The sequence below is a fragment of the Bifidobacterium sp. ESL0825 genome (genome assembly GCF_052606465.1).
Genome location: NZ_CP199589.1, coordinates 632319 through 689989, shown reverse-complemented (window position 1 = coordinate 689989; position 57671 = coordinate 632319). Strand labels below are relative to the sequence as shown.

Genomic DNA, 57671 nt, shown 5'->3' with positions numbered 1-57671 from the left:
TGGCTCCTCGAGCCTGCGCCGGCTGCGGCCGCCCTGACCTTCTGCTCTGCCCCAGTTGCAGATCCCTGCTCTTCCGGCCCCTGTCGGTGCCTGCGCCCGCCTATGCCGTAGGTCTGGCCCTGGCCTGCGCGCCCTATCGAGGACCTGTCAGACGGGTCATTCTGGCCTGGAAGGACCATGACAACCGGCCCTTGGACAGGCCGCTGGGCCAGGTCATGGCCGATCTGGCTCCAGCCCTGTCCAGGCTGATCGATCCTCTGCTCCGGCCCAAGCCTGCCAGGGCCATTCTGGTGGTTCCCGCCCCCTCCTCGTCCTCATCCCTGCGAAGGCGGGGGAGGGTTCATCTGCAGCCGATCCTCCTGTCTCTGGTCCAGGCCCTGCAGCGGCAGGGCCTGACCGCCCGTGTGGAATCTGCTCTGATCATGAACTCCGTCAGGACCAAGTCTGTCCAAGCGGGCGGCCGTCGGAACCGTTCGCGTCGGCTGGCAGGCCGGATCGCGGTTGCGGATCCCTCACGGCTGTCCGGTCATCCTGTCTTGGTGGTGGACGACATCATCACCACGGGATCCACCATCCGCCAGTGCGCCCGTGCCCTGGAGACTGCGGGTGCCCTGCCTCTGGCTGCCCTGGCTCTGGCGGCTGTTCCTCCAGGCTATGAGGGCCTCTAACGGGCCTGTGCTACGGCCATCTCGTCCCAGCGGGTGGTGGCCCTGGGGGAGAGCATGCCCCGGTTCATGGCCCAATCGGCCCCCGTATCCTCGTCGCCCCGGCCCTGGCCGCGGATGCCTCCGTAGCCTACGCCCACGCGGAAGGGGCCGAAACGACGGGTGGCGTCCTCCAGGACGTCCCCCAGTCCATGGGTGTCCCGGGCTGCATCCAGTCCTTCCAAGGTGTGGAAGTGGTCGGCATCGGTCAGGTCCAGCAGAACCACCCCGGCCCGGATCCAGCGGGCGTGAGGATCCACTCGGCCCTTGAGCGCCCGGCTGGCTGCGCCGGCGATGACCAGCGGGTCGTCGCTGGGATCCTCCAGGACGACGGTCCGGCCAGCTGAGCAGAACTGCTGGGGCGCATAGGGGCTGGTGGAGCAGAAGACCCGCACCCTGCCGCACAGGCCGTGCTGTCGACGCAGGCGGCGGCAGGCCTTCTGGGCGTAGATGCTCAGCGCCTGGGCCAGGGTGGCGTAGCCCTCTATGGGGTGGGAGAACATGCGCGAGCACAGAATCTGATCGGTGCGCACGCCCCTGGCGGCATCCGCCTCGGGCTCGATGCAGGGTCGCCCCCTCAACTCCAGGACGGTGCGCTGCAGCATGACGGAGAACCGATGCCGGATCAGGGAGGGATCGGCATCGCGCAGGTCCAGGGCGGTGGTGATGCCCATGCCCATGAGCCTGCCGGTCAGCCGCCGGCCCACTCCCCAGACCTGGTCGATGGGCACTGATGCCAGAGCCTGGTCGCCATACTGGGACTCCACCTGGCTCCAGAGGGTGATCCCCTCGGTCGAGGGATGGTCCTTGGCCCAGTGGTTGGCCACCTTGGCCAGGGTCTTGGTAGGCGCCACACCCACGCTGACGGGAATGCCGGTGCATCGCAGGACCGCGGCGCGCAGCTCCCGGCAGATCTCGACGGTGCGCTTGTCGTTCCAGATGCTGTCCATGAAGCACTCGTCGATGGAGTAGATCTCCTGGTTGGGCAGGAAATGGGCCATGATGGCCATCATGCGCCTTGAGAGGCTGGCATAGAGCTCATAGTTGGAGCTGCGGGCCACCACCCCGTCCTGCAGGGCCCGGTCGCGAATGGTGAACCAGGGTGTGCCGTTGGTGATGCCCAGGGCCTTGGCCGGGCGGTTGCGGGCCACCACGCAGCCGTCGTTGTTGGACAGCACAACCACCGGGCGATCCGCCAGGGAGGGGTCGAAGACGGCCTCACATGAGGCAAAGAAAGAGTTGGCATCAGCCAGGACCACCCGGCCTGTCAGAGCGGTCCCGGATGCCGGCTGGGCCGGTCTCTGCGCGCTCATGCCGACCCCCAGCCCGTGGAAGGATAGGCGGGTTTCCGGCCCTGGCTTCCCGTGCGCCTGCGTCCGTGCGGGGTATGTCCGGGATAGGTGACCTGGGGCAGGGGAGAGCCGCTCCTGGATTCGCCCTTGGTATCCACCCGCTGCCAGTGGTAGTTGCCGATGACCACCCCCCAGATGACCAGTTCCTCGCCCTCCTGGGGCAGGAAGTCGGGGTAGGCGGGGTTCTCGGCCCGCAGCATGGTCCGTCCCTTGCGCCTGGCCAGCCGTTTGACCAGCAGCTCGTCGTCCAGGATGGCGATGACGATGTCCCCCTCGCGTGGCTCCAGTGACCGGTCGACCACCAACAGGTCCCCATCGAAGATGCCGGCTCCGGTCATGGAATCGCCGGCCACATGGATGATGAAGGTGGAGTCGGGGTGGACGATGACGTTCTGGTCGAAGCTGAAGTCGCCGCTGAAGTAGTCCTGGGCCACTGAGGGGAAGCCGGCGTGGACGGCCTCCAGGGCCTGCGGGACAGGGCTGGGGTGCCCTTGGAAGGGACTCAGGGCATCGACCCGGCACTCCGGCAGGGAAGCAGGGGCCGCCTCCGGCGACCCATGGATGGTAGCGACCATGACACACCTCGAACTCGATGGCATTCGAACAAATGTTCGATTTCATTATGAGCCGAAGTGCGCCTCCCCGTCAATGCGGCGCGTCGGGCCCACCGGAGCCGTCCCCGTCCCCCTCGTCCTCGTCGGGGTCGCGGTGATATCTGGGCAGGGTGATCTCGAAGTCCGCTCCGCGCGGATCGTCCACCACCTGCACCTGGCCTCCATGCAACTGGGCCGCCCAGCGGGCGATGGACAGCCCCAGCCCGGTGCCGCCTGACTCCGTGCCCGGGCCGGCCTTGCCCTTGACGAAGCGCCGGAAGATATCGGTGCGGGCCTCGGGGGGTATCTGCGAGCCGAAGTTGACCACGTTGGTGACTATGGTCTCCTGCTGCCGGTCCTCGTGGGCCTGGATCAGCACCGTGGTGCCGTCGGCCGAGTGCTTCAGGGCGTTGCTGATGACGTTGGTGAAGAGCTGGCGCAGCCGATCCTGGTCGCCCTCCATTCTCAGGCCCTTCTCCAGATCCACCTGGATGTCATGGGCATGCCCGGCGTCGGCTATGGCCAGGGGCTGGAGGGTCTCGTCGATGAAGTCGCCGAAGTCGAAGTCCTCGATCTGCAGGCTGGCGGCTCCGGCCTCCATCCTCGACAGATCCAGCAGGAAGGCGATCAGGTCGGACAGGCGGTGGGTCTGCTCCAGGATCCCCTCCAGGTTGGCTGGCGTGGGCTCGGTCACCCCGTCCGCCATGTTCTCCACCATGGCCTGCAGGGCCGAGACGGGGGTGCGCAGCTCGTGGCTGACATTGGCCACCATGTCCCGGCGCATCTGGTCGGCGTGCTGGAGCTCCTCGGCCATCTCGTTGAAGGACTGGGCCAGGAGCCCCACCTCGTCATGGCTGGTCGTGGTGGCGTGGACCCGGACCGTGTAGTCCCCGTCGGCCATGGCCTCGGCCGCATCCCGCATCTGCCGCAGGGGAGCGGTGAGCCCTCGGGAGAAGAAGTAGGTGATCCCCAGGGCCACCACCAGGGTCAGCGGCATGGCGATCCAGCCGCTCCAGCCCATCTTCAGCAGGAACCAGGCCATGACGAAGGCGATGGCTGTGGAGATGATGATCAGGACGCTCAGCTCCACCTTCAATGAGGCGAAGGATCCAATGGGCCGTTCCCGGTCCACACGCGCACTCAGACCGGGCCCCTTGCGCCGGCTTCTGCCGTCCTTGCTCATAGCGTGCATCCGCGGCTGCTACCGCTGGTCCTGTTCCTGATCCTCGGGTGGCTCGAAGGCGTAGCCCACGCCATGCACGGTGCGGATCATCTGCGAGCCCAGCTTGTGGCGCAGGGCCTTGACGTGGGAGTCCACCGTCCTGGTGCCCGAGGCATCCACCCAGTCCCAGACCTCCTCCAACAGCTTCTCGCGGGTGAGCACGGACTTGGGCCGGCGGGCCAGCGTGGCCAGCAGGTCGAATTCGGTGGGTGTCAGGTGAATCTGCTCCCCGCGCAGGGTCACGATGCGCTGGGCCGGGTCGATGACCAGGGATCCGAAGTCCAGCACCTTCTCGTTCTCGGAGTTCTTGGCGATGACCTTGGCCCGCTCCACCCGGCGCAGGAGGGCCTTGCAGCGGGCGATCAGCTCGCGCATGGAGAAGGGCTTGGTCATGTAGTCGTCGGCTCCGGCGCCCAGACCGGTCACCTTGTCGGCCTCGTCGTCCCTGGCGGTCAGAATCAGCACCGGCACCGGCCGCTCGGCCACGATCCGCTTGGTGGCCTCCAGCCCGTCCATGACGGGCAGCATGATGTCCATGATGACCAGATCGGGCTTGATCTGGGAAGCGGCCTGCACGGCGCTGGCACCGTCCGATGCCACCCGGGCCGTCCACCCTTCGGCGGTGATGCGCTGGGCTATGGCAGTGGCCAGGGTGGGTTCGTCCTCAACCACCAGGATGGTGCTGGGTGTAGTGTAGCGGCTTGTGTTTCTGATCATGCCTACCTCTGTTTTCGATCACTGATCCGCAAAACGATGCTCGTCATGCGGGGTGGAGCCTTGTCGGCATTCGTTCCACCACCGTCGTTTCTTCCAGAATAGTCTTCAGAGCCTCCAGGGGAAGTGTGCTCGCGGAGAATCGCGTCGTCCCAGGGCGCCCGTCAGCAAGTCCATGCGCAATGGCATTATTATATGGTATTTTCTCGACTCGTTCTGGAGGGCATATGGGTTACAAGGTCGGTGACATGGTCGTCTATCCGCGTCATGGGGCCGCCAGGGTGGACGCCATCACCGAACGGACCGTCAAGGGCGTCACCCGCAAGTACCTGCAGCTGTCCGTGCTCTCTTCGGACGGACTGGTCATCAACGTCCCCGTCGAGAACGCGGCCAAGGTGGGCGTCAGGGACATCGTCGACGCCAAGGCGGTGGCCAAGGTCTTCGAGATCCTGCGCACCCCGGTGGTCGAGGAGAAGGAGATGAACTGGTCGCGCCGCTACAAGCTGAATGTGGAGAAGATCGCCACCGGCGAGGTCAACAAGATCGCCGAGGTGGTGCGCGACCTCTCCCAGCGCGACGTGGACGAGCACGGGCTGTCGGCAGGCGAGAAGCGGATGCTGATCAAGGCCCGCAAGATCCTGACCTCCGAGATCGCCCTGTCCGAGAAGCTGGATGAGGACGAGGCCCAGCGCCTGCTGGATGTCAACCTGGGCTATGCGGAGCCCATGCCCGGCGACGACAAGCACCATACCAAGTCCCCCAAGGAGCCGGCTTCCAAGACCCTGGCACGGGTGGCCCAGGAGGCCGCCAAGACCAAGGGCAAGGGCAAGACCAAGGCCAAGCGCTGAGACTGGAGCCGGTCATGGGCCATCCAAGCATTGGACTGGGCTTTGACGCCCATCGCTTCGACCCGACCGGCGGGCGTCCCCTCTGGCTGGCCTGTCTGTCCTGGAATGACGGAACCCCCGGACTGCTGGGCGATTCTGACGGCGATGCAGCCGCCCATGCCCTGATCGATGCCATCCTGTCAGCCGCCGATCTGGGCGATATCGGCACCCTGTTCGGCCTGGGAGCGCAGGCCCCTGGAGCGGGCATGCATGGGTCGGCCATGCTGGAGAAGACCATGGACTGTCTGCATGAGCACGGTCGCAGGCTGCTCAACGCCTCCCTGGTCATCGTCGGCCAGCGCCCCAGAATTTCCTCGCGTCGTCACCTGGCCCAGCAGGCCATGAGCCAGGCTGTCGGGGCACCGGTTCGGCTGACTGCCACCACCACTGACGGCATGGGCTTTGCCGGTCACAACGAGGGCATCGCCGTCATGGCCGCCGCCCTGGTGGACTGACCGGCATCAGGCGCGCAGGGCCGCCCATCCCTTGGCCAGAGCCCAGAAGAGGGTGGACAGGGTCACGATGACGAAGCTGGGAGGGGCCGGCACCATGGCCGAGATCACCAGGCCTCCCCAGATTGAAGCCAGGCAGATCAATCCTGATAGAAGCATGGCCCGCAGGGGAGAGGCCACCAGGATGTTGGCCGTGGCCGCCGGGGTGACGACCAGAGCGAAGATGAGCAGGGTCCCCACTGCCGGCACGGCGATGGTGATGACGCCGGCCATGATGGCCATGAAGGTCAGGTTCATCAGCCCGATGGGCACGCCGCGAGCCTGGGCCACCTGCTCATCCAGGGAGCTGAAGAGCAGGGGCCGGTAGATCAGGGCCAGCAGGATCAGCAGGATCGCATCGAAGATGATGAAGCCGACGACCTGGCCCCGGGTGATGGTCAGGATGGATCCGAAGAGGATGGCCTGCATCTGCTGGGAGGCCGAGCTGGACATCCTGGCGAAGAAGAGCCCCAGGCCGGTGGCGAAGGCCAGGACCGTGCCCGTGGCGATCTCCCTCTGGGAGGCCCGCTTGCCCAGGGCTCCGATGACCAGCGCCCCGCCCAGGGCGAACAGGCCCATGCCGGCAGAGACCGGCAGCCCCAGCAGGACGGCCCCCGTGGCACCGGGCAGGCCGATGTGGGCCAGGGCGTGGGCGGCGAAGGTGGAGTGTCTGGCGATGGTGAAGTAGCCCATGGCTCCGGCGGCCACGGCGATGCACAATCCGGCCACCATGGCATTGCGCATGAAGGGGGCGGCGAGAATCTCCGTCCAATGGGGGTCGAAGACTGGCGTGGTCATGAGTTCCTTTCCCGGTCCGTCCCGTGCAGGCGGGCCACCTGGCTGGGTTGGTAGCGATTGTGGACGGGCCCGATCGGCTCGTCCATGTCGGGGGCCACGAACATGTCCCCCTGGGGAGTGGTGACCACCTCCACCTTGGTGCCGTAGAGGTGGGTGAGCAGGTCCGAGTCCAGCACGTCGTCCATGCGGGCGTAATGAGGGTGCCCGTCCAGCAGGTAGACCGCCCCGGTCAGCACAGGCAGCAGCATGTTCAGGTCGTGGGCCACCACCTGGATGGACATGCCCAGACGGCTGTTGAGCTGCGCCAGCAGGTGGACGGTGGCGCGCTGCCCGGCCAGGTCCAGATTGGCCAGGGGCTCGTCGAGCATGAGCAGATCAGGATCGCAGACCAGGGCCTGGGCGATGGCCACCCGCTGCCGCAGGCCGCCGGAGAGCTGGGAAAGGCGCAGGTGGGCCCTGTCCTCAACGCCGACGAAGCGCATGGCCTCTCTGGCGCGCTCGCGGTCCTGCCGGGTGACGGGGTGAATGCCGAACCGGGTGCCGGTCAGCCCCAGCAGGACGGATTGTTCGGCCGTAAGGTTGGAGTCGATGTCCGAGGTGTAGCTCTGGGGTACGTATCCAATGCGGTCGTTGGCCTGGCCGGCCGGCTGCCCAAGGACCCGCAGGCTGCCGGCGTCCAGGGGGAGCAGGCCCAGCTCGGCCTGCATCATGCTGGTCTTGCCCGTGCCGTTGGTGCCCACGATGGCCGTCACGGTCCCCGAGGGAATGGTGAAGGTCCCCTCCGACCAGATCAGCCGCCCGGAACGGCGGATGGCGGCATGGTCGAAGACGATGCAGGCCTGCGTGGATGTTCTATCCGTGTCCGTATCCATGGCTTCCTTTCCTGCACGGGCTCAAAATGGTGAACCTGCTCTTATTGAGCATGATTCTCATTATCGCTGGGGAGGGGACAGCACGCAACTTCAGCAGTCGAGTCCTCCCAGACCGGCCAATGGACGCTGGTCCCGTCCGGGGAGGAATCTGCGCTAATCTGGCCCAGACGACTTCGACAAGGGTTTGCGCCCGCTTGGATGATGGAGATGTATTGACTGCAGTGAAACTGGACGGCAAGGCGGCGGCTGCGGAACTCAAGGAGGACCTGCGCGCTCGCGTGGCGAGGCTGACGGCCATGGGACGCACTCCTGGCCTGGGGACCATTCTGGTGGGGGATGACCCCGGTTCGGTCAAATACGTAGAGGGCAAGCACCGGGACTGCAGCCAGGTGGGCATCCGGTCGATCAGGATTGATCTGCCCGCCGATGCCGGCAAGGAGCGGATTCTTGCTGCCGTGGATCAGCTCAACCAGGATCCTGAATGCACCGGCTACATCGTCCAGCTGCCCCTGCCCGAGGGCGTGGATCCCACCGAGATCATCGATCGCATCGATCCGGCCAAGGACGCCGACGGCATGCATCCTTACAACCTGGGCCAGCTGGTCCTGCATACCGACGGCCGGGTGCGGACCCCCCTGCCCTGCACCCCGCGGGGTATCCTGCACCTGCTGGACCATTACGGGATCGACCTGGCCGGCAAGGAGGTCTGCGTGCTGGGCCGAGGATTGACCGTGGGCCGCACCATCGGGCTGCTCTTGACCAACCGCGGAGTGGATGCCACCGTGACCCTCTGCCATACCCGCACCAGGGATGTCGATGCCCATATGCGCAGGGCTGACGTGATCATCGCAGCCGTGGGCCGGGCAGGGCTGGTTGGCCCGAACCAGGTTGGCCAGGGTGCCGTCCTGGTGGATGTAGGCGTCTCCCGGATCTGGGATCAGCAGGAGGGGCGCTGGCGGATCAAGGGCGACATCGATCCGGCCGCCAGGCTGTCTGCAGCCGCCTATACGCCCAATCCCGGCGGGGTGGGGCCCATGACCCGGGCCATGCTCCTGGTCAATGTGGTCGAATCCGCTGAGCGGGCCGCCGGAATCCCTGCCTGCGACACGCCCGAGGTCTCCCGGCGACAATGACCGTGGTGTCTCCTATCATGGAGAATGTTCGCGCCTGCCGGCGGGAACACATAACTCAATACGGAAAAAATATCCACCAACTATACAAGAAACAATTTAATTAATGGCAGAGAACAAGAAGGAAGTCCCCCAGGTCGCGGTCAATGACATCGGGTCCGAGGAAGACTTCATCAAGGCAGTCGATTCCACCATCAAGAACTTCGACGATGGGGATCTGGTCGAGGGGACGGTCGTTAAGATCGACCATGACGAGGTTTTGCTGGACATCGGCTACAAGACCGAGGGCGTGATTCCCTCCCGCGAGCTTTCCATCAAGAAGGATGTCGATCCCGACGATGTGGTCCAGGTCGGTGACACCATCGAGGCTCTGGTCGTCACCAAGGAGGACAAGGAAGGCCGCCTGATCCTGTCCAAGAAGCGTGCCCAGTACGAGCGCGCCTGGGGCGACATCGAGAAGATCAAGGAGGCTGACGGCGTCGTTGAGGGCACCGTCATCGAGGCCGTCAAGGGCGGGCTCATCGTCGACATCGGCCTGCGTGGCTTCCTGCCCGCATCCCTGGTCGAGATGCGCCGCGTGCGCGACCTGTCTCCCTACATCGGGCAGAAGATCAAGGCCAAGATCCTGGAGCTGGACAAGAACCGCAACAACGTGGTCCTCTCCCGCCGCCAGTACCTGGAGGAGACCCAGTCCGAGGTGCGCGAGACCTTCATGGCCCAGCTCAAGAAGGGCCAGATCCGCGAGGGCACGGTCAGCTCCATCGTCAACTTCGGCGCCTTCGTCGACCTGGGCGGTGTGGACGGCCTGATCCACGTCTCCGAGCTCTCCTGGAAGCACATCGATCACCCCAGCGAGGTCGTCAAGGTGGGCGACAAGGTCACCGTCGAGGTGCTGGATGTCGATATGGACCGCGAGCGCATCTCGCTGTCCCTCAAGGCCACCCAGGAAGATCCTTGGCAGCGCTTCGCCCGGACCCACGTGCCCGGACAGATCGTCAAGGGCAAGGTCACCAAGATCGTGCAGTTCGGCGTCTTCGTCTCCGTCGAGGACGGCATCGAGGGCCTGGTCCACATCTCCGAGCTGGCCAACCGCCACGTGGAGAACCCCGAGACCGTGGTCAAGCAGGGCGAGGAGATCTTCGTCAAGGTCATCGACGTCGACCTGGATCGCCGCCGCATCTCCCTGTCCCTCAAGCAGGCCGACGACTCCGTCGACCCGACCTCCGAGGACTTCGATCCGGCCATCTACGGCATGCCCGCCGAGTACGACGAGGAGGGCAACTACAAGTACCCCGAGGGCTTCGATCCCGAGAGCAACGAGTGGATCGCCGGCTACGAGAAGCAGCGGGAGGAGTGGGAGTCCCAGTATGCGGCCGCCCACGACCTCTGGGAGCAGCACAAGGCCTTCGTGGCCAAGGAGCTGGAGAACGCCGAGGCTTCGGCCGCCGAGGACAGCCGGTCCTCCCAGGCGCCCGCCTCCGGCTCCCGCTCCCGCCGTCAGAGCTCCGAGGAGACCACCAACTACAGCTCGGAGTCCAGCTCCGAGGGCACCTTGGCCTCCGACGACCAGCTGGCCGCCCTGCGTGAGCAGCTGCTCAAGGAAAAGAAGTGAGCATCAAGCGGTGAATGGAGGGGTCCGGCCTCGGTCGGGCCCCTCCATTTGTATCTGCTGCCATAAGGGTTATGCGGGAGGTCGGGATGATACGTGTAGGGTTGACTGGCGGGATAGCGGCCGGCAAGAGCACGGTGGCGGCTCGGCTGGCTCAGGACGGGGCCAAGGTCATTGACTACGACCGGCTCTCCCATGAGGTCATCGCCCCAGGCGGACCCGGCGTGGGGCCGGTCCTGGAGCGGTTCGGTTCAGACTGCGGGGACGGTCATGGTGGAGTGGACAGGTCAGCCCTGGCGGCACGGGTCTTCGGCGGCCCGGCGGCCGACCGGGACCGCGAGGACCTGGACGAGATCATCCATCCGCTGGTCTATGAGCTGGCCGCCAAGGCCGAGCAGCCCTGGCTGGAGGGTTCCGAGGTGGTGGTCCATGAGGTGCCCCTGCTGACCGAGGTGGGATCAGCCATTCCTTTTCATTTCGACAGGGTCCTGCTGGTGGAGGCCCCAAGCCAGGCGAGGATTGCGCGTATGGTGAATCAGCGGCATATGACGCCAAGCCAGGCTGTTGAGCGCATCGGTTCCCAGGCCAGCAGCAGTTCGCGACGCGCCCAGGCCGATCTGCTGGTGGACGGATCCCAGCCTATCGAACAAATGTTCGAGTCTGTTGATAGGATATATGAAGAGCTGAAATCCTTGGCCCAGGGGTCCTCGCACAGCGACTGAGGGGCCTTGGCGAATGACGCATCCTGGAAGGGAGTTTCATGGGGTTCAACATTGAGCGGACCGACAAGCCCTTCGTGGTCAAGTCTCCCTACAAGCCCTCCGGCGACCAGCCAGAGGCCATCGAGGAGCTGGCCACGCGGATCGAGAACGGCGAGAACGACGTGGTGCTCATGGGCGCCACCGGCACCGGCAAGACCGCGACCACGGCCTGGCTGATCGAGCGCCTGCAGCGGCCCACTCTGATTCTGGAGCCCAACAAGACCCTGGCCGCCCAGCTCTGCGCCGAGTTCCGCGAGCTCATGCCCGACAATGCGGTCTCCTACTTCGTCTCCTACTACGACTACTACCAGCCCGAGGCCTACATCCCTCAAACGGATACCTATATCGAGAAGGACTCGAACATCAACGACGACGTGGAGCGGCTCCGGCACGCCGCCACGGCCAACCTGCTGACCAGGCGCGACTGTGTGGTGGTGGCCACCGTCTCCTGCATCTACGGCTTGGGCACGCCCGAGGAATACGCCGGACGCATGCTCTTCCTGCACGAGGGTGACCGGATCAACCGGGACGACCTGCTGCGCAAGTTCGTGGACATGCAGTACAAACGCAACGATATCGCCTTCACCCGAGGCACCTTCCGCGTGCGCGGCGACACGGTCGAGATCATCCCCGTCTATGAGGAGCTGGCCGTCCGCATCGAATTCTTCGGGGACGAGATCGACCGCATCTCCACACTGCACCCGCTGACCGGGGACGAGATCGCCCATGAGACCTCCGTGCACATCTTCCCCGCCTCCCACTATGTGGCCGGTCCCGAACGGATGGAGCGCGCCCTGAAGACCATCAAGGAGGAGCTGGACTGGCGTGTGGGCCAGCTGCGCAAGCAGGGCAAGGAGCTGGAGGCCCAGAGGCTGACCATGCGCACCACCTACGACCTGGAGATGCTCACCCAGATCGGCACCTGCTCCGGAGTGGAGAACTATTCCCGCCACTTCGACGGGCGCGAACCCGGTTCCCCGCCCCATACCCTGCTGGACTTCTTCCCTGACGACTTCCTGTTGGTCATCGACGAGTCCCATGTGACGGTTCCCCAGATCGGAGCCATGTACGAGGGGGATGCCAGCCGCAAGCGGACCCTGGTCGAGCACGGCTTCCGTTTGCCCTCGGCCATGGACAACCGTCCGCTCAAGTGGCCGGAGTTTCTGGACAAGGTGGGCCAGACCGTCTACCTGTCGGCTACGCCTGGCGACTACGAGATGGGCTTGTCCGACGGTGTGGTGGAGCAGGTCATCCGACCCACAGGCCTTCTGGATCCCGAGGTGGAGGTCAGGCCTGTCAAGGGCCAGGTGGACGACCTCCTGGACGAGATCAAGGCCCGGGTGGAACGTCACGAGCGGGTTCTGGTGACCACGCTGACCAAGAAGATGGCCGAGGATCTGACCGACTACCTGCTGGAGCGCGACATCAAGGTGGAGTACCTGCACTCGGACGTGGACACCCTGCGGCGGGTGGAGCTCCTGCGGGAGCTGCGCGAGGGCAAGATCGACGTCATTGTGGGCATCAACCTCCTGCGTGAGGGGCTGGATCTGCCCGAGGTCTCCCTGGTGGCCATCCTGGATGCGGACAAGGAGGGCTTCCTGCGCTCCTACCGGTCCCTGATCCAGACCATCGGCCGTGCGGCCAGGAACGTGTCCGGCAAGGTCATCATGTACGCGGACGAGGTCACCGACTCCATGGACAAGGCCATCAGCGAGACCAACCGTCGCCGGGCCAAGCAGATCGCCTACAACAAGGAGCACGGCGTGGATCCCAAGCCGCTGATCAAGAAGATCAGCGATGTCAACGACATGCTGGCCAAGGAGGATGTGGACACCCAGACCCTGCTGGCGGGCGGCTACCGCAACGCCAACAAGGCCGGCAATTCCCACCTGGGCGTGCCCCTCTACGACAAGGAGGAGGCCGACAAGCGGCATCAGGAGATACTCCAGGCCGGTCTGCCGGCGCAGGACCTTGCCGACCTGATCCGTCAGCTGAGCGACCAGATGCACACGGCTGCGCAACAGCTGCAGTTCGAGCTTGCGGCTCGTCTGCGCGACGAAATCAAGGATCTGAAGAAGGAGCTGCGGCAGATGACCGAGGCCAAAAAGTAAGTAGGCCAAAAAGCAAGTTCGGCCTGTGATGTGGAGGCAAGAGCATCACAGGCCCGACCTGCAGACCGCTGCCTGTGAGGATGTCCTACGGGCTGACGGGGGAGACGAGCACGTCATATCTTGCCGCTAGAGTCTGGTGATATGTCCGAGACACCTCTGCCGTTCATGGTTGTGAGCCTGGTTGTGCTGGCCGTCTTCTTCGTGGTCGATCTTCTGGTGATCGGGCGCCGGCCGCACGTGCCTTCGACCGGCGAGTGCGTCAGGCACATCGGCTTCTTCGTGGTCATGGCTCTGATTTTTGGTGCTTTGATCTGGAAGGTGGCCGGATCCAAGCCGGCCATCGAGTTCTATTCGGGCTGGCTGACCGAATACTCGCTCAGCATCGATAACCTCTTCGTCTTCGTCATCATCATGAGCAATTTCGCCGTGCCCCTGCGGCTTCAGCGCTATGTGCTCAGTGTCGGCATCACCATCGCCCTGCTGCTGCGCGGCGTCTTCATCCTGGCCGGGACGGCGCTGATCACCCGTTTCACCTGGGTCTTCTTCATCTTCGGCTTCTTCCTGCTCTATACCGCCTGGAACATGGTCTCCAGCCGGGGCGAGCAGGAGGAGTACCACGAGAACGGGCTGATCAGGGCCCTGCGACGGGTCATCCCCATCACCAGCCATTACGACGGTGAGCGTCTGCGGACCACCTTCGAGGGCAAGCGCTACTTCACGCCCATGCTGGTGGTCTTCCTGGCCATCGGCACCACCGATGTCATGTTCGCCTTTGACTCCATTCCGGCCATCTTCGGACTGACCAAGGATCCCTTCATCGTCTTCACCTCCAATGTCTTCGCCCTGCTGGGCCTTCAGCAGCTCTACTTCCTGCTGGGATCCCTGCTGGACAAGCTGGAGTATCTGCCCCTGGGGCTGGCTGTGGTCCTGGCCTTCATCGGCGTCAAGCTGATCCTGGAGGCTCTGCACGGCAACACGTTGCCCTTCATCAACGGCGGACGGCCCCTGACAGCCGTGCCGGATATACCGACTTGGGCATCCTTGCTGGTCATCGTCCTGGCCGTAGGCATCGCCGCTCTGGCTTCGGTGCTCAAGAGCCGTCGGCAGTCCCTTGAAACCGCCTCGCAGGGGAAAAACCAATAAACAACCCTTTGAATCACAAGGGTTGTTAGCGCTAACGGGAAATAGTGGTTCCCATCAGGCCGAGTCTGTACAATAGAACGGTAAACAGGAAAAAGAACAGGCAGGTAGCATATGCGCAAAGCCAAGATCGTCGACACCATCGGGCCGGCTTCGGAGTCGCTGGAAAACATTACCAAGCTGGTCAAGGCCGGCATGGACGTGGCCAGGCTCAACCGGTCGCACGGCACCCCTGAAGATCACCTCAAGGTTTACAACAACGTCCGTCAGGCCAGCAAGGAGACTGGACGAAATGTGGCGGCCCTGGTCGATCTGCAAGGTCCCAAGATTCGCTGTGGCTGGTTCAAGAAGAACGAGCAGGGCGAAGACAAGGTCATCCTCAAGGAGGGCCAGGAGTTCATCATCACCACCGACGATGTCGAGGGTGACGAGCACATGACCTCCACCACCTTCAAGGGTCTGCCCGGGGACTGCCACCCCGGCGATCCCATCCTGATCGACGACGGCAAGGTCCGCCTGGAGGTCACCAAGGTCGAGGGCAGCCAGGTCCACACCAAGGTGGTCGTGGCCGGTCCTGTCTCCTCCCACAAAGGCATCAACCTGCCTGGTGTGGCCGTGAGCCTGCCGGCGCTGACCCCAAAGGACGAGGAGGATCTGCGCTGGGGCATCCGCACCGGCGCCGACATCATCGCCATGTCCTTCGTCCGCTTCGCCACCGACATCGATCGCGCCCACGAGATCATGGACGAGGAGGGTCGCCGCATCCCCATCGTGGCCAAGATCGAGAAGCCCCAGGCTGTTGAGAACCTGGAGGAGATCGTCAAGGCCTTCGACGGCATTATGGTGGCCCGCGGCGATATGGCTGTGGAGATGCCCTTCGAGCAGGTCCCACTGGTGACCAAGCGCTGCATCGAGCTGGCCCGTCAGTACGCCAAGCCGGTCATCGTCGCCACCGAGGTCCTGGGCTCCATGGTGCATTCGCCCATCCCCAGCCGCGCTGAGGCCTCCGACTGCGCCAACGCCGTTCTTGACGGCGCCGATGCCACCATGACCTCCAATGAGACCGCCGTGGGCGAATACCCCGACACCACGGTCTCCACCATGGCCCGGATCTCCGACTACGCCACCACGCACGGCTTCGACCGTATCCCGGCCATGCACAACCTGGATATGTCCAACTCTGGCGCCGTCTCCTCCGCCGCCGTGGATCTGGCCGACAAGATCAACGCCAAGGCCATCGTGGCCTTCACCCAGACGGGCAACACCGTGCACCGGATCTCTCGCGAGCGTCCGGCTGCCCCCATCTATGCACTGACCACCAATGAGCACACCTATCATTGGCTGGCCTTGAGCTGGGGCACCGAGGCGTTCCTCTGCGGGCAGGACTACCACGACTTCAATCGCGCAGACCTGATGAACTTCGTGGACTCCACCTTGAAGAAGCAGGGCAAGGTCTCCGACGGCGATTGCCTGGTGGTGCTCAGCTGCGCCCAGGGCGAGCATGAGCCGGGCAACACCGACTGCATCTACGTCCACACCGTGGGCTCCAACGAGTGATTCTCAGATTTGCCGCCTGACTGTCGATTGAGTCAGTCAGGCGGACCCTGAGATTCCCAAGATGCTGATGAAGCAGTGAACCGGTGGTCTTTCCCCGTTGGTAAATGCAGGGGGAGAGGCCACCGGTTCCTTGTCTGAAGGTGCCGGTCTCAACCAGATATGTCAACCTGTGAAAACATGCAGTTGCTCCAGATCTGTGCGTCAGTGCAGGTCGGAAAGTCCGATTTTGGCCCGCAGGATGGCGATGGTGGTTTTGGCGTCCAGTATGGTCCCTGCAATCACCATGTCGTAGGCCTCATCCACGGTGAAGAGCCGCACGTTCTGGTGCGGGGTCTCTGGTGCCAGGCTGGCCGGCTGGACCGGGGTAAGGCCCTCCGCGTAGAAGAGCGTGGTGTGCTGGGTGGAGAAGCTGGGAGTGTTGATGAACCTCGCGAACTGGTTAAAGGAGGCAGCCTTGTATCCGGCCTCCTCGCGCAACCGCCTGGTGGCCACATCGATGGGTGCTTCCTTGTCGTTGAGCGGATGCCCGGCCGGCAGCTCAAGGGTCCAGCGGTGGGTGGGCAGACGGTACTGCTCGACCAGCGGTATCCTCCCGTCGTCGGTGATGGCCAGGACGGCGATGGTGTCTCCATGCTTCTCGCTGACGATGCTGCGATCGAAGGTCTGATTGTCGCTGGATTCAAAGGTGACCCTGTCGACGCTGAAGTAGTGGCTGTCCATAATCTGCTTGCGGGCCTTCTCCTGGACGGGGGAGGTGCGCCAAGGATCGAACCGTCGATAGATCTGAGTGGTCATCATGCTCTCCTTCGACTGCTGATGTGCCTGTATACATAACTGTCTTCATTCTAAGGCAGATTCAACACGAATAACCTTGCGTCGTCGCCAAAGTATGGTAGATTCTCTGTGGTAACGAAAAGCCCCCGTATCCCAATTGGTAGAGGAAACGGCCTCAAAATCCGTGCAGTGTGAGTTCGAGTCTCACCGGGGGCACGATAAAGCGAACCCCATCCGTCCCTCATCGGTTTTAGGTGAAGATCGGCTGGACTTTCAGGAAATGAGGTTGAAAGTGGCTTCAGAGAGTAAGAACCGCAGCGATTCCCCCGAAGGGCGGACCGTGGTTGTGGCGGAGGACGAGGCTTTGATCAGGCTCGATACCGTCGAAGCTCTCGAGGATGCCGGCTATGACGTGGTCGGCCAGGCGGCCAGCGGCCAAGAGGCCATTGATCTGACTCGCGAGCTGAGGCCCGACGTGGTGGTCATGGATGTGAAGATGCCCGGCACTGACGGCATTACCGCCGCCACTGAGATCGGCAAGGAGAACCTGGCCCCGGTGGTTATGCTGACGGCGTTCTCCCAGCAGAGCCTGGTTGAGAAGGCGGCTGATGCAGGAGCCATGGCCTACGTGGTCAAGCCTTTCGCTCCTGAAAAGCTGCTGCCGGCCCTTGAGGTGGCTATCTCGCGCTTTGACCAGATCAACGCCCTGAAGGACGAGGTCACCGACATGAAGGCCCGTTTCGAGGCCCGCAAGCGGGTGGACAGGGCCAAGGGTCTGCTCATGGAGAGCATGGGCATGACCGAGTCCGAGGCCTTCCGCTGGATCCAGAAGACCTCCATGGACCGCAGGCTGACCATGCAGGAGGTGGCCGACGTGGTCATCAACAACGTGGCTAACCAGAACGACCGTTAGCCCTCCCATGGAAGACCAGACGAAGAAGCAGGACAAGGACGGCCGCACCCTGCTGGTCGTCGACGGACATTCGCTGGCCTTCCGGGCCTTCTATGCCCTTCCCGTCGAGAGTTTCACCACCTCGACCGGGCAGCCCACCAATGCGGTGTGGGGATTTGCCACCATGCTGGCGGATGTCATGGCTAAGGAGAAGCCCACCCATATGGGCGTGGCCTTTGACGTCAAGGGCGGCACCTTCCGCAATGCCATGCTGCCCCAGTACAAGGGCACCCGTGAAGCCGCCCCCAAGGAGCTGCTGACCCAGCTGCCCCTGATCCAGGACCTGCTCAAGGGCCTGGGCATCACCTATATCGAAAAGCCCGGCTACGAGGGCGACGACATCATCGGCACGCTGGCCACCATGGGGGAGCAGGCCGGGTTCAAGACCCTGGTCCTGTCAGGGGACCGGGATGCCTTCCAGCTGGTGGATGACGACGTCACTGTGCTCTACCCCGGCCACCACTTCAAGAACCTCAAGCACATGACCCCCCAGGCCATCATGGACCGCTACAAGGTGACCCCGCAGCAGTATCCGGACCTGGCCGCCATGCGCGGCGAGGGGGCCGACAACATCCCCGGAGTGCCGGGCGTGGGCGACGGCTATGCCGCCAAGTGGATCAACAAGTACGGATCGCTGGATTCCATTCTGGAGCACGCCGACGAGATCGGCGGCAAGAAGGGCCAGGCCCTGGCGGAGAACGCCGACCAGGTGCGGCTCAACCGGAAGGTCAATGCCCTGGTGCGGGATCTGGACCTGGGCGTGAAGGTGGAGGATCTGCGTTTCGGCACCATCCATACGGATCAGGTGCTGCCCATCTTCGAGCAGCTGCAGTTCGGCCCGCAGACCCGCAAGAAGATCCTGCGCGGATTCAACACGGTCGCCGATTACGACTATTCGCCGGCATCCGCCCTGGTCGACGTCAGCAACAAGCAGGAGGAGTTCATCCAGCCCGAGCGCGATAAGGCGGAGTCCGCCGACCAGCTGCGGGACTGGTGCCAGAAGCATCTGCCGGACAAGGCTCTCTGCCGGCGCTCGGCCGACCATGTCAAGGCCATGGCCGATTCCTTGGACAAAATCAAGGACATCGGCGACTCCGACCAGAATGCCATGCGCTGCAGCGAGGCCATGAAGGAGCACTGGGTTCTCCACGCCATCGGCTGGGCCAAGCACGGCGACTATGGCCTGGAGGAGCTGGCCATCCTCTCCATGGACGGACACGGCCTGGTCCTCATGGCAGAAGACATTGACCAAGACATGCGTGGGGCCATCCAGGAGCTGATCGACCAGCGGATCGGCACCTGCGTGGTTCATGGCTACAAGGAGCATCTGCACCTCCTGGAGAGCCAGGGGTTGCACATGCCCCTGCCCTTGTTCGACACCAAGCTGGCAGGCTATCTGGCTGAGCCTGATTTTCATGCCGACAACCTGGAGCAGGCCGTCGCCCATTTCCTGGCCATCCCAGTAGAGGAGGAGCCTCAAGCCACACAGGGGGCCCTGGCACTGGACGGGCGAGAGGAAGAGGACGAACGCAGGCGGGGGACCCGGATTCTGCGTCAGGCCCAGTACGTCATGATGGTCTCCGAGCGGCTGCAGGAGCTGATGGACGAGCGCCACCAGTACGGCCTGCTGCGCACCATAGAGCTGCCCACCTCCGCAGTCCTGGCGCAGATGGAGACCGAGGGCGCCAAGGTGGATGATGCCCGCCTGAAGGAGATGCACGACCGGTTCGCCGCCGAGGCCCGCCAGGCTCAGGAAATCGCCTGGGATAGGGCCGGCAGCCGTGTCAACCTGCAGAGCCCCAAGCAGCTGAGCAAGGTGCTCTTCGACGACATGGGCCTGGTGCCCACCCACAGGACCAAGACCGGTTCCTATTCGACCAACGTCTCGGTCCTGCAGGACCTGTACATCAAGTCAGTCAACAACGAGCGGGCCAACGACTTCCTGGGCGCCCTGCTCAAGCACAGGGAGACCAACAAGCTCAAGCAGATCGTGCAGACCCTGCGCGAGGCGGTCAACCCGCGGGATGGGCGGCTGCACACCACCTACGAGCAGACTGTGGCGGCCACCGGACGGCTGAGCTCGGTCGACCCCAACCTGCAGAACATCCCCAATCGGGATGCCCGCGGCCGTGAGATCCGTTCAGCTTTCGTGCCTGGCAGCGGGTACGAGGCGCTGCTCTCCTCGGACTACTCCCAGGTGGAGCTGCGGATCATGGCCCATCTTTCCGGGGACCAGGCCCTGATCGACGCCTTCAAGTCGGGCGCCGACTTCCACCGCTACGTGGCCAGCCTGGTCTATGACATCCCCATGGAGGAGGTCACCGGGGACCAGCGTTCCCACGTGAAGGCCATGAGCTACGGCCTGGCCTATGGACTGAGCACCTACGGCCTGGCCCAGCAGCTCAAGATCAGCCCGGCTGCGGCCGATGTGCTGCGCGCCAAGTACTTCGCCACCTTCGGCAAGGTCCATGAATACCTGGAGTCCCTGGTGGCCGACGCCCGGGAGAAGGGCTACACCGAGACCATGTTCGGGCGGCGGCGCTACTTCCCTGGGCTGCGATCCAAGCGCCGTCCCACCCGCGAGGCCGCCGAAAGGGCCGCCCTGAACGCGCCCATCCAAGGGTCGGCTGCCGACATTATGAAGATCGCCATGATCAAGGCCAGCCGCGCCTTGTCCGATCAGGGGCTGAAGAGCCGCATCTCCCTGCAGATCCACGATGAACTGCTGGTGGAGATCGCTCCCGGGGAGACCGACAAGGCCACCAAGCTGGTCAAGGATTCCATGGAACATGCCGTTGAATTGGCTGTGCCCCTGGACGTGTCCACCGGCATCGGCCAGGACTGGGAGCTGGCTGCTCACTGACCTGACACGGGGGTGGCCTGGGCCCAGCAGGATCCGAGGAGGGATCGTCATGCCTGATGAACAGGATGAGGCCCAGAGGCCTTCGGTGCCCCTGGGCCAGGTGGTGGATCTGCTGGAGGGGCTCTACCCTCTGGACTACGCGGAGGACTGGGATCATCCAGGTCTGGTGGCGGGGGATCCGTACTGGCCGGTCAGAAGGATCTGGTGCGCTGTGGACCCTCGGCCCGATGTGGTTCAGGAGGCCCTGGATCACAATGCCGACCTGCTGATCACCCACCATCCGCTCTTCTTCAGGTCGGTGCACCAGGTTTCCGGCCTGGGCTTCCGCGGGGATATGATAACCAGGCTGATCGAGGGCCATTGCGGGCTCTGGGTGGGTCATACCAACGCCGATGCCGCCTACCGCGGCGTGGCCCAGGCGGCTGCCGATGCCCTGGGCCTGCAGGAGGCGCGACCGCTGGCCCCTCAGCCGGTCTCAAACCGCGACCTGCACGCCGGTCAGGGGATCCAGGTAGGCCTGGGCCGTTGGGGACGGCTTCCCAAGCCCGCGTCTTTTGAGGATTTGATCCATACCGTGGCGGGCCTCCTGCCCAAGACGGCTCTGGGCGTTCAGGCGGTCGGTCCGTCCGAGGCCATGGTCTCCACAGTCGCCCTGCTGCCCGGATCGGGGGACTCCGAATTCGACCTGGTTCGATCCACGGGGGCCGATGTCTACATCACCAGCGATCTGCGCCATCACCCTGCCACGGATGCCTACCAGCAGGCCCTCTACGAGGCCAGGATGGCCGGTCGGCCCAACCAGCCCCGACCCATGCTGATCAACACCCCGCACTCGGCCATCGAGGGCCTCTGGTTCCGCTACGCCAAGGGAGACATCGCCGGAGCTCTGGAGACGGCCACCGGTGTTCGCCCGCAGGTGGAGGTCTCATCCATCGTCACCGATCCCTGGACCATGGTGTTGCGCTGACGGCTGTGAATTGATGGTCGAGGAGGAGCGATTTCATGAGCGATGAAGCACAGGATCTGCAGGCACGATTGGCCGCCAGGCTGGACGGCCGCGATGGCCAGGGGCCCAAGGGCATCGATATGACCCGCGCTCCCGAGCTGATGGATGACAGGGAGGTCTTCCGCGGCCCGATATTCGTTATCGACCAGCAGCGGGTGGCCATGTTTCGGCGTGATGGTTCCAAGGAAACCATCGACCGGCAGCTCATCCGTCACGACCCCTGCGTGGTCATGCTGGTGCATGACTGCGCTGCCGATGCCTATCTGCTGACCCGCGAATACCGGGTGGGCGCCCAGGCTTACGTCTTCGGCCTGCCAGCCGGTTTCATCGACCCGGGTGAGAGCCCTGTCAAGGCTGTCCTGCGCGAGCTGCGTGAGGAGACCGGTCTGGTGCCCGGGCTTGAGGATGCATCGGCCTCAGAAAACCACCTGGATCCGGAGGACGGTTGGATCGATGCTGCTCCCGATGTCTACTCCTCTCTGGGGATGAGCGACGAGCTCGGCCACATCATGGTCCTTCATCTGCGTCGCTGGCATCATGGGTCCACCGACTTCGACCCGGGCGAGCATGTCCAGTCGGCCTGGGTCTCCTGGCAGGAGCTTTGTGCAGCGGGAGTCGCCGATGCCAAGGCAGTGGTGGCCATTCAGCATGAGGCCATCCGCCGCCTGCAGAAGGATTAAGGTCCCAGGCATCAACGCCTGTGATTGGGCGAGTAGAACATACCGGTGGTATGATAGGTTCTTGTCAGAAAAGATGGTCAGGTCAGAATGATCAGGCATTGTTGCGCTGACAGGAAGAGGAGCACTGCATGGGCACGCCGAAGGATCCCGAAGGACATCGCAATCAGATCCTCGATGTAGCCCAGCGGCTCTTCCTGGAAAAGGGCTACGACGGAACCAGCATCCAGGACATCGTCGACGGCCTGGGCGGCATGACCAAGGGGGCGGTCTACTACCATTTTCCCTCCAAGACGGCTATTTTCCGCGCGGTTACCGAGCGTATGGCCTCGTCCTCCTCCCAGGGAGACTGGCTGGGGGACTGGCCTGGCGAGACCGGGTTGGAGAAGCTGCGCAATGAGCTTATCGCCTCCCTGTCGGCATACTCGCGTCTCGATGTCACCTTTTCCGCCAGAACCCTGCTGAAGAGCCCCCGCATGGTAGGCCAGATGTACTTGAAATCCATGGACAGGATTGTGGATGCGATCACTCCTTATGTCCGTGAAGGTGTGGAAGACGGCTCCATCGCCCCCTGCAATCCTGAGGATCTGGCCCAGGTGCTCTACATCCTGCTCAACATGTGGATAGGGATTCGATTCTCGACCATGACCCGGGACCAGGTGGTCTCCAAGTTCTCCCTGTTGGCGGATATGCTCAAGGGAATAGGGGCGCCTGTCGTCGATGATCGGGTTATTCGTGCGGCCGTGCATTTGCACGCACATCTGAAGAGCAATCCTTTGACTGCCACCGGCGGGGAGTCCACGCAAGAGGAATCTGACAAGAATCAGGATCAAGGGGTCTCTTAGAGCCGATAGATATCTTAAGGCCAAGAGGGCTCTGTCTACTAGCAAGATTCGGGCACTCAACGAGCAATGGTTTTTGTTTCCACCAAACATACCACCGGTATTTTTGAAAGGAGTTTTATGCAGGTGCTGAAGGCGGACGGAATTGTCCAAGCGTTTGAAGGCAGGGAGGTGCTGTCCGGACTGGATTTGACCCTGGGGCAGGGCGAGATTCTGGGCTTGCTAGGTGCCAACGGGGCTGGCAAGTCCACGCTGTTGAAGATCCTGACCGGAATGCAGAGGCCTGTCGGCGGCAGAGTCTGTTTTCTGGGGAGGCCTCTGAGCGAAGACTACCCGGGCAATCTGGCCAGGATGGGAGTGTTCATCAACGAGCCGGTCTTTTATGAGTCCCTCAGCGCTAGGGAGAATCTTGAGATTGACCTGACCTACCTGGCATTGGCAGACCGGGAGCATAGGGATGCCGAGCCTACCGGGATCAGCCAACTTTTGGACAAGGTCGGTTTGGCCGCCGATTCAGCCACGCCTGTCGGCAGGTATTCCATGGGCATGAGGCAGAGGCTGGCCCTGGCCAGGTGCATAGGCCATCATCCTGACCTTTACCTACTGGACGAACCGCTCAACGGACTGGACCCTGTGGCCATCGGACAGCTGCGAGATAGCCTGCGCAGCCTGGCAGCCCAGGGGAGTGCAATCCTCTTTTCCAGCCACATTCTCTCCGAAGTGTTGCGCACGGCCGACCACGTGATGGTCGTGGCGGACGGCAGAGTCAGCCTGCGGGCCAGCGTGCCGGAGCTCCTCAATCAGGGCCAGGAGGTCGCCGAGCGAACCCTGGTCAAGGCCATGGAGGGCTGATATGAAGACGCTGCTGAAATTAGAACTGAAAAAGACCAGGCTATGGCCCTGCATCTTCGGAGGGCTGGCAGTAGTGGCCGCAGCCTTGGCCATCGGAGGCATGTTCCTGGCCATTGGCCACACTAGCGGACAGTCAGATCCTCGGTTGTCAAGCCTGGCCTTCGTGCTGCAGATGGCCATGGTCATCCTTCTGGTGGGCTTTTCCCTGGTGGCTGCTGCCCTCTGCAACCTGGTCTTCATTGAGCCCTATACGGGGAGGAACCTGGCGCTCACCCTCTCATTGCCCATATCGCGAAGCCGAATCCTGCTGGCCAAGTTGATCTTCGTCGGCCTCTTCACTGCGCTCTCCTACTTGGCTGGGACGGCCATCACCCTGACCGTCATGCTACTGATCGACCGTCTTGTGGGTTCGCTTGGAACGGGCTCGCCAGGCAGTCTGCTTGAAGAGGTTCTCCTCATGCTGGTTACCAGCCTTGCCGGACTGGTGGGGTTGGTTGGCATCGCCCTCTCTATAGGCTTCTGGAAGCGTTCGCTGCCCATCATGTTCGCGGTCCTGCTCCTGCTGGACGCTGTAGTGGGCAACTTGCTCTCCCAATCCCCGCTACTGTCTGCTCTGCTGCTTCTGATCATCTTTCTGGTCTCCCTGCCGGCATGGTGGCTGCTTCATCGGACCCTCATGAAGATCGAACTGCCCTGATCGACGGCTGACCATGCAGGAGCTTCTGAAGAACAAGCCTTTTGTGACCATGGTTCTGGCCAGTCTGTTGAATACGGTCGGAGGCGAGCTCTTCAACATCGTTTTCATCGTATATGCCCAGACCATGCCCTTTGCCGGACTGGCTGTTTCCATAGCCTCAATGGCCTTGGTGGCTCCAGCCCTGACGGCCATCCTGACCGGATACCTGGCCGACAGGACCGTGCACAAGACGCGGATGCAAGTGGCAATCAAGCTGGTTCAGGTGTGTATCTATCTGGTTATTGCCATAATGATCGGCAGGTCCAAGAGCCTGTCCGTCTTTCTGCTGCTGGTAGCCATGGACATGACATCTTCCATGTTGGAGGGATATGCAGGAAGTCTGTGGATGCCGGTCCTCAAACACCTGGTCCAGCCAGGCCAGCTCCATCAGGCGACCTCAATCACCTCCGCTGCATCCAATGTCGCGGCTGTCATCAGTGCAGGCGGAGGTGCGGTGTTGATCGCTATCCTGGGCAACAGATTCGCTGTATTCGCGCTGATCAATGCTGCCACCTTTCTGCTGGCGGGAATTTTGGTGGCCATTGGCTATAAGGCATTCGCCAGGGCGGAGGTCACAGGCAATGGTTCACCTGTGGGCAAGCATGTGGGCCTGTCCTCCAGCCTCCGTATGGCCTTGAGGGAGTTCCGCAGCTCTACATTCCTGGTCCTGATGGTGGGCTTCGGCTGTCTGGTCAACCTTCTGGGGACGGCTCTGCAGCCCCTGCTCAATCTGGGGCTGATTTCCATGCCCGAGGTCTGGTGGGGAAGCTACGGCACAACCATAGCCGTAATCAACGGCATCTCCTCGCTGGGACTTATCCTTGGCGCACTCCTTGCCGCAGATCCGCTCAGGCGGCTGCCCATGGCCCATTTGCTGACCGGAGTCATGGCCGCAGCCGCCATGGTAGGGATCAACCTGGTATGGCTGCGCATTCCTGCCCTGCTGTTCCTCCCGCTCCTGGTCATGAACTATCTTTTGGGCAAGATCAACCCTCGGTTCATGACCATGCTCATCAGCACAGTGGGTGAGGACCACCTGGCTGCAACTATGGGAGTGGTACAGACTGTCATGATGATAGGGGCGCCTCTGGGGCAGATGATTTTTCTAACGCTGGGAAATCTGGTCGGCATCGCCATCACCATGTCGATTTATGCGAGTCTGACGGGCCTTCTGGCTCTGACGATTCTCCTTACAGGATTGCTAGGCATGAATGCCAGGGACCCCACCCCCGACATGGGACGAAGGCAAAAGTCGGGCTAGCCGGATTTGAACCGGCGACATCCTGCACCCAAAGCAGGCGCGCTACCAAGCTGCGCTATAGCCCGGCACCCATAGGCATCACCGTATGGGCACAATGTATCAATATAGCACAGGGTCGGGTCCAGGCCGGTCCTGTGGGGGTGAGCAGGGAGCAAGAACAGCTCTGCGCCTGCGGTTACCATGGTGACCATGACAGTGGAAGAGACATGGGCGGCGCCGCAGGCCGATGGCCCCTTGGAAGCAACGGTGACCATACCGGGAAGCAAGTCCCTCTCGAACAGGTATCTGATTCTGGCGGCCCTGGGAAGCCGCCCCGTCAGGCTGACTGGTCTGCTCAGGTCGCGTGATACGGACCTGATGATCGGGGCCCTGGCGGCCCTTGGCGTGGACTGTCGGGTTGACCCGAACAAGGCTACGAATGTGACTGTCATTCCACCGGCAGGCGGGCGATTCCGCGGTGGCGCTCGCGTGGACTGCGGACTGGCCGGAACCGTCATGCGCTTTGTGCCGGGCCTGGCCATGCTGGCTGATGGCCCCACACGATTCGACGGAGACGAGCAGGCCTATCGCCGTCCCATGAGGCCCCTGTTGGACGGCCTGACCCAGCTGGGAGCCAAGATCGAGTACCTGGGCCAGGAGGGCTTCCTGCCCTTTGTGCTCACACCGCCGGATCGCCTGGTGGGTAGGGAGGTGACCATAGACTCCTCGGCTTCTTCGCAGTTCATTTCCGGCCTCCTGCTGCTGGCTGCCAGGGTTGATGGCACTATGACCATCGTTCACTCTGGCCAGCATCTTCCCAGTCTTCCGCACATCGCCATGACCGTTGAGGACCTGCGTCAGGCCGGAGTCCGGGTCCAGGCCAATCCCGACCGCTGCAGGTGGAGCGTTGAGGGCAGAGGGACTGCAGGGACAGGGCTGCCTGATCAGGTCCAGGTGGAGCCCGACCTGTCGAATGCGGCCCCTTTCCTGGGAGCGGCTTTGATAGGAGGTGGGCAGGTCAGCGTGCCCAACTGGCCAGACCATACCACCCAGCCAGGCGGCTTGCTGCCCGGGTATCTGACGACTATGGGCGCGAAGGTAGACATGGTTCCTGATGGGCAGGGCAGTCCCACCTGCAGGGTGACCGGGGGGGAAGCCATTCATGGACTCGGCGACTTCGACCTGTCCCCAGCAGGGGAGATCGTTCCCTCGATTGCGGCCATCCTGATCTTTGCCGATGGGCCCAGCCGCCTGCACGGCATTGGCCACCTGCGCGGTCATGAGACCAACCGTCTGAAGGCACTGGCCACGGAAATCACCAGAATAGGCGGTCAGGCCCGCGAACTGGACGACGGTCTGGCCATCGAGCCCGTGCCTGTTCAGCGTCTGCACGGGGCCGTCATGGAGACCTATGCCGACCATCGCATGGCCACTTTTGCCGCCATGATCGGGCTCAAGATACCTGGCATCCGAGTGCGCAACATCAGCACCACGGCCAAGACCATGCCCGACTTCCCGGGGATGTGGAAATGGGTGCTGGCAGGCGAGGGCCAAGGCTGAACCACAGCGATTCGAGCGAAAGGAGCCGTGTTATGAGCATCAAGGCTGAAAGGCAGACCTGGCAGGAGGATCTGGACCTGGCCATCGCCATGGCCGACCAGGCGGATCAGGTCACCACGGGCTACTTCAAGTCGCCGGATCTTCATGTGAAACGCAAGGCGGACAATACTCCGGTCACCCAGGCCGACAAAGAGGCGGAGGCAGTGATTCGTCGCGTTCTGGCCCAAGCAAGGCCGAACGATACCATCTATGCCGAGGAGCTGGGAAAGCAGGAGTCCAACGGCAGGCGGTGGATCATTGATCCCATTGACGGAACCAAGAACTATGTCCGCGGAGTACCCGTCTGGGCGACCCTGATCGGCTTGGAGGTAGACCATCAGATGGTGGTCGGTGCGGTCTCTGCCCCCATGTTGGGCACCCGCTGGTATGCTGCGCAGGGTCAGGGAGCCTACATGGCGCGCCAGGGCGAGGCCCCCAAGGCCATCCACGTATCAAGAGTGGATCGGATGGAAGACGCTTCCATGTCCTTGTCGTCGCTTACAGGGTGGAAGGCCATAGGCCGCCGGGAGCGGCTTCTCGACCTGACTGACCGGATCTGGCGTCTGCGCGGATTCGGCGACTTCTGGCAGTACATGCTCCTGGCCCAGGGTGCCATCGATCTGGCGGCCGAGCCGGAGCTGGACCTCTACGACATGGGTGCCCTGGTCCCCATCGTGACCGAGGCAGGCGGCAGTTTTACCGACCTCGCAGGCAACCCGGGTCCATGGGGTGGCAATGGTCTAGCCAGCAACGGTCTTCTGCACAAGGAGGCATTGGCGGCTTTGGGGGACTGACCTATAAGACATATAGGAAAAGGTCGGTGGCCACATGCATTGCCGTGGTCGCCGGCCTCTTTCTGCTCTTAGGACCAGGTTCCTAGAACCAAACCTTGAACTCAATCATCCCTCATTCAATCATCAATCAGATTGAGGGGAAAGGTCCGGTCAACGGTCAGGCCTGGAACTTGTTGCCGTAGGCATCGCCCTGGCGGGCGACGACCTCGGCCTGGCGGGCGATGGAGAGCTCCTCGTTGGTGGGGATGACGCAGACGGCGACCGTGCTGTCAGGAGCGGAGATGATCCGGGCCTCCTTGGACCGCTGGTCGTTCTTCTCCTGGTCCAGCTTCACGCCGAAGGGCGCCAGCTGCTCGATGACCCGACGGCGCACGATTTCATCGTTTTCGCCCACGCCGGCCGTGAAGGTGATGGCATCCAGGCCGCCCATCTGGGCCGTGTAGTTGCCGATGTAGCCGACAATGCGGTGAACGTAGATGTCCAGGGCCAGCTTGGCATCCTCGTCGCCCTCGGCGATCAGCTTGTGGACCTCGCGCATGTCGCCGTGGCCGGTCAGGCCGGTCATGCCGGAGCGCTTGTTGAAGAGGGTGTCCAGCTCGTCAACGCTCATGTGGGCGTTGCGGATCAGGTGGAAGACAACGGCAGGGTCGATGTCGCCGGTGCGCCCGCCCATGACCAGGCCCTCCAGAGGGGTCAGGCCCATGGAGGTCTCGACGGGATGCCCGGAGACCTGCGCCGAAGCGGAAGCCCCGTTGCCGATGTGCAGGACGATCTGCCGCAGACCCTCTGCAGGCTTGCCCAGCAGGCCGGGAACCAGCTGGCCCACATACTGGTGGCTGGTGCCATGGGCGCCGTAGCGACGGATGTGGTACTGCTTGGCGATGTCCTTGTTGAGGGCGTAGGTGGATGCCTTCTTGGGCAGTTCGAAGAAGAAGGAGGAATCGAAGACGAAGACCTGGGGGGTCTGCGGCATCAGCCGGCTCATGACCTCGGCGCCTTCAGCCTCGGGTCCGTTGTGCAGGGGGGCCAGCACGGCCAGATCCTTGACCTGGCTCAGGGTCTTCTTGGTCAGGAGTGCAGGCTTGGGGAAGATTGCTCCACCCTGGACGACTCGGTGGCCGACGGCGATGATGCCGGCCTTGTCCAGATCAGGTCCATACTCCTTGAAGAAGCCCAGGACACGCTTGAGCCCGACCTCATGGTCGTGGATGGGCTCCTCAAGCTCGTGCTTTTCGCCGTTGACCTCATGCTTGTAATGGCCGTCGGTGGGCTCGCCGATCTTCTCGACCAGACCCGAGGCCAGGCTCTGACTGGTCTCCAGATCGACCAGCTGGTACTTGATCGAGCTTGAACCCGAATTGATGACTAGGACGGTTTTCGCCATTGGGGCATCCTCCTGATGTGCTTGTATAGAGCCTGCGCTCCTCAATCAGTCTTCAAGATTACTCGTCGGCCCTTACAAGGCGCGGTATATAGCCAGGCCGACATGGTTTTGGGGCTGCTGCCGGAACCTTCTTGAAGATAAGATCCAGCAGCAGCCCCAGTGGTTTGCATAGACGTTATAAGACGGTCGTCAGTCCTGGGCCTCGACGGCGGTCAAGGCCATGGTGTTGATGATGTCGGCCACCAGAGCGCCGCGGGAGAGGTCGTTGACTGGTTTATTGAGGCCTTGCAGCACCGGTCCGATGGCCAGGGCGCCCGAGGTGCGCTGTACGGCCTTGTAGCCGATGTTGCCGGCGCTCAGGCTGGGGAAGACGAAGACGTTGACCGTTCCGGCGACCGGATCGCCCTTGGCCTTGGTGGCCGCCACAGTGGGGGACCAGGCCGCGTCGAACTGGATGGGGCCCACGATGGGCAGGTCCGGCGCCTTCTCCTTGGCCAGGCGGGTGGCCTCTTCCACCAGGTCCACATCCGGGCCCTTGCCCGAGCCCAGGGTGGAGTAGGAGAGCATGCCCACTCGCGGGTCCACGCCGAAGGAGCGGGCCGTCTGGGCCGACTGAATGGCTATGTCAGCCAGCTGTTCGGATGACGGGTTGAGATTGATGGCGCAGTCGGCGAAGACCGCCACATGGTCGGGGAAGCACATGAGGAATGCTCCGGATACCAGCGAGGCGCCCGGCTTGGTCTTGATCACCTGCAGGGCTGGGCGGACCGTGTTGGCGGTTGAGTTGATGGAGCCGGACACCAGGCCGTCGGCCTTGCCCAGCACGACCAGCATGGTGCCGAAGTAGGAGGGATCGGCCAGCTGCTTGCGTGCCTGCTCCGGGGTCATGCCCTTCTTGGCGCGCAGCTGGCAGAGGCGATCGACCATGGGTGCCAGCACCTGCTCGTCGTCCATGGGCTGGAAGGAGGCCTTGTCCAGGTTGTTGAGGCCAAGCTCCTTGCCGCGAGCCAGAATGGAATCCTTGTCGCCCACGATGATCAGGTCGACGATGTTGCGGGCCAGCAGGTAGTCGGCCGCCTTGATGATGCGATCCTCGCCGCCTTCGGGCAGGACTATGGTCTTCCTGTTGGCCTTGGCCTTGGCCAGCAGATCGTTCTGGAATGCTACAGGCGTGGTGGCCTTGGGGCTGGTGGCGTCGACGGCCTTCACCACCTGGTCGACGTCCACCTCCTGCTGGAATGTCTGGCTGGTGGCCTGGCGGGCCTGATCGGCGGACGGATCCGTGTCGAAGTCCATCTTGGAGACGGTCCAGGTCGGCAGATCATATTCTTGGAAGGCCTGAGCAAGAGGCGCCTTCTGCTCAGACTGGCATCCGGTGATGAAGATCCCGGCAAGCACGGCTCCCTGGGCCTCGATGGTCCGGCGGCAGGCAGCCACGGTCTTCATGACCTGGCCGGGTTCCCTGCCGATGGTGCAGACGGCCAGCATGACCGGGGACCTCAGGTCGGCGGCGATCTGTGCATTGAGAGCAAACAGGCCGGGGTCGAAGAGCTTTGAGGCATCGCTGCCCACGATCAGGACGCGCTCTGGATGGGTGGCCTCCATCAGACCGTCATAGGCGTTGAGGACATCGGCCCGGGTCTGCATGGTGTCCTCAGTGGCGTGCCCAGGGCACTTGCCACGGCAGATCTCCGGATCCGTGCCGGGGAATGAACTGGCTGCAACCAGTTCCGGGGTCAATGGGTGCTTCCTGCAGGCGATTGGCCTGAATACGGCCGTTTTGGCTTTGGCGCTCAGGGCCTTGGTCAGGCCGTAGGCCACGACATTGCGGCCGTTGGCGGCTTCTGGGCTGATGATGGTGATGCTTGCAAGACTCACTGTGTCTTCTCCTGTCCGGATGTGGTTGCCTTGATGACTGCTTTGTTCACAACCTTGTCCAGTATACAGAAACCGCCCGCCATGCGGGCTGCGCATGACGGGCGGTTTCAGGGTCGGATCAGCGTATCACTCGTTGTCTCCGGCGGTTGCGGCGGTGGCGGAGATGGTCTCCTGGCCGGCGCGGTTGGCATCGGGCCAGACCCAATCGGTGTAATCGGGGTGGTCGTAGCCCTTGTCCACGGCGAACTGGAAGGCCTCGTCGCGGAACTTGGTCCACTTGTCGATCTGGTCGGCGTACTTGCCGGCATCCACCAGCTTCAGGGCGGAGGCGGCCAGGCACCAACGATCCATGTTGTTGACGCGCACCATGTCGAACGGCGTGGTGGTGGAGCCCTGCTCCTCGTAGCCATGCACGGAGAAGTTGTCGTGGTTGGGACGTCCGTGGATCAGGCGGTAGATGGAGCCGGGGTAGGCGTGGAAGGCGAACAGGACCGGCTTGTCCTTGCTGAAGAGCTCGGTGAACTCCTCGTCGGACAGGGCCTGATCGTTCTCCTCGGTGTCCTGGATCTTCAGCAGGTCGACCACGTTGACGAACTGAACCTTGAGGCCCAGCTTCTGCAGCATGTCGTCGGCGGCCAGGGCCTCCTGGGTGGGGATGTCGCCCGCGGTGGCGATGACGACATCAGCATCCTCAGCATCCTTGGCGTTGGAGGCCCAATCCCAACGGGCGGCCCCCTTCTCCAGCTCGGCGGCGGCCTCGTCCACGCTCTGGTAGGTGGCGGCGGGCTGCTTGCCGGCGAAGATGGCGTTGATGCAGTTGGTCGACTTGTAGCAACGCTCGCCCACGTTCAGCAGCATGTTGGCATCGGCGGGGAAGTAGATGTTGACCACGTGATCGTTGTTGAAGTTCTTGTTCAGCAGGATGTCGACGAAGCCGGGATCCTGGTGGGAGAACCCGTTGTGGTCCTGACGCCAGACGTGCGAGGTGACCAGGAGGTTCAGTCCGGCGATGGGCTTGCGCCACGGGATTTCGCGGACGGTGGCCTCCAGCCACTTGGCGTGCTGGTTGATCATGGAGTCGATGACGTGCACGAAGGACTCGTAGGAGCTCCAGATGCCGTGGCGCCCGGTCAGCAGGTATCCCTCCAGGAAGCCTTCCATCTGGTGCTCGGAGAGCTGCTCGATGACCTGGCCGGTGTGGGCCATATGCTCGTCGGTCAGCTCCGACAGGTAGTCGGCATCCCACTGCTTGTTGGTCACTTCGTAGGCAGCGGCCAGACGGTTGGAAGCCGTCTCATCGGGCCCGAAGATGCGGAAGTCGGTGGGGTTCTTGGCCAGTACGTCGCGGGTGTAGTAGCCCAGGACGCGGGTAGCCTCGGTGGCGCCCCAGCCGTGGCCGTGCTTCTTGATGTCGATCTCGTAGTCGTGGATGTCAGGCAGCTCCAGCGGCTTGAGCAGCCGGCCGCCGTTGGCGTTGGGGTTCTCGCCGATGCGCAGGTCGCCCTTGGGCATGAAGCTGGTGACCTCGGGACGCAGGGTGCCCTTCTCGTCGAAGAGCTCCTCGGGCTTGTAGGAGGCCAGCCAGTTCTTGAGGATCTGGAAGTGGGCCTCGGTGTCGCGGGCGGAGGTCAGCGGCACCTGGTGGGCGCGCCAGGATCCTTCGGTCTTCTTGCCGTCGATGAACTTGGGGCAGGTCCAGCCCTTGGGGGTGCGGAAGATGATCATGGGGTAGAAGGGACGGGTCATGTCGTCGGTTTCGGCCCGGGCCTTGATGTCACAGATCTTGTCGAAGACGGTCTCCAGCATGTCGGCGAAGCGACGGTGGATGGACAGATGGTCCTCGTCGTCGAACCCTGCAACGAACTCGAAGGGCTCATAACCCATGCCATGGAAGTACTCATGCAGCTCCTCGTCGGAGATGCGCGAGAGGATGGTCGGGTTGGCGATCTTGTAGCCGTTCAGATGCAGGATGGGCAGGACGATGCCGTCGGTGCGGGGGTTGACCAGCTTGTTGGACTGCCAGCCGGTGGCCAGAGGGCCGGTCTCGGCCTCGCCGTCGCCCACGATGCAGGGCACGAAGAGGCTGGGGTTGTTCATGATGGCGCCGTAGGCGTGGGAGAGGGCATAGCCCAGCTCGCCGCCCTCGTGGATGGACCCGGGGGTCTCAGGCGCGAAGTGGGAGGGGATGCCGCCCGGGTAGGAGAACTGGCGGAAGAACTTCTGCAGGCCAGCCTCATCGTTGGTGATCTTGGGGTAGTACTCGCTGTAGGTGCCGTCCAGGTAGGACTGCGAGGTGCCGGCGGGGCCGCCGTGGCCGGGGCCCATGATGATTACGGTGTTCTGCTGATGGTCGGCGATCAGACGGTTGATATGGCCCAGCAGGAAGTTCAGGCCGGGGGTGGTGCCCCAGTGGCCGACCAGACGATGCTTGACATCCTCCCGAGTGAAGGGCTCCTTCATCAGGGGGTTGCTGCGAAGATAAATCTGTCCGATGGAAAGATAGTTGGCCGCCCGCCAATACTTGTCGACGGCCTCGAGGGTCTCCTCGGCGATTGGGGTCTCCAGCTTCGCCCAAGGGGTGCCGATAACAGGATTCGTCATGTGTACTCCTGCACTATAGTGCGATTGTTTATTTACTTCGGTTACGGGCTCGTACGGTGTCATTTCAGGCATCCGTCGGGTTCGTACCCAATGCCTACATGGTACGTGAACGAGCAGACTTTTCTGAACGTTTTCTTGCAGTGTGTGTTCGCTCTTGTGAGAAAATGCGAGGGAATTGTCTGCTTGCAGACTTGAATTTCCGCCGGGGGTGCCGACCAGGGCTCAATGACGGTAGCATTGTCGAAAACTGCAACCATACTGGACTTGTTCGAGGGCCTCGAATCGTCGCTCCCGGGCATCCATGGCAGATACAGCATACCTATATATAAGGAGTCTTATGGCACAGGGTCCCGTCCTGGTGGTCGATTTCGGTGCGCAGTACGCCCAGCTGATCGCTCGTCGAGTCAGGGAGGCGGGGGTCTACTCCGAGCTGGTGCCTCATTCGATGAGCCTGGACCAGATGCTGGCCAAGGATCCCAAGGCGGTCATCCTTTCCGGCGGACCGGCCTCCGTCTACGTGGACGGGGCACCTTCCATAGATAAGAGGATTTTCGAGGCAGGGGTGCCCGTGCTGGGCATCTGCTACGGCTTCCAGGTCATGGCCCATGAGCTGGGCGGCGAGGTGGACAAGGCGGCCCTGGGGGAGTACGGCAAGACCGAGGCCTTCATCGACAGCGCCAAGGGAATACTGCAGGATTCGCCCGCGCGGCAGGATGTATGGATGAGCCATGGCGTCGCCGTCAATCGAGCGCCCGAAGGCTTTGAGGTTCTGGCGCATACCGAGGGTGCCCCGGTGGCGGCCATGCAGGATCCTTCCCGGGGGCTGTACGGGGTCCAGTGGCATCCCGAGGTGACCAACACCCCTCTGGGGCAGGACCTGATTGACCGCTTCCTGCACCAGTGCGCCGGACTGCCGTCGGACTGGAACGCCTCGGGCATCATCGAGCAGCAGGTGGAGAAGATCCGTCGCACGGTGGGCGACGACCAGGTCATCTGCGGCCTGTCGGGCGGCGTCGATTCAGCCGTGGCGGCCGCTCTGGTCCACAGGGCCGTCGGCGATCAGCTGACCTGCGTCTTTGTGGATCATGGGCTCTTGCGCAAGGGGGAGGCCGAGCAGGTCAAGCATGATTTCGTAGCCGCCACTGGCATCAAGCTGATTGCCGTGGATGCCTCGCAGGACTTCCTGACCGCCCTCAAGGGCGTTTCCGAACCAGAGCGCAAGCGCAAGATCATCGGCGAGAAGTTCATCCGCACCTTTGAAAAGGCCCAGCGGCAGGTGATTGAGGAGGCCGGCAAGACCGGCAAGGAAGTCAAGTTCCTGGTGCAGGGCACGCTCTACCCCGACGTGGTCGAATCGGGCGGCGGAGACGGAGCGGCCAATATCAAGTCCCACCACAATGTGGGCGGTCTGCCCAAGGACGTCAAGTTCCAGCTGATCGAGCCCCTGCGCACCCTCTTCAAGGACGAGGTCCGGGCCATCGGCACCGAACTGGGCCTGCCTGACCAGATCGTCTGGCGTCAGCCCTTCCCGGGCCCTGGTCTGGGCATCCGCATCATCGGCGAGATCACCCGTGAACGTTTGGAGACCCTGCGTGAGGCTGACGCCATCGCCCGCGAGGAGCTGTCCAAGGCTGGGCTGGATCGGCAGATCTGGCAGTGCCCGGTGGTGCTGCTGGCCAATGTGCATTCAGTAGGTGTGCAGGGCGACGAGCGTACCTATGGTTCGCCGATCGTGCTGCGTCCGGTCTCCTCCGAGGACGCCATGACCGCTGATTGGACACGGCTGCCCTATGATGTGCTGTCTACTATCTCCACGCGGATTACCAACGAGTGCCCGGGCATCAACCGCGTGGTTCTGGACTGCACCTCCAAGCCCCCGGCAACCATCGAGTGGGAGTGAGCATCTGGGCCGACAAGTTATATGTCGATACGTCATATGGTTCATCGGCCCATTCGGTAAGCTTCCGACTTCTTGAACGCCAATAGCCAATAACGGCAGTACCAATAGGAGAGCTCAAGTGTCGCAACTGCTCATCTGATGGGCGCTTTCAGCGAGCGTTCATATTCCTGCAACCATTCCTTGGTCACTGGCTCGATTCGTGTTCCGCCTTTGCCGTCTGGATTGGCCATGAGTATGCGTATCCGTTCGCCCTTCGTTGCTATGCAGAAGGTGAATTCTACGTTGGTGGCGACCCCCCATTCCCCTCTCCTGTTGAGAGCGATCAAAGAGATCTCGCCGGCCTTGCCGTATCGGTTCCTCAGGAGGTCGTCGAATTCGTAGACTGCGGAATCGCAGGCTTCCTGCGGGCTCAAGCCGCTTCCCATCAGGGCGACGATCCGGTAGGAGAGGCATCCTTTCATGATGTCTTCTCCCAATCCGGTGGCGGCCGCCCCTCCGATGGCGCTGTCCACGTAGAAGCCCGAGCCGGGCAGGGGGGAATCGCCTACTCTGCCCGGTTCCTTCATGAAGAGCCCTGATGTTGATGTGCTGGCAGCCATCGAACCCTGCATATCCAAGGAGATGGTCCCGACCGTATCGTGCCCTCGATAGGGGCCGGCAGATTCCGGTCTTGCGGTCTTGGCGGCTTCCAGCTCCCAGCGCTCTCTGGCCCTATCCGTCAGCATATTGCGCATTTCGAACCCGCTGACCTGGGCGTAACGGGTCGCCCCCTGCCCGACCAGAAAGCTGCTGGTATGGCGCCGGCTCAGCTGCCTGGCCACTGATATGGGATGGAGTACATGCTGGATGCCGGCCACAGCGCCCATTGCCATGCTGTTCCCGTCCATGAAGGCGGCGTCCATCTCCATCTCACCTTCCCGGTTGGGCAAGGCGCCATAACCGACGGAGGTGTAATCCGGGTTGGCCTCAACCTCTCGAATCAGCGTCTCGACAGCATCGCCCGCCTGGCCACCCTCCCCAAGACCGGAACTGGACTTGACCATACCTTCATAGGCCATTCGCCAGGTTGCGATGGATGCCCAGGTGGACTGATTCTGATTATGGCTGACTATCTGTGGGGATGAATCACTCATTTCCTTTGTTCTTTCTGTCGGCATGGACGTTGACTGCTCTTGAGCGGAGCGCGGATGCTGTTTTCGGGCAGAAGAGACAGCGGGTCCGCAGTCGGTCGACGAATGATCGAGCTGATATACCGTGCTCTTGATAGGGCGAGCCGTCGGCAGCGGGCTTGCTCTGCCCGCCTGCTGACGGCAACTTTGCCCTCTGTCCTATCTACTCTGCCAATGATAATTAATAAAGACACTTTTTGTTTCGGAATGTCCTGTCAGCGCTCCAATCGTTTGATAAGCATAAGCTCTTGCCTGCACCTCTCAAGGCTTACTTAAAAGGCCGGGATCCAGCAATTTGTTTGGTGATCGCTGGATATCGGATCCCGCAAATTCTGCATGACGCAACACCTTCGGCATGTACAGTTTTCAATTTGATATATACTATTAACAAACTATTATCTCTTGAAATAGTTCGGGACCAAGATGGTCCATTGAAACTAGTTGTTTGCAGTATATGAGTGAATCAATCGCTCGCCATCGCGAAGGGAATGCGATGACTGTTCCGAGGAAGGGACTTTCATGGAGTCGAAAGAGAAACAGGTGAATACCAGTTCACCGATTTTGATGTTGGGCATCTTGTCCATATCGTTCCTGATGTCGGTTTCCAATGCCGTTTCAGGGACAATCCCATTGATGAAGCAGTACTTTTCCAACATCTCGGAGGCCAACATCGAGCTGCTGGTCGTCATCCCCACAGGCGGCGTCCTGCTGGGAACCGTGGTCAGCGGCCTCATATCCAACAAGCTGGGCAAGAAGTACACGGTCCTTTTGGGACTCATCGTCTCCCTGGTCTTCGGAGTCATCCCTGCTTTCTTCTACAACTACCCGGCCATCTTCCTGTCGAGGGCCATGTTCGGCGTGGGCATGGGCATCTTCACCCCGCTGAGCGTCTCCTACATCACTGATGTCTTCCCTGAGAAAATCAGGAACAGGCTTCTGGGATGGAGGAACTCCGTAGGCGCCATCGGCGATTCGATCATGCTCTTCATTGCAGGGTTCCTGATCAACATCTCCTGGCATGCCACCTATCTGGTCTTCCTCTTCCTGATCGTGCCCATTGTCCTCGTCTCCCTTTTCGTCCCCAAGCGGCTTGATCGGGTCATTGTGGAGGATGGCAAGGAGGTCGAGGAGGACACCTCCATCAAGCCGTCCACCAACGGCGGCGTCATCCAGCTGGCCATTCTCTTCCTCTTCGTCTGCCTTTTCTATTCGGCCATCTCCCTGAAGCTGGCCAGCCATATGGTCGATTCACATATAGGCTCTGCAGCCGATGCCACCAGGATCTTCGGCTTCCTGGTGCTCTGCTCGATCATCTCCGGCATCGCCTTCGAACAGCTCGCCAAGTGGTGCGGACGATACACCGTCTTCATCTTCGAGGTGCTGACAGCAGTGGTCATGATCGCCATGCCCTTCACCAACTCCATTCCGGTCTTGCTGGTTCTGGTCCTGGTGGCAGGGTTCTGCAATGGCATCATCAATCCGGCTCTGACTGCCCGCATGGTGGCCTATTCGCCCAAGGGCTCCATGAACCTGACCACTTCGATCATCCTGATCGGCATCAACATCGGCTCCCTGGTGGCTCCTTACTTCTTCCAGGCTCTGGGCGGGGTGCTTGGCAAGAATGACCCAGGTTTCATGATCATGTGCGCAGGGGTCTGCTACGTGATCCTGGCCCTTTATGATGCCTTCGTCGTCAAGAAGGACAAGCTGACCATCTGAGGCCGGTCATTGCGATTCGTGTCAATCAACAGAAACAGAGGTAAATAATGAGCGATACCGTGGAATGGTTCAAGCAGGCCAAGTACGGCATGATGATCCACTGGGGTCTCTATTCACTCCTGGGAGGAGAGTACCAGGGGAAGTCGTCGAGCAACTATGCGGAATGGATCCAATCCAAGCTCCAGATCCCCAACAAGGAATACGAACGCCTGACCCAGGCCTTCAACCCGATTTATTTTGACGCTGATGCCATAGTCGACCTGGCCAAGCGCTGCGGCATGCAGTATCTGGTCGTCACCACAAAGCATCACGACGGTTTCGCCATGTACCGGTCGCTGGTGGATCCCTACAACGTCTATGACGCGACGCCCTTCCACAGGGATGTGATCGGCGAGCTGTCCTTGGCCTGCCGCAGGGCTGGTCTGCGATTTGGCCTCTACTATTCGCAGGATCTGGACTGGCATGAACCGGATGGGGGCGGATACCTCTCGAACGACATCGAGACTGCAGGCACCACCTGGGACAACAGCTGGGACTTCACAGGGGAGAAGAACTACGACCGTGCGTTCAAGCACAAGATCATGCCGCAGATCGAAGAGATCATGAGCAACTACGGGGAAATATCGGTCGCCTGGTTCGATGTTCCCATGACCCTCAGCGACGAGCAGAGCCAGACCATTTACGATACGGTCAAGCGTCTGCAGCCCGACTGCCTGATCAATTCCAGGCTGGGCAACGGCCGTTACGACTACGTCTCTCTGGGGGACAACGAGATTCCCGAAGATTCGGACGCCAGCGACAAGGCTACTTCGGATGGGAATGTCGATTACAACTCGATCGAAGGATTCAAGCCCTCCAAACTTGGCCTTTATGAGACCGCCGGGACCATCAACGATTCCTGGGGATTCTCCTATCATGACCAAAACTGGAAGAGCCCGCAGACCATTCACGATTACAAGGCCCATCTGAACAAGTACGGCATCAACTACCTGCTCAATATCGGTCTGGATGGATTGGGACGCGTCCCTATGGCGGCCGAGCAGGCACTCCTGGGGGCGCGAGCTCTGGAGGCCTGAAAAAACGGAATTCTGTGAATCAGCCAGAGGGTCTTGTCGGAAGGATGCCATTCCAATCCGACAAGACCCTCTGCTGGCTGCTTGTTGAGCTTCACAGTCTGGCGACTTCACAAAATCGGACTTCTGCGTTTGGGGTCTATGGAGCCTATAAGTTCAATCATACGTATAGCGGTACTTTGACAACTGTGAAAGCTGATGTTTGATGAATACCGTGTTTGCGCGAACCTTTATTTTGGAAGGAATTTGATTGCTTTCACTACAACAGAGGTGATTGTCCTACCGTTTTTTGCGACGAGACCGCCTGCTGCCAACAAGCCTCCGCCTATGGTGGTTAGGTTTTTCTTCGCATGATCTGCGCTGTCTTTTCTTTTTGCTAAGCAGCGAGCGCAGTAAATGCCATCCGGGTTATCGATGAAAGTGTGGCATCCACGGGATCTGCATACGGCCATCAGTTTTGAGCCGCATTTTGGGCAGTAATCATAGTCTTTTTTATATTTGTCGTTCTTTTTGTAAGAGTCGCATTCCTGATTGGTGCAGCCTCTAACGTTCTTCATGGCTCTCATCCTTTTCATCAGATACCTTAAGGTACAGGTGCTTCTCAGGCAATGCTAGGGCCTCGCTTAGATTGGAAACATCAAGTTGAAGTGCGGCTCGAGATCGCCAAATTCCCCGTTCTGTTCCTGTATCAGAGCGATCGCATTCCGCTAGAAGGCCCGCATTGTCTCCCACAGTCGTCTTTATGAAGTGCGAATATGTTTCCAGGGATTTCGCCATGGCCTTGGGCTCTCCTTGTTCGCAAAAAATGGCTGCTCTGGCAATCGACGCCTGGTGTATGGCAGGAAAGCAACTGTTGATGCTGTCCATTCTTTCATCGATGAGTTTTGTGCGTTTGCCTTTTTCATGCTCATAGTCGCCATTAGCGAGATATTTCACGTCAGACTCCATCTTCAGCTCGAGCTGGGCCTCTGCGTCCGATAGAGCGCGCAAAGCCTGAGATATAAGGAGCTTTCTCAGAGTGTCGTCGTCAACTTCACGGGCCTGCAGATAAAGGCGCATGCCGCTCTGTAGGAGGCCGAGCCTATCGCTCTGCTGCCCCTCGAGGACTTCCTGCACGCGCACATCTATGACTGCAATCTGGTGGGCGATGTCTTCAAGCTGACCTTGGATTGCCCTGAGTTGTATGGCGTTCGCCGCTTGAACGGGATCAATTCCCCCGCTGAAATCCTCGCGCTTGATGGGCAATTTCTTTCCATATCGCCCGTTAGGATCCAAAAGTTGGGCAAAGGTATTGCCTGTTCTATCGGCAGTCAGCTTAATGTCACCATTGGCGATGGCGTCGAGCGTATTTTTTGGAGCATCTACCACCAGGCGAAAATCACTATTCCTGGCCTTATATGCCAAGGCGAATCCGGAGGATTCGCGTTCCAGTGCATGAACTATGTCTTTAATGGCGGCATTGCTTTTATTGACGCCATTCCTTATTCCGTTCAGAAAAAATGCCAAAGGCGAGTCCGGATCGGCGTTGAGCTCAGATTCTTCAGGCTTCAATGAAACCCCCTATCGAAGGACATGCTGGCTGCACGCTAATAAATGACGATAATTAATTAGATTATAACTGTCCGATACTCAAAGGCGCTTACAGCAATTGCTTTGTTCGTGGGTAGTCAGAAACTCAACCAAATATCAATGAATAGGCGGGGCAAGGTACTTGCAATACCCCAACCTAGCGTCGTTCGCATGGCTCTCCTGGTCAATACCGGCCTTGGCAAGGAAATCGAGGTAAATGAGACTGTTGGTATTTCACAATAGCTGGGACAGTATTTGACTTCGGGGAGCTTAAGCTTCATGTATGCATCTGGTTTCAATGAAGATACTGCTCTGGTACATAGTTTTAGCGTTTATAGGTCCTTGGCATGGACCATCAGGTAGTCCCAGGCACGGGCGGGGAGCAGGGCATGAAGGGCGACCAGAGGTTTGGCTCCGAAGCCCAGAAGGTAGCGTGGACGGGGATGGCGTACCGTCGAAGCACGGACGATGGCCTTGGCAATGGTTGATGGTCGGGTCAAATGCCTGCTGGAGTATAGCTTGCGCAATCCAGCAGCAGCTTGGAACCCTGACTTTCGATAGGCACTCTTGCGGGTGACCTTCCGAAGATGGTCGGCGGCGATTGCGCCCCAGTTGGTGGCGATGGCTCCAGGCTCGATAAGGACCACGTCGATGCCGAAGGGGCGGGTTTCCATGCGTAAAGCGTCGCTGAAGGCTTCTAGGGCGTACTTGGTGGCATGGTACCAGGCACCCATATAGGTGACCATCCGGCCGGCCATGGATGAGGTGTTGACGATCCGGCCGCGTCTGGCCCGGCGCATGGCTGGCAGCACCAGCTGGGTCAGTCGGGCGAGGCCGAAGAGGTTGACCTCGAATTGTCGCCGGACCTCGTCGATGGAAACCTGCTCGACTGGGCCATATGAGCCGTAGCCGGCGTTGTTGACCAGCAGGTCGATCCGCTTCTCCTTCTGCAGAATTCGTGCGACGGCCTTCTCAATGGAGGCGGAATCGGTCAGGTCCATCTGCACGGCCGTCACCCCCTTGTCGGCCAGTGGCTTCAATCGTTCGACTCGTCGTCCTGCCGCATATACCTGGTATCCATGATCGGCGAGCAGGCCAGCGGTTTCATACCCGATGCCGCTGGTGGCTCCAGTGACCAGCGCCACTCGATTGGTCATACTTACCACCCCTTCTGGCTGGTGTCTGTGAATCGTGGCTCCTGCCTCTCTTTGAGGCACAGTATATGACAGCATTTCACTGCAGGGACATAAAAAAGCCAGACGAGGGCGGTCTACCCGTCCACGCCTGGCAATGCGACCATAGCGAAGATCTTATGCCTGCACCCTTTCCAGCAGGAGGTCGTTCAGCTCGGCGGCTGTTGGATAAGCCTTCTGGGTGCCGCGGCGCGTGACGCTGATTGCAGCGTATCTGTTGGCGTGCCCCAGAGCGGTTGGCACATCCTCGCCCTGCGTGTAGTAGTGGGCGAACGAGCCGATGAAAGCATCTCCAGCGCCAGTGGTATCCACGGCTTCAACCGTGACTGCAGGCACCAGCAGCTCCTGGTCGGCGCTGACCCATAGGGCGCCCTTGCCGCCCATGGTGACAATCAGGTTGCCTACTCCGCGCCTTACCAAGCTCCGTGCTGCGGCCTTGATCTCATCCAATGTCCCTGTGGGCATTCCTGTGAGCGTGGCCAGCTCGGTCTCATTCGGTGCGAAGAAGGCCACTCTGGAGACATAGTCGATGTTCAGATCGTCATTTGCTGGAGCAGGGTTCAGCAGTACAGGCACGCCGTAGTCCTCTGCCAGTTCAATGGCATGGTAGTTGGTCTCCAAGGCGATCTCCTGTTGGAGAACGACCAGTTTCGATCCCTTGATCAGGTCTTTTTTATCGTCCAAGGCGGCAGGCGTGAGCTGTTTGTTGGCGCCTTTGACGATCAGGATCCGATTGTCGCCGCTGGTGTCCACAAAGATGGGCGCTACGCCGCTGCTTCCATCGGCGATGCCGATTCCATCGGAGCTGATGCCGTTGCTGCGATAGTTCTCCAGCTGCTGTCTGCCGAATTCGTCCTTGCCGACCATGGTGATGAAGCTGACCTGTGAACCCAGACGGGCGGCGGCAATGGCCTGGTTGGCCCCCTTGCCGCCGAATCCCATCTCGAATTCAGGAGCCTCTACGGTCTCTCCTTCCACCGGCATGCGATCGACAAAGGTGGTCAGCTCGTACATGTTGGAACCGATGACGGTGATGTCAGCCATAATGCTTTTACCTTTCCAGGCCGGTGGTTACCAGGAATGAACGTGTTTCCTGGGGCTTGAGGTGGATCAGGGTGCCTGCCTTCTCAGCGGCGGCACGGCCCTCAGGCGTGCTGGTGCCGGGCAGCGCAAAGGCCGCCACCTGTTGATCGGCGTTGTACAGGATCCAGCGGGTGACGATGGGGAATTGCTCCGTGCTGAACCGTGTCAGGAAGTTGTGCTCGGCATTCAGATGGAGCCGGAACTCGGCCACATCCGTAAACTTGGTCAGGTTCTGGGAGAAGAAGACGATCTCAGGATCGTAGTGGCTCTCGTCGTTCAGGTCGTTGATCAGCTCGCCGCTGGCCTTGAGCTCTTCGTTGTAGGCCAGCCATTGCGGGGTGGGATGGACGTGGGCGGGAACGGTCTGGCGCAGACGGAAAGCCTCGTCAGGCACGTTCTGCTCCATGTGCCCGTCATGCACGTAGGCGTAGTTCATATGGCACATGTATTGCAGAGGCATGGTCTGGTAGTTGGAGAGGTTGGTGACCTCCAGGCCGATATCGAAGAGTCCGGAATCAGCGTGCAGGGTTACGGCTGGACGGCTCAGGTAGTGGTCGCCGAACCCTTTGACATATTCAAATTGACCATGTATTGACATGGTCCCATCTCCGAATTCCAGCCAGGCACTGTCCATGCGGCTGGTCGGAGCCTCGCCGTGGAGTTGGTAGTCGTCCTCCGGGGCCGGGGTTCCGCCGCCAAGGAGTCCTGACGTGAACTGGAAGCAGCCGTAGGTATCTGCTATGGCCGTGCCGGGAAGGGGTTGCGAGAACATGTCCTTCATCTTCAGGCTGATGGAGTCGAAGACCGCATCCCAGATGATCAGGCCCATATAGGGCAGGACGGTGAGCTGGCCGCGGGAGTTCTCCAGACGGACCGCTTCAACTCCTGAAGGGTAGATGAAGGTGACGGCTTTGAAATCGTCGTCCTGATAGAGGGTGAACTCGGCCGGGCCGAACATGTCATGATTGAGGTGAAGCTGTTGCATGATGGGTTTTCCTTTCATTGGTTTTTCTGAGCGCCTTCAGCCTTGAAAGCACGCATCTTTGCTGTGGAATAGACGCAGACGACCGCGAAGCAGACCACATCGACGAGGAAGGACAGGGACATGTTCGAGATGTCCGCGACGAATCCCTGCGCTACGGGGATGAAGGCCCCGCCCACGATGGACATGACGATGATGGCTCCCGCTGTTTCCGTATGGCGTTTGTCGGTCACCGTATCCAAGGTCTGCGAGTAGATGGTGGCCCAGCAGGGTCCGAACAGGCCCGAGACGATGATGGCCGCATAGACGGCGCTCATGTTGCGCACCAGGAGGATGTAGACCAGGGCAGCCAATCCGAATGCCGAGAACCACTGCAGGACCCGGGAGGGGTGCATGGACTTCATCATGAAGTTGGCGATCACCTTGCCTATGAAGAAGGCCGCATAGCTGTAGACCATGAAGGTCGATGCCGAGCGTTCGTTGATCGAGGAATTGAGCTCCATGGCCAACCTGATGGTGAAGGACCACACGGCCGTCTGCATGCCCACGTACATGAACTCGGTGAAAATGCCCCAAAGGAAGCGGCGGTTATGCGCGAGATAGACCAGTGTCTCACCGATGCGCGCCTGAGGCTGCTGTTTGGTCGGATCCACCTTGGGCTTGCCTGAGGGGAATTGCGTCAGTGCGAAGAGCACCAGGGCGACCAGCAGGACGAAGATGATGTATTTGTAGGGCAGCAGCGTATGTTGAAGAGCGCGCTCGCCGAAGGCGATGCGGGCCTGTCCGTGAAGCCCCTTCATCTGTTTTTCCAGGCTTTGGCCGGCACCGAAGATCAGATATTTGCCCAGCAGTATGCCGGCTATGGCACCCAAGGGGTAAAAGGTTTCAGAGATGTTCAGCCGAAGGGTGGAATACTTCTTCGGGCCCATGAGTGAGCTGTAGGTGTTGGCCGAGGTCTCCAGGAAGCTCAAGCCGCAGGCCAAGGCGAACAGGGCGATCAGGAAGAATCCGTAGGTGGCCATGCGCGAGGCGGGGAAGAAGATCGAGCATCCGATGGTATACAGCGAAAGGCCGATCATGATGGCGACCTTGTATGAGGTCTTCTTGATGATGAGCGAAGCCGGTATGGCAATCAGAAAGTATCCCAGATAGAAGGCCGTCTGCACAAAGGCGCTGGCAACATTGGACAGCGTGAAGATGGTTTTGAATTGGGTTATGAGTATGTCATTGAGGCTGGCGGCTGCTCCCCAAAGGGGGAATAGACAGGAGAGCAGGATGTACTGGAGCATGGGCGTCCTGTCCAGGTATCCATCATCCAATTCCTGTGCGCGCAGTCTGAATGGATGAAAGGTTGGCGATTGCATGAACCCCTCCTTGGGTTTGCATTCGGCGGCCGCTGCGTTGTGTCCGCCGAAAATATAAGAGTCGGCCCGGGGGCTGGCCCCCGGATGCCGAAGTCAGGCCTTGCCGATGATGTCCATGCTGGAGCTGGTGCCCAATCGTTCGGCACCTGCCTTGAGCAGAGCCTCGGCCTCCTGCCGGGTGTGAATGCCGCCGGCGGCCTTGATGTGGATTCTTCCCTTGACTGCTTCTTTGATGACTTCAATGTCGTGCACACTGGCGCCGCGGCTGGCGAATCCGGTGGATGTTTTGACGAAGTCGGCGCCTGCGTCGGCTACCAGCGTGCTGGCCCGCGCGATCTGCTCATCGCTGAGCAGGGCAGTCTCGATGATGACCTTGACTACTTTTCCTGCCTGGTGGACGGTTTCGACGACCGCACGAATGTCCTCGGCGACCAGGTCTTCCCGGCCACCTGCCATTTCGCCGATGTTGATCACCATATCCAGCTCATCGGCTCCGTTTGCGATGGCTTCCCGGCTTTCGGCGACCTTGCTGGCCGTGGTGTTGGCGCCCAAGGGGAAGCCGATGACGCAGGCAGTCAGGACATCCGACCCCTTCACCCGCTCATGGACGTGGGCAACCCAGTAGGGATTGACCATGACCGAATAGAAATGGTTGTCCAAAGCTTCGTCGATGACCTTGTCGATCTGCGCCAGCGTTGCATCCGGCTTGAGCAGTGTGTGATCGATGAGGCGGTTGATCTGCATGGTTGTTACCTCCTTGTGGGCCTCACTGTAACAGTGAATGCACGGAAGTAAAATGCTAAGATGAACATATGTTCAAAAATGGATGCTCAATCGCCGGCAGGCTGTGAAGCTCTTTTGCATGCTGGTTCCACACGACTGTAAGAAGGGAAGGTTTCATGATCGACGATGAACAGCACAGGAATCAAGCGGTCACGGTCTGCCACTGGTACTACGAGGAAGGCCTAGGGCAGAGCGCCATCGCCCGCAGACTGAACGTTTCCCGTCCCACGGTTTCGCGTCTTCTGGCCTTCGCCAGGCAGGAGGGGCTTGTCCGCGTGCTCATCACTGATCCCCAGGCTGATCTGCAGTCCCTGGCCAGAAGACTCAAGGTGGCTTTCGGCCTGCGCGAGGTCAGGCTGGCCTATGACTCGACCGGTGATGAAGATGCCATCAGGGACAAACTGGGTGCTGTTACAGCAGATTACCTGGCTGAGATCGTCGGCGATCACGACCGGCTGGGCATCAGTTGGGGGAGGACCCTCAAGGCTGTAGCCGATCATCTGCGCCCTAATGAGCACAAGGATGTATCGGTGGTGCAGTTGAAGGGGAGTGTCTCAGCATCCGATTTCAACAACTATGCCGCGGATATCGCCCTGAAATTCGGCATGGCCTTCGGCACTACCACTACAGTGCTGCCCTTGCCGGTCATTTTCGACAATGCCTTGACTCGGGACATTGTGCTCAAGGACCGTTTTATAGACAGGATTGTTCGTCAGGGTGAACGGACCGATATCGCCGTGTTTACCTGCGGAACCGTTCGTGACGATGCCATGCTTTTCAAACTGGGGTATCTCTCCCGCAGAGAGATCACCATGCTGCAGCATAAGGCTGTCGGTGATGTGCTTTCACGATTCATCGCTGCTGACGGCTCCATCGCGGATGACGGCATTGACGCAAGAACGGTGGGGATACAGCTTGATCGTTTGCGCAAGAAGCCATGCTCAATACTGGTGGCGGGAGGGCCTCCCAAGATAGCATCCATGCGGGCGGCACTTCTCGGCGGCTATGCCAACGTGCTGATTACGGATTCGCAGGCTGCCATGCGTCTGCTTGAGGAATGAGCGGGTCTCTGCAATTAAGGGGATTACGCCGTCTGGTGTGGCTCTTCAGATGCCTATCGCGTCCATAATCACGCAATGGTTTGGTCAAATAATGGTCGCCTTTTTGGATTGCTGAAACTTCGCTGTAAGCTAATTGCTAATGCTGATTGTAGATTCCGCAGGAGGTTTCAGCATGCAGGGCACACGATTTACCTATTGGTGGCACGGATTCGATCTGTGACGCCGCGTGCCTTGTAGGAACGGTTGCATGGATCGGAACCCACCGGCCCTGCAGTCGTCGACAGCATTTCCCATGCATCGTCACCGCATAGTCGGTAGGGCAGCACCAGCGACAATGGTTGTAATAACCGCATGGGAAAGGACAAGCCAATGACATTGGCGGATCATATGAATGCCAGGGTCAAAGCTCTGGCGCCGAGCGACATACTCGAATTCAACAAGGAGATCGCCGGAATAGACGGCATCGTGAAGCTGACCCTGGGGGAACCGGACTTCTTCACCCCTGAGCACGTCAAGCAGGCGGGCATTCAGGCCATCCAGGACAACCACAGTCATTACACCGAGAGTCGTGGCATGCCCAGTCTGCGCAAGGCGGCAGCCGGATATCTACACGCCAAGTACGGGCTGGACTACGACCCTGACACGCAGATGGTGATTACGGCCGGGGCCACCGGGGGCATCTTCTCGGGCCTTACCGCCATGATCAACCCGGGCGACACGGTCATTCTGCCCACGCCCATCTTCCCGCTCTACATCCCCATTGCCCAGCTGAGCGGTGCCAGGACCGTCTTCGTCGACACCTCCGATGACGGCTTCATTCTCAGGCCGGACAAGCTGGAGGCCGCCATCGAAAACAGCGATGGTCCGGTCAAGGCCCTGGTGCTCAACTATCCGACCAACCCCACCGGGGTGACCTATGCCCGAGAGGATCTGGAGGCTCTGGCCCAGGTGGCGCGCAAGCACGGCTTCTTCGTGCTCAGCGATGAAATCTACGCCGAGCTGACCTACCAGGGCACCCATGTGTCCATGGGCACCATCCTGCCTGAGCAGACGGTCGTTCTTGGCGGGGTTTCCAAGTCCCATGCCATGACTGGATGGCGGGTCGGCATCGCCGCTGGCCCGGCCGACGTCATTGATCAGATCAGCAAGGTCAACGAGTTCACCATCACTTCAGTGACCACCAACGCCCAGTACGCGGCCCAGGAGGCTCTGACCAAGGGGATGAATGACACGGATCCGATGCGCGAGGCCTACCGCAAGCGGCGGGACTATCTGGTCAAGGCCCTGCCCGAGGTGGGTATGGACGTCATCGATCCCAAGGGGGCCTTCTACATCTTCGCCCGGCTGCCCGAGGGCATGCGCGACAGCTGGAGCTTCGTCTACGACCTGGCTCGAAAGGCCAAGGTGGCGGTAATCCCAGGAGCAAGCTTCGGGCCCGGGGGAGAAGGCTACGTCCGCATCTCCTATGCTGCCTCCATGGAGGATCTGCATACCGCCGTGGAGCGGATCGGCGACTATATGCGTCAAAATCGCGGATGATTCCCCTGGGATTCATCCAACAACCACTCTCTATCAACCATCAACGAGGACAGTTACCAAGGACTAGAAAATGACCAGCATTCTGATGTATTCAGTGCGCCCCGACGAGCAGGAGGCCATTCAGGCCTGGGCGCAAGCCAATGACATCCAGGTGGACACCACCGACCACGATCTGGGGATGAAGACCGTGGACATGATCAAGGGATACGACGGCATCGTCGTCCAGCAGCACGCGGCCCTGCCCGAGCCCGAGCTCTACCAGCGGCTCAAGGACTATGGCCTCAAGCAGCTGACCCTGCGCATCACCGGCTATGACATCGTCAACCTGCAGGCCGCTCGGGAGAACGGGCTGGTCGTCACCAACGTGCCTGCCTACTCGCCCCGGTCGGTCTCCGAACTCGTCCTGGCCCAGGTCATGCGTCTGGTCCGGCATCTGGGGGAGGCCAGCGCTCGCGAGTCAAAGGACGACTATACCTGGGCTGGGCTTCAGGCCCACGAGATCCACAACCTGACCGTGGGGATCATCGGAGCCGGCAAGATCGGATCGGCCGTGGCCAGGATCTTCCGGGCCCTGGGCTCCACCGTCATCGCCAATGATCCGGTTCATCGCCCCGAGCTGGCAGACACCCTGGATTACGTGGACCTGCCTACCCTTTTGAAGCGGGCCGACATCGTCACCGTTCATACGCCGCTGGACGAGACCACCCATCATCTGATCAATGCGCAGGCCCTGGATGCCATGAAGCCCTCGGCCTTCCTGATCAATGCCGCCCGCGGCCCTATTGTGGACACCCCGGCACTGATCAAGGCCCTGCAGACCAAGTCCATCGCCGGTGCCGCCATCGACACCATCGAGGGGGAGGCCGGCATCTTCGAAAAGGATTTGAGCGGAACCAAGGTCGACAACCAGGCCCTGGAGACCCTCAAGGCCATGCCCAATGTGGAGGTCTCGCCCCACATCGGCTTCTACACCGATGCCGCCGTGAATGCCATGGTCAACATCTCCCTGAACGATGTGAAGACCATCCTGGAGGGCGGCACCAGCGAGCATCAGGTGGACTGACGCTGTTGTGTACGCCGCCCGGACCTGGCGCCGACCTGCTCAGGCGTTATTGTGAGCAAAGGTGATGGTGCCCTGGTCCGGGTCCATGCTTTCCACAATGGCCAGGGACTTGAGGTTGTAGCCCTCTTTGCGCAGGGTGCGGCCGCCCTCCTGGAAGCCTTTCTCCACGGCGATGCCGATGCCCTCGATGACGACCTTGGCATCATGGCAGATGTCGATCAGACCGTGCAGGGCGTTGCCCTTGGCCAGAAAGTCGTCAAGGATCAGCACGTGCTCGCCCTCCTTGAGGAAGCGCTTGGCCACGATGACTGGGTACTCCCGCTGCTTGGTGAAGGAGTAGATGCGGGCCGTGTACTGGTCGCCGTCAAGGTTGATGGACTGGGTCTTCTTGGCGAAGACCACCGGCACGTCCCCGAAGTGGCGGGCGGCCAGGCAGGCGATGCCGATGCCGGATGCCTCGATGGTCAGAATCTTGTCGATCTGGTGTCCAGCGAACAGGCGGGCCCATTCAGCGCCCATGTGGTCGAAGAGCCGCACGTCGCACTGATGGTTGAGGAAGGCGTCCACCTTGAGTACATTGCCAGGCTTGACCGTGCCCTGGCGGCGGATTCGCTCCTCAAGTTCCTGCATGTCATCGTCCTTGTCGTCATGAATGCGGGGCCCCTATGGTCCCGACGGATAGACACCAAGATAACCCGGTTCTGGGACTGTGGTCCGGCTGCCCTGATCCGCCAGGTTTCACCTCCAGCTGATTGGAGTGTCTTCCTGGCGTGTCAGCCCGTCAATGCGCGGATTCAAGGCCCTGACTGTTACAGTGAAAATTGACCGCAATGGTCACGCATCGTCACGGTGCGTTCAAGGACCTAAGGAGGACCATATGGGGATTCTGGATGATGCAAAGGATGCCATGAAGTCTGCCGGCGAGAAGATTTCCGATGTCGCTGGCGATGTAAAAGACACCGTTATGGACAAGGCATCCGATGCCAAGGACGCCGTTGCCGATAAGATGGGCGACGCCAAGGACGCTGCCCAGGACAAGATGGGCGACGCCAAGGACGCCGCCTCCGACAAGATGGACCAGGCCAAGGCCGATGCCAAGGTCGGCAAGGCCAAGGCTGAGCAGGGCGCCACCGAGGCTGTCAACAACGCCAAGGACCAAGTGCGCAACTGACTGGGTCATCTCGACTTCCCCGACTAAACCCCGTTCGCCTTCCCTATTCTCAAGGCGGACGGGGTCTTTTATGTCTGCTGGTACGTCTGCTGGCTAACCCATGAGCCAAGATCGATGACACCGCTTTGTGGTAGAAATAGTTGTCTGCCGGGTGTGCGCCATCCGGCCTGAGACGGTGACCGAGACCAGATGGCAAGAGGTGGCTTGTGAACGAGGAACCGGACTTGATCCAGCGCAGCGCCAAGGAGCTGCTCAAGGGGCTCAATGATCGTCAGGCCGAGGCGGTTCAATACCAGGGCCCGGCCCTGCTGATCGGAGCAGGCGCAGGCTCGGGCAAGACCAGGGTGCTGACCCGCAGAATCGCCTGGATCCTCAGTCAGTTCGGCGCCTGGCCCAGCCAGATCCTGGCCATCACCTTCACCAACAAGGCGGCCTCTGAGATGCGTGAACGTCTGCGCAGGCTGATCGGGCCCGTGGCCGATCGCATGTGGGTGTCCACCTTCCACTCGGCCTGCGTGCGCATCCTGAGGCGGGATGGCAAGGAGATCGGCCTGCGATCAGGCTTCACCATCTATGACACGGCCGATTCCGAACGCCTGATCAAACTGATCGGCAAGGATCTCAACATCGATCTGAAGCGCTACACCCCCAGAAACATTTTGAGCCGCATATCCGACTACAAGAACAACCTGCAGGATTGGCGTACACAGCTGCAGGAGTATGCCCCTGACTACCGGCCCGGGCAGCGCGGCCAGCAGATCACCGCCCGCTTCGGCAACGAGGAGGAGCTCTACTCCGTGGTCTACGCCGAGTACGAGCATCGGCTGGCTCAGGCCAACGCGGTCGACTTCGACGATCTGATCGTACGCACGGTCCAGCTGCTCCAGCAGTCCCCAATGGTGGCCCAGTATTACCACCATCGCTTCCGCTACGTGCTGGTGGACGAGTACCAGGACACCAACCATGCCCAGTATGTGCTCATGCGCGAGCTGGCCGGTGCCGATGCCGACAAGCAGGACCAGGCCTGGATCACCGTGGTGGGCGATTCGGATCAGTCCATCTATGCCTTCCGAGGGGCTGACATCAGCAACATCAGGGACTTCGAGAAGGACTTCCCCGGAGCCCGGACCATCCTCCTGGAGCAGAACTACCGTTCCACCCAGACCATTCTGGATGCGGCCAATGCCATCATCGTCAAGAACGAGGGCCGCAAGCCCAAAAAGCTCTGGACAGCCCTGGGCAAGGGGGAGCCCATCGTGGGCTATGCAGCCGACAACGCCCAGCAGGAGGCCGCCTGGATCGCCACCGAGATCGCCCGGTTGCGCAGCGAGGAGGGCATTCCATACTCCGACATGGCCATCATGTACCGGGCCAACGCCCAGTCCCGCGCCCTGGAGGAGGGGCTGATCAACGCCGGCCTGCCCTATCAGCTGGTGGGCGGGACCCGCTTCTACGAGCGCAAGGAGATCAAGGACGCCCTGGCCTACCTGCACGCCATCGCCAATCCCCAGGACGATGTGAATATGCGACGGATACTCAACGTGCCCAAGCGGGGCCTGGCCGCACGTGCCGAGGCGGCGGCGACCTCCTATGCGGATCTGCATCAGGTCTCCTTCTGGGAGGGGGTGCAGCATATCGAGGAGGTGCCCGGGGCCTCCACGCTGATGGTCAAGCGGATGAAGGCCTTCAGGGATCTGATCACCTCCCTGACCGACTTTGCCGCAGAGCACGATACCAAACCATCCCAGATTGTTGAGAAGGTTCTGGAGGAATCCGGCATGCTGGACGAGCTGCGCAAGTCGGTCGACCCGCAGGATGCCTCCCGGCTGGAGAACCTTGGCCAGCTGCAGTCAGTGGCCGCCGAGTTCGAGCAGAAGACCCCCGACGCGACGCTGGCGGGCTTTCTGGAGACCACGGCACTGGTGGCCGACTCGGACCAGCTGCCGGGCCTGGGCGACGACTCGGGCAAGGTGACGCTGATGACCCTGCACACGGCCAAGGGCCTGGAGTATCCGGTGGTCTTCCTGACCGGCATGGAGCAGGGAACCTTCCCGCACTCCCGCTGCCTGGAGGATACCGATGAGATGCAGGAGGAGCGTCGACTGGCATATGTGGGCGTGACCCGTGCCAAGCGGCGTCTTTACCTGACCCGGGCGGCCGTCCGCTCACAGTGGGGGCAGGTCAATGAGATGCTGCCCAGCCAGTTCCTGGATGACATCCCTGATGATCTGATCGACTGGAAGCGTCGGCAGGCCGGCAACGAGCGGATGCGCGCAGGCTGGGACCTGGGTGACGACGAGGACGAATTCGGCGGCTTCGAGGATGAAAGCGACGGCCGTGCATTCGGTCATCGTTCATTCGGCGGGTTCGGCTCCGGCTTCGGCTCTTCCCGCAATGGGTACGGGCGCTCGCGGGCCTCCTCGCAGCGGTCGTTCGGCTCCTCCTCCAGAAATGGAAGGGTCACGACCCGGCGGAGCACGACAAGCCCGTCGTCAACCTCGCACGCTGGCAGGGCCTCGGTCCAGCCCAAGTCGAACGGCCTGTCCATTCAGGACTTCTCCCTGGGTGACAGGGTTGCCCACGACCAGTATGGCCTGGGCAAGGTGGTCGACATTCAGGACAAGGGTCACAACTCGGTCCTGACTGTGGACTTCGGTTCCGAGGGGACCAAGCGGCTGATGCTGCGCTTGGCGCCGATCGAAAAGCTCTGAAGGATCGAGACTCGGGGGCTGTCTAGGGACGAAAACGCAGAATCTATGCGCTCATGACTTTTGCGAGGACAGCCATTCCACAGCGAGCTGGGTGCGGTTGGCCAGGTTGGTCTTGGCCAGGATGGCGGAGATGTGATTGCGGACGGTGCCTTCGCTGAGATAGAGACGCCTGGCGATGGCCTGGTTATCGAGGCCGTCGGCCACCAGAGCGACTATTTCACGTTCGCGGTCAGTCAGGGTTTGGAAGCGCCGGGGAGCAGGCTCAGCTGGGTCCTTTCGCGTCTGCTCCTCCTGCTTCCCAAGTGACAGGTTAGCCACGGCCTCAGCTCCAAGAACCGTCTGCCCTGCCATGACGGCTTGGAGGGCCGGCACCACTGAGGCCACGTCCTGCTTGATCACATACCCCTTGGCACCCAAGGCCAGGGCGCGGGAAATGTACTCCTTGTCTGCAAAGGTGGTCAGAAAGAGCACCCGAGCAGCCGGATCCACGGCGATGATGCGCTCCGCCGCCTCCAGGCCGTCCATGCCAGGCATCTGTACATCGAGCAGCAGCACGTCAGGCCTGCCACCAGTCGCTTGGAAACAATCCAGGGCTGACTGGCCGTCATTGGCTGTCCAGATCACGTCTGCAGTACCGGTTGCCGTCAAAATCGTTGACAGGGACGAGCAGACGATCGGATCGTCATCAGCGATAGCGACTTTCATGCCATGACCTTCCTATCCTCTACATGCTCAGCTGTGCTGCGGTTAGACCAGGGTTCTTTAGGCAAGGATACGAAAACCTTCCATCCTTGTCGGTTGGGGCCGCTGTTGGCCGTGCCGCCCAAGGCCCTGGCCCTGGCCTCCATATCGGCCAGCCCCATGCCGCGGCTGTCAGGCTGCAGCTGCTGAGACCCGCCGTCGTCCTGCACCACCATCTGCCAGAAGGCAGGGAGGTCGCGCAGAATGACCTGCGCCGACCTGGCTGAAGAATGGCGGATCGTATTTGTAATGGCCTCGCGAACAATGGTGGCCAGGCAACGGCACACTGGTGCAGGCGCTGTCTCAATGCCGTTGTTCAGATCGACCTTCAGCCGCCCCATAGAAGCCTCGGAGCTGGCATCCTCCATCTGGGATGCGAAGTCGGTGCCTTCATCTTCCAAGTCATGCACCGAACGACGGATTGTGGTCATGGCCTCATCCAGGGTCTTGCCGACATCGTCCAGTATCTGCTCGGTACTCTGATCGCCCTTGCTCTGCGCAACCACCCGGCCAGCCTGGATCTGCATGATGGCTCGGGTGAGCAGGTGACCCACATTGTCATGAATATCCCGAGCGATCCGGGTCCGCTCGGATAAGTGCGCCATTCGGGTCGCCTGGGCCCGCTCCTCGTCCATGTCGTTGATGCGGCCATGCAATTGGCGAATCCGGTAGCGCTCGGTGTCTTCAATCCGCCATACACGACACTTAACAGCGGCCAAGTGCGCACATGCCAGTCCGCCGCCTTGCGTCAGTGCTGATGTCAACAAAGCAAGCAGCGCATAGCGTTGGGTGAGGCCTCTGAACAGTACGAGGTCAGTGATGGCAGGTATCAGCCAAAAGAATGCCGGCAGCAAGGCCAAGAGCAGTCTGAGGGAGGCCAGCACAGAGTCCTTGGCCTGGGTGTCTTTCATGTCGGCTGATCCGGTAGCCGGAACCATGGTTCTGAGTCCAACCCCCGCCTCGAAGGCCAGAGCCGGCAAGAAGAAAAGCCAGACTGGCATGAACGTTGCCAAAAGCGACACCAGTGCACCACTCCACACGGAACCTGGCGCCGGCAGCAGCCATTCACACAGGGCTCCTGCGGCTAGAGAGGCCAGGAGGCCGGCGATCAGGGTTGCTGAAACCCCTGAACCATACCATGATCCGCATAAGGTCCCCAGACCAAGCAGGACCAGCCAGCCAGCTATCCTGCCCATGAATGTCTCCTCGCCCGTTGCCCTGTTGTCTCAAATAGTAATTGTCGGGCTACCCCTTCCTGCGTCTATCCGCATGCGGGAGCACCCATGACAAATGTCATAGATCTGATTCGACCATCCACAACATTGATGACGGCTGTCACGGTGTTGGGCCAGCCGTAGCTGGGATGATGGAATCATGAACAGTTCACGTGAGCAAGAGCCGGCCTTGAAGGTCAGCGCATTGGTGAAGCGCTACGGTGACATGGTGGCCTTGGACCACTTCGACATGGAAGTCGGTCGTGGTGAGGTATTCGGACTGCTTGGCCCCAATGGTTCAGGCAAGTCAACCGCCATCAACTGCATCCTGGCACTGCTCAGCTACGAATCGGGGACGGTTCGCATATTCGGGCAGGAGATGACCCCGACCTCCTACGACCTGAAAAGCCATATCGGCGTGGTTCCACAGAATGTGGCCGTCTTCAACGAACTGAGCGTGCAGGAGAACATCGACTATTTCTGCTCCCTCTATGTGCCCAGGAAGGTTGAACGCAGGGAGCTGGTAGAGCAGGCCATCGACTTCGTGGGGCTGGGCGAATTCCGCAAGTTCCGACCCGGCAAACTGTCGGGCGGTCTGCTGCGCAGACTCAACATCGCCTGCGGCATCGCCCACCAGCCGGACCTCATCTTCTTTGACGAGCCCACCGTCGCCGTGGACCCCCAGAGCCGCAACGCCATCCTGGAGGGCATCGAACGGCTGAACGCCCAAGGGGCCACCGTGGTCTACACCAGCCATTACATGGAGGAGGTGGAGCAGATCTGCACGCGCATCATGATCATGGACCACGGCCGTCAGATCGCCCTGGGCACTGCCGAAGAGCTCAAGGGCATGGTCCAGGCCGGCGAGCAGGTCACCGTCGAGACACTGGACCTGCAGGATTCCACGCTGGCCCGGATCCGTGCCCTGCCCCTGGCCCAATCCGCCGACTATGACGGCAAGGAGCTGGTCATCCACTGCCGGCAGGGCGAGCACAACCTGCAGGACGTGCTGACGGTCCTGGAATCCACCCAGACCAGCTACGGCCATCTGACCAGCCGTCCGCCATCCCTGAACGACGTGTTCCTGGAACTGACCGGCAAGGAACTGCGCGACTGAGCGCGGTCTATAGGCTCGATTGCCGTAAAGGAGCACCTATCCATGTGGAACTCATTCCTGATCAACGTCAAGACCTCGAT

At 61.2% G+C, this 57671-nt stretch carries 50 protein-coding genes and 2 tRNA genes (2 of these 52 cut by a window edge); 30 read left to right on the top strand and 22 right to left on the bottom strand.

Annotation, left to right across the window (positions count from 1 at the left end):
* A protein-coding gene (locus ACUIAG_RS03040) for a ComF family protein (RefSeq protein WP_445340126.1) crosses the window boundary here: on the top strand, positions 1-668 show its 3' portion. The gene continues 88 nt to the left of window position 1, outside the view; only the last 668 of its 756 coding nucleotides appear in the window; its start codon lies beyond the left edge, outside the window; it ends in the stop codon at positions 666-668.
* Here ACUIAG_RS03040 and ACUIAG_RS03035 read toward each other — a convergent pair.
* From ACUIAG_RS03035 to ACUIAG_RS03020, 4 genes are all read right to left on the bottom strand, one after another.
* Positions 665-2017 carry a Y-family DNA polymerase gene (locus ACUIAG_RS03035; RefSeq protein WP_445340125.1) on the bottom strand — a complete coding sequence of 451 codons (1353 nt, stop codon included), beginning with the start codon at positions 2015-2017 and terminating at the stop codon, positions 665-667. The two genes, ACUIAG_RS03040 and ACUIAG_RS03035, sit on opposite strands and share 4 nt — an antisense overlap.
* Positions 2014-2631 carry a LexA family protein gene (locus ACUIAG_RS03030; RefSeq protein ID WP_445340124.1) on the bottom strand — a complete coding sequence of 206 codons (618 nt, stop codon included), beginning with the start codon at positions 2629-2631 and terminating at the stop codon, positions 2014-2016. The genes ACUIAG_RS03035 and ACUIAG_RS03030 overlap by 4 nt, the downstream gene beginning before the upstream one ends.
* 70 nt (positions 2632-2701) lie before the next feature.
* Complete coding sequence (locus ACUIAG_RS03025) at positions 2702-3841, bottom strand: sensor histidine kinase (protein ID WP_445340123.1); 1140 nt, start codon at positions 3839-3841, stop codon at positions 2702-2704.
* A gap of 9 nt (positions 3842-3850) precedes the next feature.
* The gene (locus ACUIAG_RS03020) at positions 3851-4588 is read right to left on the bottom strand and encodes a response regulator transcription factor (protein ID WP_045924564.1); all 738 of its coding nucleotides are present in this window, start codon (positions 4586-4588) and stop codon (positions 3851-3853) included.
* A 224-nt stretch (positions 4589-4812) separates the two neighbouring features.
* Here ACUIAG_RS03020 and ACUIAG_RS03015 point away from each other — a divergent pair, with 224 nt between their 5' ends.
* Both ACUIAG_RS03015 and ACUIAG_RS03010 read left to right on the top strand, forming a co-directional pair.
* Positions 4813-5433, top strand: a complete 621-nt coding sequence (locus ACUIAG_RS03015; protein WP_024627346.1) for a CarD family transcriptional regulator — start codon at positions 4813-4815, stop codon at positions 5431-5433.
* A gap of 14 nt (positions 5434-5447) precedes the next feature.
* Positions 5448-5927 carry a 2-C-methyl-D-erythritol 2,4-cyclodiphosphate synthase gene (locus ACUIAG_RS03010; protein ID WP_313839621.1) on the top strand — a complete coding sequence of 160 codons (480 nt, stop codon included), beginning with the start codon at positions 5448-5450 and terminating at the stop codon, positions 5925-5927.
* A 6-nt stretch (positions 5928-5933) separates the two neighbouring features.
* Here the strand turns inward: ACUIAG_RS03010 and ACUIAG_RS03005 are convergent, their stop codons facing one another.
* Complete coding sequence (locus tag ACUIAG_RS03005; protein WP_045924561.1) at positions 5934-6761, bottom strand: metal ABC transporter permease; 828 nt, start codon at positions 6759-6761, stop codon at positions 5934-5936.
* Entirely contained in the window at positions 6758-7633 is an 876-nt protein-coding gene (locus ACUIAG_RS03000) for an ABC transporter ATP-binding protein (RefSeq protein ID WP_445340122.1), read from the bottom strand. The genes ACUIAG_RS03005 and ACUIAG_RS03000 overlap by 4 nt, the downstream gene beginning before the upstream one ends.
* Before the next feature lie 212 nt (positions 7634-7845).
* On the opposite strand from ACUIAG_RS03000, the gene ACUIAG_RS02995 reads away from it, so the two are divergent.
* From ACUIAG_RS02995 to pyk, 6 genes are all read left to right on the top strand, one after another.
* A complete protein-coding gene (locus tag ACUIAG_RS02995; RefSeq protein WP_445340121.1) occupies positions 7846-8766 on the top strand; it encodes a bifunctional methylenetetrahydrofolate dehydrogenase/methenyltetrahydrofolate cyclohydrolase in 921 nt (306 codons plus the stop codon).
* Positions 8767-8869: 103 nt separating this feature from the next.
* Entirely contained in the window at positions 8870-10375 is a 1506-nt protein-coding gene (rpsA, locus tag ACUIAG_RS02990) for a 30S ribosomal protein S1 (RefSeq protein ID WP_198177695.1), read from the top strand.
* An 86-nt stretch (positions 10376-10461) separates the two neighbouring features.
* Complete coding sequence (coaE, locus tag ACUIAG_RS02985; protein ID WP_445340120.1) at positions 10462-11094, top strand: dephospho-CoA kinase; 633 nt, start codon at positions 10462-10464, stop codon at positions 11092-11094.
* A gap of 38 nt (positions 11095-11132) precedes the next feature.
* Entirely contained in the window at positions 11133-13244 is a 2112-nt protein-coding gene (gene uvrB, locus ACUIAG_RS02980; RefSeq protein WP_045924557.1) for an excinuclease ABC subunit UvrB, read from the top strand.
* 141 nt (positions 13245-13385) lie between these two features.
* Entirely contained in the window at positions 13386-14387 is a 1002-nt protein-coding gene (locus tag ACUIAG_RS02975; protein ID WP_445340119.1) for a TerC family protein, read from the top strand.
* Between the two features lie 111 nt (positions 14388-14498).
* Complete coding sequence (pyk, locus tag ACUIAG_RS02970; RefSeq protein WP_045924555.1) at positions 14499-15941, top strand: pyruvate kinase; 1443 nt, start codon at positions 14499-14501, stop codon at positions 15939-15941.
* Between the two features lie 201 nt (positions 15942-16142).
* Here the strand turns inward: pyk and ACUIAG_RS02965 are convergent, their stop codons facing one another.
* The gene (locus ACUIAG_RS02965; RefSeq protein WP_024627356.1) at positions 16143-16736 is read right to left on the bottom strand and encodes an NUDIX domain-containing protein; all 594 of its coding nucleotides are present in this window, start codon (positions 16734-16736) and stop codon (positions 16143-16145) included.
* Positions 16737-16857: 121 nt separating this feature from the next.
* Between ACUIAG_RS02965 and ACUIAG_RS02960 the strand changes: the two genes are divergently transcribed.
* The 9 genes from ACUIAG_RS02960 (at position 16858) to ACUIAG_RS02920 (ending at position 25904) form a co-directional block, all read left to right on the top strand.
* Positions 16858-16931, top strand: a tRNA-Leu gene (locus tag ACUIAG_RS02960).
* 64 nt (positions 16932-16995) lie between these two features.
* Positions 16996-17628: an ANTAR domain-containing response regulator gene (locus ACUIAG_RS02955; RefSeq protein ID WP_197071164.1), complete on the top strand. Its 633-nt coding sequence runs from the start codon at positions 16996-16998 to the stop codon at positions 17626-17628.
* A gap of 7 nt (positions 17629-17635) precedes the next feature.
* Entirely contained in the window at positions 17636-20530 is a 2895-nt protein-coding gene (gene polA / locus ACUIAG_RS02950) for a DNA polymerase I (protein ID WP_445340118.1), read from the top strand.
* 49 nt (positions 20531-20579) lie between these two features.
* Positions 20580-21497, top strand: coding sequence for a Nif3-like dinuclear metal center hexameric protein (locus ACUIAG_RS02945; RefSeq protein ID WP_445340117.1), 918 nt, complete (start codon positions 20580-20582; stop codon positions 21495-21497).
* A gap of 35 nt (positions 21498-21532) precedes the next feature.
* Entirely contained in the window at positions 21533-22216 is a 684-nt protein-coding gene (locus ACUIAG_RS02940) for an NUDIX hydrolase (RefSeq protein WP_445340116.1), read from the top strand.
* 128 nt (positions 22217-22344) lie between these two features.
* The gene (locus ACUIAG_RS02935; RefSeq protein WP_445340115.1) at positions 22345-23058 is read left to right on the top strand and encodes a TetR/AcrR family transcriptional regulator; all 714 of its coding nucleotides are present in this window, start codon (positions 22345-22347) and stop codon (positions 23056-23058) included.
* Positions 23059-23175: 117 nt separating this feature from the next.
* A complete protein-coding gene (locus tag ACUIAG_RS02930; protein WP_445340114.1) occupies positions 23176-23907 on the top strand; it encodes an ABC transporter ATP-binding protein in 732 nt (243 codons plus the stop codon).
* A 1-nt stretch (position 23908) separates the two neighbouring features.
* Positions 23909-24604 (top strand): ABC transporter permease, encoded by a 696-nt coding sequence (locus ACUIAG_RS02925; protein WP_445340113.1) that lies wholly within the window; start codon positions 23909-23911, stop codon positions 24602-24604.
* Positions 24605-24617: 13 nt separating this feature from the next.
* The gene (locus tag ACUIAG_RS02920; RefSeq protein ID WP_445340112.1) at positions 24618-25904 is read left to right on the top strand and encodes an MFS transporter; all 1287 of its coding nucleotides are present in this window, start codon (positions 24618-24620) and stop codon (positions 25902-25904) included.
* Here the strand turns inward: ACUIAG_RS02920 and ACUIAG_RS02915 are convergent.
* Positions 25896-25969: transfer RNA gene (locus ACUIAG_RS02915), tRNA-Pro, on the bottom strand. The genes ACUIAG_RS02920 and ACUIAG_RS02915 overlap by 9 nt on opposite strands.
* 115 nt (positions 25970-26084) lie before the next feature.
* Between ACUIAG_RS02915 and aroA the strand changes: the two genes are divergently transcribed.
* On the top strand, positions 26085-27443 hold the full coding sequence (gene aroA / locus ACUIAG_RS02910; RefSeq protein WP_445340111.1) for a 3-phosphoshikimate 1-carboxyvinyltransferase: 1359 nt from the start codon (positions 26085-26087) through the stop codon (positions 27441-27443).
* Between the two features lie 32 nt (positions 27444-27475).
* Complete coding sequence (gene hisN, locus ACUIAG_RS02905) at positions 27476-28276, top strand: histidinol-phosphatase (RefSeq protein ID WP_445340110.1); 801 nt, start codon at positions 27476-27478, stop codon at positions 28274-28276.
* 157 nt (positions 28277-28433) lie between these two features.
* Here the strand turns inward: hisN and ACUIAG_RS02900 are convergent, their stop codons facing one another.
* From ACUIAG_RS02900 to ACUIAG_RS02890, 3 genes are all read right to left on the bottom strand, one after another.
* A complete protein-coding gene (locus tag ACUIAG_RS02900; protein WP_445340109.1) occupies positions 28434-29660 on the bottom strand; it encodes an acetate/propionate family kinase in 1227 nt (408 codons plus the stop codon).
* Between the two features lie 189 nt (positions 29661-29849).
* On the bottom strand, positions 29850-31538 hold the full coding sequence (pta, locus tag ACUIAG_RS02895; RefSeq protein ID WP_445340108.1) for a phosphate acetyltransferase: 1689 nt from the start codon (positions 31536-31538) through the stop codon (positions 29850-29852).
* Between the two features lie 126 nt (positions 31539-31664).
* Positions 31665-34139 carry a phosphoketolase gene (locus ACUIAG_RS02890; RefSeq protein ID WP_045924542.1) on the bottom strand — a complete coding sequence of 825 codons (2475 nt, stop codon included), beginning with the start codon at positions 34137-34139 and terminating at the stop codon, positions 31665-31667.
* A 337-nt stretch (positions 34140-34476) separates the two neighbouring features.
* Between ACUIAG_RS02890 and guaA the strand changes: the two genes are divergently transcribed.
* On the top strand, positions 34477-36039 hold the full coding sequence (gene guaA / locus ACUIAG_RS02885) for a glutamine-hydrolyzing GMP synthase (protein WP_445340107.1): 1563 nt from the start codon (positions 34477-34479) through the stop codon (positions 36037-36039).
* Positions 36040-36170: 131 nt separating this feature from the next.
* Here the strand turns inward: guaA and ACUIAG_RS02880 are convergent, their stop codons facing one another.
* Positions 36171-37172, bottom strand: a complete 1002-nt coding sequence (locus ACUIAG_RS02880) for a N(4)-(beta-N-acetylglucosaminyl)-L-asparaginase (RefSeq protein ID WP_445340106.1) — start codon at positions 37170-37172, stop codon at positions 36171-36173.
* A 555-nt stretch (positions 37173-37727) separates the two neighbouring features.
* Between ACUIAG_RS02880 and ACUIAG_RS02875 the strand changes: the two genes are divergently transcribed.
* A complete protein-coding gene (locus ACUIAG_RS02875; protein WP_198200438.1) occupies positions 37728-38927 on the top strand; it encodes an MFS transporter in 1200 nt (399 codons plus the stop codon).
* A 47-nt stretch (positions 38928-38974) separates the two neighbouring features.
* On the top strand, positions 38975-40003 hold the full coding sequence (locus tag ACUIAG_RS02870; protein ID WP_445340105.1) for an alpha-L-fucosidase: 1029 nt from the start codon (positions 38975-38977) through the stop codon (positions 40001-40003).
* Positions 40004-40230: 227 nt separating this feature from the next.
* On the opposite strand, the gene ACUIAG_RS02865 is transcribed toward ACUIAG_RS02870, so the two are convergent.
* The 7 genes from ACUIAG_RS02865 to deoC all read right to left on the bottom strand — a co-directional run bounded on the left by ACUIAG_RS02865 (position 40231) and on the right by deoC (position 46935).
* Positions 40231-40557 (bottom strand): hypothetical protein, encoded by a 327-nt coding sequence (locus tag ACUIAG_RS02865; RefSeq protein ID WP_445340104.1) that lies wholly within the window; start codon positions 40555-40557, stop codon positions 40231-40233.
* On the bottom strand, positions 40544-41551 hold the full coding sequence (locus tag ACUIAG_RS02860; protein ID WP_445340103.1) for a hypothetical protein: 1008 nt from the start codon (positions 41549-41551) through the stop codon (positions 40544-40546). Before ACUIAG_RS02860 ends, ACUIAG_RS02865 begins: the two co-directional genes overlap by 14 nt.
* Positions 41552-41901: 350 nt before the next feature.
* Positions 41902-42726 (bottom strand): oxidoreductase, encoded by an 825-nt coding sequence (locus tag ACUIAG_RS02855; RefSeq protein WP_445340102.1) that lies wholly within the window; start codon positions 42724-42726, stop codon positions 41902-41904.
* A gap of 153 nt (positions 42727-42879) precedes the next feature.
* Positions 42880-43806: a ribokinase gene (gene rbsK, locus ACUIAG_RS02850; protein ID WP_313836635.1), complete on the bottom strand. Its 927-nt coding sequence runs from the start codon at positions 43804-43806 to the stop codon at positions 42880-42882.
* Between the two features lie 7 nt (positions 43807-43813).
* The gene (locus tag ACUIAG_RS02845; RefSeq protein ID WP_445340101.1) at positions 43814-44830 is read right to left on the bottom strand and encodes an aldose 1-epimerase family protein; all 1017 of its coding nucleotides are present in this window, start codon (positions 44828-44830) and stop codon (positions 43814-43816) included.
* Between the two features lie 14 nt (positions 44831-44844).
* Positions 44845-46191, bottom strand: a complete 1347-nt coding sequence (gene fucP / locus ACUIAG_RS02840; protein ID WP_445340100.1) for an L-fucose:H+ symporter permease — start codon at positions 46189-46191, stop codon at positions 44845-44847.
* Between the two features lie 93 nt (positions 46192-46284).
* Positions 46285-46935 (bottom strand): deoxyribose-phosphate aldolase, encoded by a 651-nt coding sequence (gene deoC, locus ACUIAG_RS02835; protein ID WP_445340099.1) that lies wholly within the window; start codon positions 46933-46935, stop codon positions 46285-46287.
* Between the two features lie 155 nt (positions 46936-47090).
* On the opposite strand from deoC, the gene ACUIAG_RS02830 reads away from it, so the two are divergent.
* The 3 genes from ACUIAG_RS02830 to ACUIAG_RS02820 all read left to right on the top strand — a co-directional run bounded on the left by ACUIAG_RS02830 (position 47091) and on the right by ACUIAG_RS02820 (position 50637).
* Positions 47091-48035 (top strand): sugar-binding transcriptional regulator, encoded by a 945-nt coding sequence (locus ACUIAG_RS02830; protein WP_445340098.1) that lies wholly within the window; start codon positions 47091-47093, stop codon positions 48033-48035.
* A gap of 369 nt (positions 48036-48404) precedes the next feature.
* A complete protein-coding gene (locus ACUIAG_RS02825; protein ID WP_445340097.1) occupies positions 48405-49574 on the top strand; it encodes an aminotransferase class I/II-fold pyridoxal phosphate-dependent enzyme in 1170 nt (389 codons plus the stop codon).
* Positions 49575-49644: 70 nt separating this feature from the next.
* Positions 49645-50637 carry a D-2-hydroxyacid dehydrogenase gene (locus ACUIAG_RS02820; RefSeq protein WP_445340096.1) on the top strand — a complete coding sequence of 331 codons (993 nt, stop codon included), beginning with the start codon at positions 49645-49647 and terminating at the stop codon, positions 50635-50637.
* 39 nt (positions 50638-50676) lie between these two features.
* Here the strand turns inward: ACUIAG_RS02820 and ACUIAG_RS02815 are convergent, their stop codons facing one another.
* Positions 50677-51267, bottom strand: a complete 591-nt coding sequence (locus ACUIAG_RS02815) for a xanthine phosphoribosyltransferase (RefSeq protein ID WP_045924524.1) — start codon at positions 51265-51267, stop codon at positions 50677-50679.
* A 247-nt stretch (positions 51268-51514) separates the two neighbouring features.
* Between ACUIAG_RS02815 and ACUIAG_RS02810 the strand changes: the two genes are divergently transcribed.
* Positions 51515-51808: a hypothetical protein gene (locus ACUIAG_RS02810; RefSeq protein WP_045924523.1), complete on the top strand. Its 294-nt coding sequence runs from the start codon at positions 51515-51517 to the stop codon at positions 51806-51808.
* A gap of 206 nt (positions 51809-52014) precedes the next feature.
* Positions 52015-54519, top strand: coding sequence for a UvrD-helicase domain-containing protein (locus tag ACUIAG_RS02805; RefSeq protein ID WP_445340095.1), 2505 nt, complete (start codon positions 52015-52017; stop codon positions 54517-54519).
* 51 nt (positions 54520-54570) lie between these two features.
* Here ACUIAG_RS02805 and ACUIAG_RS02800 read toward each other — a convergent pair whose 3' ends face one another.
* Both ACUIAG_RS02800 and ACUIAG_RS02795 read right to left on the bottom strand, forming a co-directional pair.
* Positions 54571-55224 (bottom strand): response regulator, encoded by a 654-nt coding sequence (locus tag ACUIAG_RS02800; RefSeq protein ID WP_445340094.1) that lies wholly within the window; start codon positions 55222-55224, stop codon positions 54571-54573.
* Positions 55221-56456, bottom strand: coding sequence for a sensor histidine kinase (locus tag ACUIAG_RS02795; RefSeq protein ID WP_445340093.1), 1236 nt, complete (start codon positions 56454-56456; stop codon positions 55221-55223). The genes ACUIAG_RS02800 and ACUIAG_RS02795 overlap by 4 nt, the downstream gene beginning before the upstream one ends.
* Positions 56457-56634: 178 nt before the next feature.
* On the opposite strand from ACUIAG_RS02795, the gene ACUIAG_RS02790 reads away from it, so the two are divergent.
* Positions 56635-57591 carry an ATP-binding cassette domain-containing protein gene (locus ACUIAG_RS02790; protein WP_445340092.1) on the top strand — a complete coding sequence of 319 codons (957 nt, stop codon included), beginning with the start codon at positions 56635-56637 and terminating at the stop codon, positions 57589-57591.
* A gap of 42 nt (positions 57592-57633) precedes the next feature.
* A protein-coding gene (locus tag ACUIAG_RS02785; protein ID WP_445340091.1) for an ABC transporter permease crosses the window boundary here: on the top strand, positions 57634-57671 show its start. 1156 nt of this gene lie beyond the right edge of the window; 38 of the gene's 1194 nt are visible here — the first part of the coding sequence; it begins with the start codon at positions 57634-57636; its stop codon lies beyond the right edge, outside the window.

Bases quoted from the DNA above. Each gene is read 5' to 3' on its own strand.
- ACUIAG_RS02845 (WP_445340101.1), bottom strand. From the start codon at position 44,830: ATGCAACAGCTTCACCTCAATCATGACATGTTCGGCCCGGCCGAGTTC.
- ACUIAG_RS02940 (WP_445340116.1), top strand. From the start codon at position 21,533: ATGAGCGATGAAGCACAGGATCTGCAGGCACGATTGGCCGCCAGGCTG.
- ACUIAG_RS03015 (WP_024627346.1), top strand. From the start codon at position 4,813: ATGGGTTACAAGGTCGGTGACATGGTCGTCTATCCGCGTCATGGGGCC.
- ACUIAG_RS03020 (WP_045924564.1), bottom strand. From the start codon at position 4,588: ATGATCAGAAACACAAGCCGCTACACTACACCCAGCACCATCCTGGTG.
- ACUIAG_RS02830 (WP_445340098.1), top strand. From the start codon at position 47,091: ATGATCGACGATGAACAGCACAGGAATCAAGCGGTCACGGTCTGCCAC.
- ACUIAG_RS02900 (WP_445340109.1), bottom strand. From the start codon at position 29,660: ATGGCGAAAACCGTCCTAGTCATCAATTCGGGTTCAAGCTCGATCAAG.
- ACUIAG_RS02925 (WP_445340113.1), top strand. From the start codon at position 23,909: ATGAAGACGCTGCTGAAATTAGAACTGAAAAAGACCAGGCTATGGCCC.
- ACUIAG_RS02795 (WP_445340093.1), bottom strand. From the start codon at position 56,456: ATGGGCAGGATAGCTGGCTGGCTGGTCCTGCTTGGTCTGGGGACCTTA.
- ACUIAG_RS02875 (WP_198200438.1), top strand. From the start codon at position 37,728: ATGGAGTCGAAAGAGAAACAGGTGAATACCAGTTCACCGATTTTGATG.
- ACUIAG_RS03025 (WP_445340123.1), bottom strand. From the start codon at position 3,841: ATGCACGCTATGAGCAAGGACGGCAGAAGCCGGCGCAAGGGGCCCGGT.
- ACUIAG_RS02825 (WP_445340097.1), top strand. From the start codon at position 48,405: ATGACATTGGCGGATCATATGAATGCCAGGGTCAAAGCTCTGGCGCCG.
- fucP (WP_445340100.1), bottom strand. From the start codon at position 46,191: ATGCAATCGCCAACCTTTCATCCATTCAGACTGCGCGCACAGGAATTG.
- ACUIAG_RS03005 (WP_045924561.1), bottom strand. From the start codon at position 6,761: ATGACCACGCCAGTCTTCGACCCCCATTGGACGGAGATTCTCGCCGCC.
- aroA (WP_445340111.1), top strand. From the start codon at position 26,085: ATGGTGACCATGACAGTGGAAGAGACATGGGCGGCGCCGCAGGCCGAT.
- rpsA (WP_198177695.1), top strand. From the start codon at position 8,870: ATGGCAGAGAACAAGAAGGAAGTCCCCCAGGTCGCGGTCAATGACATC.
- ACUIAG_RS02945 (WP_445340117.1), top strand. From the start codon at position 20,580: ATGCCTGATGAACAGGATGAGGCCCAGAGGCCTTCGGTGCCCCTGGGC.
- hisN (WP_445340110.1), top strand. From the start codon at position 27,476: ATGAGCATCAAGGCTGAAAGGCAGACCTGGCAGGAGGATCTGGACCTG.
- ACUIAG_RS03010 (WP_313839621.1), top strand. From the start codon at position 5,448: ATGGGCCATCCAAGCATTGGACTGGGCTTTGACGCCCATCGCTTCGAC.
- ACUIAG_RS02790 (WP_445340092.1), top strand. From the start codon at position 56,635: ATGAACAGTTCACGTGAGCAAGAGCCGGCCTTGAAGGTCAGCGCATTG.
- coaE (WP_445340120.1), top strand. From the start codon at position 10,462: ATGATACGTGTAGGGTTGACTGGCGGGATAGCGGCCGGCAAGAGCACG.
- ACUIAG_RS02800 (WP_445340094.1), bottom strand. From the start codon at position 55,224: ATGAAAGTCGCTATCGCTGATGACGATCCGATCGTCTGCTCGTCCCTG.
- ACUIAG_RS02955 (WP_197071164.1), top strand. From the start codon at position 16,996: ATGAGGTTGAAAGTGGCTTCAGAGAGTAAGAACCGCAGCGATTCCCCC.
- ACUIAG_RS02810 (WP_045924523.1), top strand. From the start codon at position 51,515: ATGGGGATTCTGGATGATGCAAAGGATGCCATGAAGTCTGCCGGCGAG.
- ACUIAG_RS02865 (WP_445340104.1), bottom strand. From the start codon at position 40,557: ATGAAGAACGTTAGAGGCTGCACCAATCAGGAATGCGACTCTTACAAA.
- ACUIAG_RS02935 (WP_445340115.1), top strand. From the start codon at position 22,345: ATGGGCACGCCGAAGGATCCCGAAGGACATCGCAATCAGATCCTCGAT.
- ACUIAG_RS03035 (WP_445340125.1), bottom strand. From the start codon at position 2,017: ATGAGCGCGCAGAGACCGGCCCAGCCGGCATCCGGGACCGCTCTGACA.
- ACUIAG_RS02815 (WP_045924524.1), bottom strand. From the start codon at position 51,267: ATGCAGGAACTTGAGGAGCGAATCCGCCGCCAGGGCACGGTCAAGCCT.
- polA (WP_445340118.1), top strand. From the start codon at position 17,636: ATGGAAGACCAGACGAAGAAGCAGGACAAGGACGGCCGCACCCTGCTG.
- ACUIAG_RS02965 (WP_024627356.1), bottom strand. From the start codon at position 16,736: ATGACCACTCAGATCTATCGACGGTTCGATCCTTGGCGCACCTCCCCC.
- ACUIAG_RS02930 (WP_445340114.1), top strand. From the start codon at position 23,176: ATGCAGGTGCTGAAGGCGGACGGAATTGTCCAAGCGTTTGAAGGCAGG.
- ACUIAG_RS02890 (WP_045924542.1), bottom strand. From the start codon at position 34,139: ATGACGAATCCTGTTATCGGCACCCCTTGGGCGAAGCTGGAGACCCCA.
- deoC (WP_445340099.1), bottom strand. From the start codon at position 46,935: ATGCAGATCAACCGCCTCATCGATCACACACTGCTCAAGCCGGATGCA.
- ACUIAG_RS03000 (WP_445340122.1), bottom strand. From the start codon at position 7,633: ATGGATACGGACACGGATAGAACATCCACGCAGGCCTGCATCGTCTTC.
- ACUIAG_RS02975 (WP_445340119.1), top strand. From the start codon at position 13,386: ATGTCCGAGACACCTCTGCCGTTCATGGTTGTGAGCCTGGTTGTGCTG.
- rbsK (WP_313836635.1), bottom strand. From the start codon at position 43,806: ATGGCTGACATCACCGTCATCGGTTCCAACATGTACGAGCTGACCACC.
- ACUIAG_RS02880 (WP_445340106.1), bottom strand. From the start codon at position 37,172: ATGAGTGATTCATCCCCACAGATAGTCAGCCATAATCAGAATCAGTCC.
- ACUIAG_RS02920 (WP_445340112.1), top strand. From the start codon at position 24,618: ATGCAGGAGCTTCTGAAGAACAAGCCTTTTGTGACCATGGTTCTGGCC.
- ACUIAG_RS02820 (WP_445340096.1), top strand. From the start codon at position 49,645: ATGACCAGCATTCTGATGTATTCAGTGCGCCCCGACGAGCAGGAGGCC.
- ACUIAG_RS03030 (WP_445340124.1), bottom strand. From the start codon at position 2,631: ATGGTCGCTACCATCCATGGGTCGCCGGAGGCGGCCCCTGCTTCCCTG.
- pyk (WP_045924555.1), top strand. From the start codon at position 14,499: ATGCGCAAAGCCAAGATCGTCGACACCATCGGGCCGGCTTCGGAGTCG.
- ACUIAG_RS02870 (WP_445340105.1), top strand. From the start codon at position 38,975: ATGAGCGATACCGTGGAATGGTTCAAGCAGGCCAAGTACGGCATGATG.
- uvrB (WP_045924557.1), top strand. From the start codon at position 11,133: ATGGGGTTCAACATTGAGCGGACCGACAAGCCCTTCGTGGTCAAGTCT.
- guaA (WP_445340107.1), top strand. From the start codon at position 34,477: ATGGCACAGGGTCCCGTCCTGGTGGTCGATTTCGGTGCGCAGTACGCC.
- ACUIAG_RS02855 (WP_445340102.1), bottom strand. From the start codon at position 42,726: ATGACCAATCGAGTGGCGCTGGTCACTGGAGCCACCAGCGGCATCGGG.